This is a genomic window from Myceligenerans indicum, from assembly GCF_016742955.1.
Classification (GTDB): domain Bacteria; phylum Actinomycetota; class Actinomycetes; order Actinomycetales; family Cellulomonadaceae; genus Myceligenerans; species Myceligenerans indicum.
The window spans coordinates 1-57671 of sequence record NZ_JABBYC010000028.1 but is presented as its reverse complement, the minus strand read 5'-3'; the positions used below and the strand labels follow the sequence as shown (position 1 = coordinate 57671).

At 72.9% G+C, this 57671-nt stretch carries 42 protein-coding genes (1 of these 42 running past the window's edge); 28 read left to right on the top strand and 14 right to left on the bottom strand.

Features of this window, described 5'->3' with window-relative positions; translation table 11 throughout:
- The 10 genes from HGK34_RS14435 to HGK34_RS14390 all read left to right on the top strand — a co-directional run.
- Positions 1-430, top strand: the 3' end of a protein-coding gene (locus tag HGK34_RS14435; RefSeq protein WP_201848576.1) for a KR domain-containing protein. Its footprint begins 2285 nt before the window's first position; 430 of the gene's 2715 nt are visible here — the last part of the coding sequence; its start codon lies off the left edge, out of view; its stop codon occupies positions 428-430.
- On the top strand, positions 427-7680 hold the full coding sequence (locus tag HGK34_RS14430; RefSeq protein ID WP_201848573.1) for a beta-ketoacyl synthase N-terminal-like domain-containing protein: 7254 nt from the start codon (positions 427-429) through the stop codon (positions 7678-7680). Before HGK34_RS14435 ends, HGK34_RS14430 begins: the two co-directional genes overlap by 4 nt.
- Entirely contained in the window at positions 7677-9275 is a 1599-nt protein-coding gene (locus HGK34_RS14425) for a PfaD family polyunsaturated fatty acid/polyketide biosynthesis protein (protein ID WP_201848571.1), read from the top strand. The genes HGK34_RS14430 and HGK34_RS14425 overlap by 4 nt, the downstream gene beginning before the upstream one ends.
- Positions 9272-10903: an acyl-CoA dehydrogenase family protein gene (locus HGK34_RS14420; RefSeq protein WP_201848569.1), complete on the top strand. Its 1632-nt coding sequence runs from the start codon at positions 9272-9274 to the stop codon at positions 10901-10903. Before HGK34_RS14425 ends, HGK34_RS14420 begins: the two co-directional genes overlap by 4 nt.
- On the top strand, positions 10893-12848 hold the full coding sequence (locus HGK34_RS14415) for an acyl-CoA dehydrogenase family protein (RefSeq protein WP_201848567.1): 1956 nt from the start codon (positions 10893-10895) through the stop codon (positions 12846-12848). The genes HGK34_RS14420 and HGK34_RS14415 overlap by 11 nt, the downstream gene beginning before the upstream one ends.
- On the top strand, positions 12839-13579 hold the full coding sequence (locus HGK34_RS14410; protein WP_201848565.1) for a 4'-phosphopantetheinyl transferase family protein: 741 nt from the start codon (positions 12839-12841) through the stop codon (positions 13577-13579). The genes HGK34_RS14415 and HGK34_RS14410 overlap by 10 nt, the downstream gene beginning before the upstream one ends.
- Before the next feature lie 2 nt (positions 13580-13581).
- Positions 13582-14862, top strand: a complete 1281-nt coding sequence (locus HGK34_RS14405; RefSeq protein WP_201848563.1) for an FAD-dependent oxidoreductase — start codon at positions 13582-13584, stop codon at positions 14860-14862.
- A 68-nt stretch (positions 14863-14930) separates the two neighbouring features.
- Positions 14931-16385 (top strand): MFS transporter, encoded by a 1455-nt coding sequence (locus HGK34_RS14400; protein WP_201848561.1) that lies wholly within the window; start codon positions 14931-14933, stop codon positions 16383-16385.
- 139 nt (positions 16386-16524) lie between these two features.
- Positions 16525-17106: an ECF RNA polymerase sigma factor SigK gene (sigK, locus tag HGK34_RS14395; protein WP_307815965.1), complete on the top strand. Its 582-nt coding sequence runs from the start codon at positions 16525-16527 to the stop codon at positions 17104-17106.
- The gene (locus tag HGK34_RS14390) at positions 17099-17938 is read left to right on the top strand and encodes an anti-sigma factor (protein WP_201848559.1); all 840 of its coding nucleotides are present in this window, start codon (positions 17099-17101) and stop codon (positions 17936-17938) included. The genes sigK and HGK34_RS14390 overlap by 8 nt, the downstream gene beginning before the upstream one ends.
- Positions 17939-18050: 112 nt before the next feature.
- Here HGK34_RS14390 and HGK34_RS14385 read toward each other — a convergent pair whose 3' ends face one another.
- Positions 18051-18749, bottom strand: a complete 699-nt coding sequence (locus HGK34_RS14385) for a fasciclin domain-containing protein (RefSeq protein WP_201848557.1) — start codon at positions 18747-18749, stop codon at positions 18051-18053.
- A gap of 159 nt (positions 18750-18908) precedes the next feature.
- Between HGK34_RS14385 and HGK34_RS14380 the strand changes: the two genes are divergently transcribed.
- Entirely contained in the window at positions 18909-20711 is a 1803-nt protein-coding gene (locus tag HGK34_RS14380) for a cytochrome c biogenesis protein DipZ (protein WP_201848555.1), read from the top strand.
- A 76-nt stretch (positions 20712-20787) separates the two neighbouring features.
- Here HGK34_RS14380 and serA read toward each other — a convergent pair whose 3' ends face one another.
- Together serA and HGK34_RS14370 are read right to left on the bottom strand one after the other, a co-directional pair.
- The gene (serA, locus tag HGK34_RS14375; RefSeq protein ID WP_201848552.1) at positions 20788-22035 is read right to left on the bottom strand and encodes a phosphoglycerate dehydrogenase; all 1248 of its coding nucleotides are present in this window, start codon (positions 22033-22035) and stop codon (positions 20788-20790) included.
- An 88-nt stretch (positions 22036-22123) separates the two neighbouring features.
- Positions 22124-24379, bottom strand: a complete 2256-nt coding sequence (locus tag HGK34_RS14370; RefSeq protein ID WP_201848550.1) for a HelD family protein — start codon at positions 24377-24379, stop codon at positions 22124-22126.
- 163 nt (positions 24380-24542) lie between these two features.
- Between HGK34_RS14370 and HGK34_RS14365 the strand changes: the two genes are divergently transcribed.
- The 5 genes from HGK34_RS14365 (at position 24543) to HGK34_RS14345 (ending at position 29529) form a co-directional block, all read left to right on the top strand.
- The gene (locus tag HGK34_RS14365; RefSeq protein ID WP_201848548.1) at positions 24543-25883 is read left to right on the top strand and encodes a PP2C family protein-serine/threonine phosphatase; all 1341 of its coding nucleotides are present in this window, start codon (positions 24543-24545) and stop codon (positions 25881-25883) included.
- Complete coding sequence (locus HGK34_RS14360; protein ID WP_244666754.1) at positions 25880-27562, top strand: sensor histidine kinase; 1683 nt, start codon at positions 25880-25882, stop codon at positions 27560-27562. Before HGK34_RS14365 ends, HGK34_RS14360 begins: the two co-directional genes overlap by 4 nt.
- Positions 27563-27629: 67 nt before the next feature.
- Positions 27630-28067, top strand: coding sequence for a response regulator (locus tag HGK34_RS14355; protein ID WP_201848546.1), 438 nt, complete (start codon positions 27630-27632; stop codon positions 28065-28067).
- 80 nt (positions 28068-28147) lie between these two features.
- Positions 28148-29143 (top strand): proteasome assembly chaperone family protein, encoded by a 996-nt coding sequence (locus HGK34_RS14350; RefSeq protein ID WP_201848544.1) that lies wholly within the window; start codon positions 28148-28150, stop codon positions 29141-29143.
- 182 nt (positions 29144-29325) lie between these two features.
- Positions 29326-29529 carry a cold-shock protein gene (locus HGK34_RS14345; protein WP_201848542.1) on the top strand — a complete coding sequence of 68 codons (204 nt, stop codon included), beginning with the start codon at positions 29326-29328 and terminating at the stop codon, positions 29527-29529.
- Between the two features lie 86 nt (positions 29530-29615).
- On the opposite strand, the gene HGK34_RS14340 is transcribed toward HGK34_RS14345, so the two are convergent.
- Entirely contained in the window at positions 29616-30590 is a 975-nt protein-coding gene (locus tag HGK34_RS14340) for a spermidine synthase (protein ID WP_201848540.1), read from the bottom strand.
- A gap of 90 nt (positions 30591-30680) precedes the next feature.
- Between HGK34_RS14340 and HGK34_RS14335 the strand changes: the two genes are divergently transcribed.
- The 3 genes from HGK34_RS14335 (at position 30681) to HGK34_RS14325 (ending at position 32935) form a co-directional block, all read left to right on the top strand.
- Positions 30681-31157, top strand: a complete 477-nt coding sequence (locus tag HGK34_RS14335; RefSeq protein WP_244666753.1) for an SAV_6107 family HEPN domain-containing protein — start codon at positions 30681-30683, stop codon at positions 31155-31157.
- Between the two features lie 16 nt (positions 31158-31173).
- On the top strand, positions 31174-32388 hold the full coding sequence (gene dinB / locus HGK34_RS14330) for a DNA polymerase IV (RefSeq protein ID WP_201848537.1): 1215 nt from the start codon (positions 31174-31176) through the stop codon (positions 32386-32388).
- A gap of 133 nt (positions 32389-32521) precedes the next feature.
- Positions 32522-32935: an SCO2097 family morphological protein gene (locus tag HGK34_RS14325; RefSeq protein ID WP_201848528.1), complete on the top strand. Its 414-nt coding sequence runs from the start codon at positions 32522-32524 to the stop codon at positions 32933-32935.
- 263 nt (positions 32936-33198) lie between these two features.
- On the opposite strand, the gene HGK34_RS14320 is transcribed toward HGK34_RS14325, so the two are convergent.
- Genes HGK34_RS14320 through HGK34_RS14310 form a run of 3 tightly spaced genes read right to left on the bottom strand, consistent with a single transcriptional unit; the run spans position 33199 to position 38010 of the window.
- On the bottom strand, positions 33199-35577 hold the full coding sequence (locus HGK34_RS14320) for a transglutaminase TgpA family protein (RefSeq protein ID WP_201848526.1): 2379 nt from the start codon (positions 35575-35577) through the stop codon (positions 33199-33201).
- Positions 35574-36893 (bottom strand): DUF58 domain-containing protein, encoded by a 1320-nt coding sequence (locus HGK34_RS14315; RefSeq protein ID WP_201848524.1) that lies wholly within the window; start codon positions 36891-36893, stop codon positions 35574-35576. Before HGK34_RS14315 ends, HGK34_RS14320 begins: the two co-directional genes overlap by 4 nt.
- Position 36894: 1 nt before the next feature.
- Entirely contained in the window at positions 36895-38010 is a 1116-nt protein-coding gene (locus HGK34_RS14310) for an AAA family ATPase (protein WP_372433133.1), read from the bottom strand.
- A gap of 316 nt (positions 38011-38326) precedes the next feature.
- Between HGK34_RS14310 and HGK34_RS14305 the strand changes: the two genes are divergently transcribed.
- Both HGK34_RS14305 and HGK34_RS14300 read left to right on the top strand, forming a co-directional pair.
- A complete protein-coding gene (locus tag HGK34_RS14305; protein WP_201848522.1) occupies positions 38327-39580 on the top strand; it encodes a hypothetical protein in 1254 nt (417 codons plus the stop codon).
- A 289-nt stretch (positions 39581-39869) separates the two neighbouring features.
- On the top strand, positions 39870-40268 hold the full coding sequence (locus tag HGK34_RS14300; RefSeq protein ID WP_201848520.1) for a hypothetical protein: 399 nt from the start codon (positions 39870-39872) through the stop codon (positions 40266-40268).
- A gap of 298 nt (positions 40269-40566) precedes the next feature.
- On the opposite strand, the gene HGK34_RS14295 is transcribed toward HGK34_RS14300, so the two are convergent.
- Both HGK34_RS14295 and HGK34_RS14290 read right to left on the bottom strand, forming a co-directional pair.
- Positions 40567-41655 (bottom strand): IS110 family RNA-guided transposase, encoded by a 1089-nt coding sequence (locus tag HGK34_RS14295; protein WP_201848584.1) that lies wholly within the window; start codon positions 41653-41655, stop codon positions 40567-40569.
- Positions 41656-41973: 318 nt separating this feature from the next.
- Complete coding sequence (locus HGK34_RS14290; RefSeq protein WP_201848518.1) at positions 41974-42468, bottom strand: DUF8612 domain-containing protein; 495 nt, start codon at positions 42466-42468, stop codon at positions 41974-41976.
- A 110-nt stretch (positions 42469-42578) separates the two neighbouring features.
- Here HGK34_RS14290 and HGK34_RS14285 point away from each other — a divergent pair, with 110 nt between their 5' ends.
- Complete coding sequence (locus tag HGK34_RS14285) at positions 42579-43673, top strand: IS630 family transposase (protein ID WP_201848516.1); 1095 nt, start codon at positions 42579-42581, stop codon at positions 43671-43673.
- Positions 43674-43762: 89 nt separating this feature from the next.
- Here the strand turns inward: HGK34_RS14285 and HGK34_RS14280 are convergent, their stop codons facing one another.
- Complete coding sequence (locus HGK34_RS14280) at positions 43763-45535, bottom strand: peptidoglycan D,D-transpeptidase FtsI family protein (protein ID WP_244666752.1); 1773 nt, start codon at positions 45533-45535, stop codon at positions 43763-43765.
- A 4-nt stretch (positions 45536-45539) separates the two neighbouring features.
- Here HGK34_RS14280 and HGK34_RS22790 point away from each other — a divergent pair, with 4 nt between their 5' ends.
- A complete protein-coding gene (locus tag HGK34_RS22790; protein ID WP_244666751.1) occupies positions 45540-45917 on the top strand; it encodes a hypothetical protein in 378 nt (125 codons plus the stop codon).
- A 445-nt stretch (positions 45918-46362) separates the two neighbouring features.
- Here the strand turns inward: HGK34_RS22790 and ftsL are convergent, their stop codons facing one another.
- The 4 genes from ftsL to HGK34_RS14260 form a co-directional block, all read right to left on the bottom strand.
- Entirely contained in the window at positions 46363-46803 is a 441-nt protein-coding gene (gene ftsL, locus HGK34_RS14275; protein ID WP_201848514.1) for a cell division protein FtsL, read from the bottom strand.
- Positions 46800-47882: a 16S rRNA (cytosine(1402)-N(4))-methyltransferase RsmH gene (rsmH, locus tag HGK34_RS14270; RefSeq protein WP_201848512.1), complete on the bottom strand. Its 1083-nt coding sequence runs from the start codon at positions 47880-47882 to the stop codon at positions 46800-46802. The genes ftsL and rsmH overlap by 4 nt, the downstream gene beginning before the upstream one ends.
- Positions 47883-48077: 195 nt before the next feature.
- Positions 48078-48560 (bottom strand): division/cell wall cluster transcriptional repressor MraZ, encoded by a 483-nt coding sequence (gene mraZ / locus HGK34_RS14265; RefSeq protein WP_307815964.1) that lies wholly within the window; start codon positions 48558-48560, stop codon positions 48078-48080.
- Positions 48561-48924: 364 nt separating this feature from the next.
- Positions 48925-51747 (bottom strand): cellulose binding domain-containing protein, encoded by a 2823-nt coding sequence (locus tag HGK34_RS14260; RefSeq protein WP_244666750.1) that lies wholly within the window; start codon positions 51745-51747, stop codon positions 48925-48927.
- A 192-nt stretch (positions 51748-51939) separates the two neighbouring features.
- Between HGK34_RS14260 and HGK34_RS14255 the strand changes: the two genes are divergently transcribed.
- The 5 genes from HGK34_RS14255 (at position 51940) to HGK34_RS14235 (ending at position 57643) form a co-directional block, all read left to right on the top strand.
- Positions 51940-53115, top strand: a complete 1176-nt coding sequence (locus tag HGK34_RS14255; protein WP_201848510.1) for an MFS transporter — start codon at positions 51940-51942, stop codon at positions 53113-53115.
- 64 nt (positions 53116-53179) lie between these two features.
- Positions 53180-54817 (top strand): UDP-N-acetylmuramoyl-L-alanyl-D-glutamate--2,6-diaminopimelate ligase, encoded by a 1638-nt coding sequence (locus tag HGK34_RS14250; protein WP_201848508.1) that lies wholly within the window; start codon positions 53180-53182, stop codon positions 54815-54817.
- Positions 54818-54819: 2 nt separating this feature from the next.
- Entirely contained in the window at positions 54820-56307 is a 1488-nt protein-coding gene (locus HGK34_RS14245; RefSeq protein ID WP_201848506.1) for a UDP-N-acetylmuramoyl-tripeptide--D-alanyl-D-alanine ligase, read from the top strand.
- Positions 56304-57386, top strand: coding sequence for a phospho-N-acetylmuramoyl-pentapeptide-transferase (gene mraY / locus HGK34_RS14240; RefSeq protein WP_201848504.1), 1083 nt, complete (start codon positions 56304-56306; stop codon positions 57384-57386). The genes HGK34_RS14245 and mraY overlap by 4 nt, the downstream gene beginning before the upstream one ends.
- The gene (locus HGK34_RS14235; protein WP_201848501.1) at positions 57383-57643 is read left to right on the top strand and encodes a hypothetical protein; all 261 of its coding nucleotides are present in this window, start codon (positions 57383-57385) and stop codon (positions 57641-57643) included. Before mraY ends, HGK34_RS14235 begins: the two co-directional genes overlap by 4 nt.
- The last annotated feature ends 28 nt before the right edge of the window (positions 57644-57671 follow it).

The window sequence follows — 57671 nt, the reverse complement described above, 5'->3', positions numbered from 1 at the left end:
GGGGCCGCTGTTCCATGGCGCCACGCTGAACGGGATCGAGGGCATCCACCTCGGGGACGGCGAGATCGTCGTCACGGGCCACCGCCCGAGCCTGCCCGGACCGCGGGCCGCGACGACGGCAGCGCTCGACCCGGTGGCGCTCGACGTGGTGCTGCAGGCGGCGCTGGTGGCGGCGGCCGTCGGCGACGGCGAGATGACGCTGCCGTCCGCGGCCGACGCGGTGCGCTGCTTCGGGCAGGTCGCCGAGGGCGCCGAGGTGGCGGTACGCGTCGACCGGCTGGTGGCGGCCGACGGCGGACTGCGGGTACGCGCCGTGGGCGCGACCCGTGAGGCGGGCGGCCCCTGGCGGGTCTTCGCCGAGATCGACGGACTACGGCTCACGGCCCGGCCCGACAGCGGCGGGGCGAACCCGGGGAAGGCGGACGGATGAACACGCGTATCGCCATCGTTGCGATGGACTGCCTGCTGCCCGGCGCCGACGGGGTGGACGAGTACTGGGACCTCCTCCTCGGCGGAAGCGACGCCCGCAGCGCCGACGACGAGCGCCTCGCACACGGTCGCGCGGACGCCGCGCACCCGATCAGCTCGAGCCGCGGCGGGTTCCTCACCGCCGCCGCGCGAGCCCAGGCCCGCTCCGCGGCGGGCCTGGACGAGGACGCGGACGACGCCTGCTGCTGGTCGACGCTCGTCACCCGGCGGGCGCTCGCCGGCGTCACGGGGTCCGGGACCGATCCGGACCGCACGGGGCTCTTCCTCGGCTGCTACACGTTCCCGACCGAACGTTCCGCCGCCGTATCGCTCGGGCTCGTGGCCGAAGAGGTGCGTGCCGGTGCCGTGGCGTCCGGGACCGGGCTCCCGGCCGGGAGGCCGGGGGCCGGCCCCGGCCGCGTGGACGCCGGCCAGGTCGACGTCGCCGGCGTGGTGGCGGACACCGTCGGCGACGCCCTCGGGCTCGGCGGCCCCCGCCTCGTGCTCGACGCCGCCTGCGCCTCGGGCCTGTACGCGCTGCGTCTGGCGTGCGACGCGCTCGCCGACGGGCGCGCCGACACGATGGTGGCGGGTGCGGTGTGCGCCCCGGAACTGTCGCTGATGCACCTGTCGTTCTCCGACCTCGGGGCCTACGGGACGGGGCGGTCCGCGCCGTTCCGCGAGGGCACCACCGGGATCACCACCGGTGAGGGCGCCGCCGTCGTGGTGCTGCGCAGGCTGGAGGACGCCCGGCGCGACGGCGACGAGATCCTCGCCGTCGTCGACGCGGTCTCGCTCAGCAACGACGGGGCCGGGCATCATCCGTTGTCGCCCGCGGCCGAGGGGCAGCGGGAGTGCTACGAGCTCGCCTACGGCGGCCAGGCCCTGGACGCCGCGCAGATCGACTACGTGGAGTGTCACGCGACCGGGACGCCCCTGGGAGATCGCGCGGAGCTCGCCTCGCTCGGCGGGTACTTCGGCGACCGCATGCCGTTGCTCGGCTCGGTGAAGGGCAACATCGGGCACCTGCTCACCGCGGCCGGCGTCACGAGCCTGATCAAGGTGGTGCTCGCGCTGCGGGAGGGCACCATCCCGCCGACCGTCGGCGCCGAACCGGACGCACCGTGGCTGCACGGCCGGGTGGTGCGCGAGCGGACCCCCTGGCCGCAGAGCGACTCCGGCCGGCGCGGGGCCGTCTCGGCCTTCGGCTTCGGCGGCGCCAACGCGCACGTGGTCGTCTCGGCCGACACGGCCACGGAGCCGCGCGCCGAGGTGGCCCCGACGTCCGGCGACGTGTCCGGGCCCGTGCCCGCCCACGTCGCCGGGGTGGGGGCCTACCTGGCCGGCGGGGCCGGCGTGCCCGAGCTGCGAGCCGCCGAGTGGAGCGGCACGCGCCCGGTCCGGCCGGGCTCCGGAGCCTTCCGGCTCGGCGGCGTGCCGGCCGACGGTGCCGAGCTCGGCCCCGTCCCGGTCGACCCGATCCCGGACCGCATCCCGCCCCGGGACGCGACGAACATGAACCCGCTGCCGCAGGCGCTCTGGCACGCGGTCCGGGAGGCGATGGCCGACGCGGCGCTGCCCGAGCGCCCGCGCCGGCGCATCGCCGTCGTCGTCGCCCTCGACCTCGACCCGCGCGCCCACGAGCACCTCGCGCGGCTGCGGGTCGACGAGCTCGTCCCCGAGATCCTCGGCGAGCTGACCGAGGCGGAGGCCGACCGGATCTGCGGCGTCCTGCGGGACGCGCTGCACACGCCGTTGCAGGCGAACGAGGTGCTGAGCTTCATCGGGAGCATCGCCGCCGCACGCATCAGCTCCCTCGCCGACCTCACCGGTCCGTCCTTCACGCTGTCCGCCGGGCCGCTCGGTGCGGTCCGCGCGGTCGAGACGGCCCAGCTGCTGCTCGGCGACCCCACCATCGACGCGGTGGTCGTGGCGGCCGTGGGCCGTGCGGCCACGGTGGAGCGGTCGCTGCTCCCGGACGCGTCGGACGCACCGCTGGACGGTGCGGCGGCGTTCGTGCTCACCCGCGGCGACGGCGAGCGCGGCACCTATGCGGTGATCGAGTCGGCGGGGACGCCCGGGCTCGAGCCGGACCTGCCCGCGCCCGACTGCGTCGACCTGCACGCGCCCACGCCGGCCGGCCGCCAGGACCTGCTGCGGCAGATGTCCCGGAGCACGGACGACGGGACGCACGCGCCGGTGGTCTGCGCGACGCGGGAGGACTGGGGCGATGCCGGGAACGCCGCCGGTGCGCTGATGCTGTTGCGCATGGTGCTGGCCCTGCACCACCGGGTGCTGCCCGCATCCCCGGTCTTCCGGACGCTGCCGGCGTCGACGGGCTCCGCGGCCGCGGCCGGCTCGCCCTGGCTGCCCCACGGGGAGACTCCCCGCCGTGGCGCCCTGGAGATCATGGGGCATCGTGGCACGCGAGGCAGCCTGCGGCTCGCCGAGCCGGAGACGCGCCGCCCCGTCGACGCCGCCGCGGCGTGGGCGGCGGCGGACGGGCCACGGCTGGTCCGGGTCGACGCCCCCGACCGTGACGCCCTCGTCGCGCGGCTCGGGAAGATCGCCGACCACGGGGTGAGTGACGGCGTCGAGCAGGCGCCGGGTCCCGAGCGGGTCGTCCTGGTCGCACGGGACGCGGCCGGACTGGCTCGTGAGGCACGGCGCGCGGCCGACGGCGTCCGGTCGGGCGCGGGGGAGCGCTGGGTGTCACCGGCCGGCTCGCGCTACGCGCGCCGGGAGGTGACGGAGCGGCCCCGGGTGGCGTTCGCCTACCCGGGAGCGTTCACCGCGTACCCCGGTTTCGGCAGCGAGCTCCTGCGGGCGGTCCCGACGGCGCTGGACCTGCTCGAGCGTGAGCTCGGCAGCGGCGCGGAACACCTCGACCTCCTGCGGCTCTACCCGGGTCCGGACGTCGCCTCGGGGCCGGCCGAGCTCCTGGGCTACGAGCAGGAGCTCGTCGGCGACGTCCCGTTCATGCTCGGGGTGGGCACCACGTTCGCCCTCGTCTACACGGACCTGTACCGCGAGCTGCTCGGCATCGAGCCCACCGCGACCATCGGCTACTCGCTGGGGACGTCGTCCATGCTCTTCGCCACGGGGATGTGGGACCGCGCCGGGCGGAGCCTCGACCGGATCGCCACCTCACCGGTGTTCCAGGACGAGCTCGCCGGGCGGCTGGACACCGTGCGACGGCTCTTCGGGATCGACGAGACGGCCGCACGTGAGGAGGTCTGGCGTGCCGTGGTCGTCCTCGCGCCGGCCGACGACGTCGCGGAGGCGGTCGAGTCCTACGACCGCGTCTTCGTCACCCACCGCAACACCCCGGCCGAGTGCGTCGTGGCCGGGGCGCCCGGCGAGGTGGCCCAGCTGCTGGAGCGCACCGGCTTCCGCTGGGCGCCGTCCCCGGTGGTCTCCCCGCTGCACGCCCCGCCCGCGGAGCACTGGTCCGAGGAGCTCGAGGCGCTGCACCACTTCCCGGTCGGTCCGGGGGCGTCGGCCGCCGCGCTCGACTCGGTCAGCGCCGTGCCGGTCCCCCACGGGGCCGGGTCCGAGGTCCTGGCCGGGCAGATCGCCCGCTCGGTCATCGAGCCCGTCGACTTCCCCCGGCTCGTGCGCGCGGCGAGCGACCACGCGGACCTGCTCGTCGAGGCGGGCCCGGGAGGCACCTGCGCGCGCTGGGCCGCGGACAGCACCACCGACCTCGTCACGGCGGCCCCTGACCGTCGTGGCGCACCACTGACGAAGACCTGGGCGGCGTTCCTCGCCTTCCTCGTCACGGAGGGTATCGACGTGGACCTCAGCCCGTACGCCCCGAGCACGCCGGCACGCCGCGGCGACGTCTCGGTCGGCACCGTGGAACCGATCCGTGACGCCGTGGCGCGCGAGCTGGCCAGGCATCAGGGCGACCCGCCCGCACTGCCGGACGGCGCGGCCGAGGCCGAGGCCGCGGACGCCGTCCCGGCCGCGGGCACGGCGCCGGGCACGACCTCCGGCATGGCGGCAGGTACGACGCCGGAAGCGGCGGCCGGCGCGCCGGCGGACACGATGCCGCACACGATGCCGCACTCGGTGGCAGGCACGACGGCAGGCACGACGGCAGGCACGGTGGCGGCCGTTCCCGCGGGCCGGGAGGAGGCGCCGATCTGGGACTCCCGTTCGGTCGCGCTGCACGGCTGGTGGGACGCGGACCAGGACGCCGGCGCCGGCCACGTGGCCGCGCCGGAGCACCGGGCCGGGGATTCCACGAGCCCCGCAGAGCCCGCCGCCGCGGCGCCCGTACCCGCCGCGGCACCCGTACCCGCGGCGGCGCCCGTACCCGCGGCGGCGGCCCCGGCACCGGAGCCGCTGACGCCGGTGGCCCCGGCCCCGGTGCCCGCGGCGGCCGGGCCCGCCGGGAGCACGAACGGGCGTTCGGCCGCGACCGCCGTGGCCGAGCACACCGCCCCGGCCACGACGTCTGCCGGACACGACCCTGCCGGTGAGCTGGTCGCGCCCGCACGGCAGTCCGCCGTCGCGACGGACGAGCCGGTGCTGCGTTCCGGATCGCTCCACGAGATCGTCGCCTGGGCGCGGGAGCGTCTCGCCGCCCAGATGCTCGACGCGCAGCACGTCGCCCTGCACGCCCAGCACCGGCACCTCGCGGATGCCGCGCGGTGCCTCACCGGGCAGGCGGCGGACGAGGCCGGGCACCCGGCCGCAGCTCCGCACCCGGGCGCGGAGCACACCACCGCGGTGCCCGCGCCCGGAGCGGCGTCGTCCCCGGCGTCCCACGACGTGCCCCGCCGCGAGGACGTCGTGCTCGACACCCGCGACCTGCTCGAGTTCGCGACGGGGTCGGTGGCCCGGGCCTTCGGGCCGCAGTACGCGGCCCTCGACGAGCTACCGGTCCGGGTCCGACTTCCCGGGCCTCCATACCACTTCGTCACCCGGGTCACGGAGATCGAGGGGGAGCGCGGCAGGTTCGAGCGCTCCTCGATCACCACGGAGTACGACGTCCCCGAGGACGCCTGGTTCTCCGTGGACGGCGGCGTGCCGCCGGCGGTGACGATCGAGGCCGGGCAGGCGGATCTCCTGCTGGTCGCGTGGCTGGGGATCGACTTCGAGAACCAGGGGGAGCGTGCCTACCGGCTGCTCGACAGCACGCTGGTGTTCCACGGCGACCTGCCGAGCGTGGGCCAGACGCTGCGCTACGAGATCGTCATCGACCGGTTCGTCCGCAACGGGCCCACGACACTGTTCTACTTCCGCTACCAGTGCTTCGCCGACGACGAGCTGATCCTCGAGCTCACCCACGCGACGGCGGGATTCTTCTCGGAGGCCGAGCTGTCCTCGCCCCTGGGCATCCTGACGGGCCGGCCGCCGCAGCAGGCTCCCGCCACCGGGCCGGACCGGCCCTGGGTCAAGCCCGTCGCCCTCACGGAGCACCACGAGCTCGGCGAGAAGGACCTCGCGCTGCTCGCCGAGGGCCGCGTCGCCGACGTGTTCGGGCCGGAGCACGGTCAGCCCGAGGGCGTCAACACGGCGCTGCGCCTGCCCGACGAGCGGCTGCGGATGATCCACGGCGTGCGGATCGAGCCGGGCGGCGGCAGCCGCAGGCTCGGGCGCGTGACCGCCTCCACGCGCCTCCAGCCGGATGCCTGGTACTTCACGTGCCACTTCCCGGACGACCCGGTGCTGGCCGGGTCGCTGGTGGCCGAGGGCGCGGTCCAGGTCCTGCAGGTGCTCCTGCTGCACCACGGCTTCCACCTCGTCCTGCCGGACGCCAGGTTCCAGACCGTCCGCGGCCTGGAGACCGAGGTGAACGTGCGGGGCCAGATCGTGCCGGGCGACGCCGAGCTGCAGTACGAGCTCGACATCCACGAGTTCACGCTCCTGCCCCGGCCCACCGTGGTCGCCGACGTGCTGGTCCGCCGGGACGGTCACCCGGTGGTGCGGATGCGCAACTTCGGTGTGCAGATCCGCGAGAAGGCGGGGACGCCGTCCCGTCCCGGACCGGGCGGGCGTTCCCCGTTCCTGGGCCGCGTCAGCTCGCGCGGCGTGCCGACCGTGGTCAACGAGCTCCAGCTGGAGCACGCCGCCATGGGAGACCTGGGCGAGGCCATGGGCCCCGAGTTCGACGTCTATGCCGGACGCCGTGCCCCTCACATCCCGAACCGCGACTTCAAGTTCGTGGACCGCGTGGAGTCGGTCACCGGCGAGCGCGGCAAGCTCGTGCCGGGCATCGAGATGGTCACCGAGTACGACGCCCACGCGGACAGCTGGTACTACCGGGAGAACCCCGCCGGCGTCATGCCGCACGCGGTCCTGCTGGAGTCGTCGCTGCAGTCGGCCATCCTCCTGGGCTACTACCAGGGGGCCACGCTCGGCCAGCCGGACGTGGAGTTCGCGATCCGCAACCTCGACGGCACGGCCGAGATCGTCGGGCCGCAGCCCGAGCCCGGGGCGGTGATCCGACAGACGAGCAAGCTGCTGTTCAGCTCGGCCGTCGAGGGGAACGTGCTGCAGAAGTTCGCCTACGAGCTCGACGCCGGTCACGGAGTGTTCTACCGCGGCGAGTCGGTGTTCGGGTACTTCTCGAAGGCGGCCCTCGAGTCGCAGGTCGGTCTCGACGGCGGCGAGCACATCCCTCCGGCGTCGATCGGCCCGGACACCCCGGAGGCGGATCTGGTGCTCGACGAGCAGGGGATCGACGAGCGGTTCCGCGCCCGCGGGGACCGGCTCGCGCTTCCCGGTGGCCGGCTGGCCCTGCTGCACGAGCTCCGAGTCTTCCGTGCCGGTGGTGCCAAGGGCCTGGGGAGCGTGTGGGCGCGCCGCGTCGTGTCCGAGGACGACTGGTACTTCACCCGGCACTTCCACCGGGACCCCGTCCAGCCGGGCTCGCTCGGCATCGAGGCCATGCTGCAGGCGTTGCAGGCACTCGCCGTCGAGCTGGGACTCGCCGACGGGATCGCAGACCCGCGCCCCGAACCCGCCGCCGCCGTCCCGACCACCTGGACCTATCGCGGCCAGGTGCTGCGCTCCGACCCGGAGTGCTCGGTCGAGATGGAGATCGTCCGCGTCGAGCGCGACGCCACCGGGGTGACGGTCGTGGCCGACGGGTCGCTGTGGAAGCAGGAGCTGCGCATCTACGCCGTCGAGGGACTCGCGCTACGGATCGGCGCCGGCGCGCCGGCACAGGACCGACCAGGACAGGAGGACGTGCGATGAACGGCACGAGAGCGCTCGGATGGCAGGGGGCCTCGACGCCCCTGCGCGGCGCGGGCGAATGGGCGCGCGCGGTGCACGACGTCGACCGGCCCGTGTACGTCGTGCGGACGGCGGACGGTCCGGCGGTCGCGGGCGACGGCACCGTGTCGGCGGACCCGCGGTTCCCGCTGCTGGCCGCAGCGGGCCCCGTCGACCCGGCGGGCCTGGGGTCGGCGGCGTTCCGGGACGACCACGGCCTGCGGGCCACCTACATGGCCGGCGCCATGGCGGGCGGTATCGCCTCCGCGGAGCTGGTCATCTCCCTGGCCCGCGCCGGCTACCTCGCCTCGTACGGCGCCGCGGGACAGCTCCCCGACCAGATCGAGCGGTCGGTCGAGCAGATCCAGGCGGCGGTCGCCGGCGCGACGTTCGCCGTGAACCTCATCCACAGCCCGAGCGAGGCGGCGCTCGAGGAACAGCTGGTCGAGGTGCTCCTGCGCCGCCAGGTGCACCTGGTCGAGGCGTCCGCCTTCCTGGAGCTGACCGCACCGCTCGTGAGGTACCGGCTCACCGGGGCGCGGGAGGACGGCTGGGGCGGCGTGCACCTGCCGAACCGGGTCATCGCCAAGGTGTCCCGTCCGGAGATCGCCGAGCTGTTCCTCGGACCCCCTCCGCCCCGCCTGGTCGAGGAACTGCTCGGCCGCGGGGCGATCACCCCGGCCGAGGCGGAGCTCGCCCCGCGGGTGCGGATGGCGGACGACCTCACGGCCGAGGCGGACTCGGGCGGTCACACCGACCGGCGTCCGCTGCACCCGCTGCTGTCGACGCTGATCGGGATCCGTGACCGTCTGACCGGCCCCGGTGACCGGCCGCGCGTGGGCGCGGCCGGAGGGCTCGGCACGCCCAGCGCGGTCGCGGCCGCCTACGCGGCGGGCGCCGACTACGTCGTGACGGGGTCCGTGAACCAGTCCTGCCGCGAGTCGGGCACCAGCGACCGGGCGCGTGAGCTCCTCGCGGGGGCCGGCCTCACGGACTTCGCGATGGCGCCCGCCGCGGACATGTTCGAGCTCGGCGTCGAACTCCAGGTGCTGCGCAAGGGCACGATGTTCCCGATGCGCGCCGGCCGGCTCGGCGCGATCTACCAGGGCAACGACGGGCTCGAGGACTTGCCCGCGAAGGACCGGGAGTGGCTGGAGAAGTCCGTGCTGCGGGCCCCGGTCGAGGAGGTGTGGAGCCGGTGCGAGGAGTACTTCACGCGGCGTGACCCCGAGCAGCTCGCCCGCGCACAGGGCAGCCCCAAGCGCCGCATGGCGCTCGTGTTCCGCTGGTACCTCGGGCTCTCCTCCCGCTGGGCCGTGACCGGACAGGAGGACCGCGTCGCCGACTACCAGATCTGGTCGGGCCCCGCGCTCGGGGCGTTCAACGCCTGGGTCGCCGACACGCCCCTGGCGCAGGCCTCGCACCGGTCCGCGCCGGTCGTGGCGGACCTCCTCATGCGCGGCGCCGCCGTCGCGACACGCCAGGCCGCACTGCGTGCCCAGGGCGCGGCGCCCGTGCCGGTGGACCCCGGAGTGCTGCTCGCGGCCCGTCCCGACCCGGTGGGGGCCGCGCGGTGAGCGCGGGGACGGACCAGACCTGGCTCGGTGACCCCTTCGACGACGCGAACCCCGCCGGGTTCGCCCATGCCGCCCGACGGCGTCATGACGGCGAGCCACCGAAGGAACTGGTCGACGAGGCGCGCCGGCGCGGTTTCGCCCTCGCCTACACCCCGGCGGGCTGGGGAGGGGCGCTGCGTGACCCGGTGACCGCCGGCCGACAGGTGCGCGAGGTCGTCACCCGGGACGCGGACGCGATGACGGCCCTGCTCATGCATCTCACACCGGTGCTGCTCGGTGGCCTGCTCGGCACGCCGGAACGACGCGAGCGGCTGGTACGGCGCGTCGGTGCGGGGGAGGACCTCGCCTACGCGCTGTCCGAGCGGGAGCACGGGGCGGACCTGCTGTCGATGAGCACCACGGCCCAGCACCTGGGCGACCGCGTGGTGCTCTCGGGCCGCAAGTGGCTCGTCGGGCTCGCCCCGTCGGCCTCCGCCTTCGTCGTCGTGGCACGCAGCGAAGGGCGAGGACCGGCAGCCTTCTCGGCCTACGTGGTCCCGGCCGACGCGCCGGGGGTCCGCGTCAGCGCCCCGCGCCCGACCGACGGATTCAGCGGCACCCGGTTCGCCGACGTCGAGTTCGACCAGGTCTCGCTCCCCGCCTCGGCGCTCCTGGGTCCGCGTGGCGGCGCGCTCGAAGCGGTGCTGCGCTCCCAGACCGTCGTGCGGGCACTGAGCCTGCCCGGTGCGCTGGGATGCGCCGACGCCGACAGGATGCTCCTCGCGCGGTTCGCGGCGCAGCGTCGTGGCGGTGCCCAGCTGGGCCAGGACCCGCTCTTCCGCGCCGACGCGGGGCGCGTCGCCGGCGCCATGCTGCTGGCCGAGGCCGCCGCGGAGGCGGCGCTGGACGCACTCGCCGCCGCACCGGAGTCCGCCGCGCTCGTCTCCGCCCTCTCGAAGCACGCGGTGGTCGAGAGCGTGGCCGCCGCGCACGCCGTCGTCGGACGGCTCCTCGCATCACGCGGGGTCCTCGCCGACGGCGTGTGGGGGATGCACGCGAAGGTCGCCGCGGACGCGCGAGTCGTCGGGACCATCGACGGCAGCGAGGTGGCCACGCTCCGCGCGGTCGCCGCGTTCCTGCCCCGCTGCCTGTCCGACGACGCCGGACGCCACGCCGCGAACCCCGGCACGGGCACCGCGGCGGCCGAGCTCGACCCGGCGGCGATCGGCGTCGCGCCGCCCACCCGCGACCCGGCGCTGGACCGCCTCGCGGCACTGGACCCGTCCTCGGCCCTGTCCCGGAACGCGCACGTGACGGCGCTCCGCTCCGCGATCGAGACCCACCGGCAGGCAGCGGCGGGGATCGGCAGGACACCGCGCCCGATGCGCCAGGCCGCGCTGGTGGAGCACGCCCGCCGGCACGCCTGGCTGTCGAGCGCGGCCGGCGCGGTCGTCGCGGCGTCGTCCGGACCGACGGGCCCGCTCGCGGACGCCGTGGGCGACGGCTGGCTCGACGCCGCGCTCGACCACGCGCTGGGTCAGGCCGAGGCGCCCCGGCCCGGCCACCTCACCGACCGCGTGGCCTGGGGCGCGGCCCTCCTGGACGCGACCACGGCCCAGCTCGACGATTGGACGACGGATGCCCGTTGACGACATGCGGGAGCTCGCCGCCCGGACCTGGCACGACGGCCGGGAGCGACGGCTCGCGCTCGGTCGCGCCTTCGAGGCGCGCCTCGGGGACCCGTGGCTGCCCGGACCGTTCGGGTTCCCGGCAGCCCTCGCGCGCGACGAGGACGAGCAGGAGCCCGGCGAGGCGTATCGCGAGCTGCTGGACACCGGGTTCGTGGACTGGACCGTGCCGCTGGCCAGCGGCGGCCAGGCGGTGGACGTCGACGAGACGTTCCTGCTGGCGCGCCTGCTGGCGCGACGCGACCAGACGCTGTCGGTGACGGCGCTCGCGACCACGGTCGGCTACATGCCCGTCTGGGCCGGAGGCACTCCCGAGCAGCGCAAGCAGTACGGTGCGTGCCTGCTCTCCGGCGACCGTTTCGGGTTCGCTCTGTCGGAACGCGGTCACGGCAGCGACATCCTGGCGAACGAGACACGGGCCGAGCGCGACACGGACGGGTCCTGGACGGTGCACGGGTCCAAGCAGGGCATCGGGAACGCCGCGCTGGCGCGCTGGTTCACCGTGGTGGCACGCACGGCGTCGCGCCCCGGGCCCGCGAGCCTGTCGGTGATCGTCGTGGACCGGGACGACCCCGCCAACCAGGACACCGCCAACCAGGACACCGCCAACCAGGACCCCGCCGGCCGGGACGACCGCGCGGGGCGCACCGGCGTGCGGGACGACCGCACCTGGCGGCTGCACGGGCTGCGCGGCTTCGCCCTCGGCGACCTCACCTTCGACGCCGCGTCCGCCTCCGGCGACGCCGTCGTCGGCGGCGCGGGCCGCGGGCTCGAGACCATCCTGCGCGCCGCGCAGGTCGCCCGCTCGCTCATCACGGCGCTGCCGCTGGGCGGCGCCGACACCTCCCTGCGCACCGCGATGGACTTCGTGTCCTGGCGCACCCTGTTCGGGGTCCCGCTGCGGGAGGCGCCCTACACCCGGGCGCAGCTCGCCGGGTGCTTCGCCCGGCTCCTGTTCTGCGAGAGCGCGAACACCGCGGCGATCCGCGGACTCCAGGCGTTCCCGGAGCAGGCGGCGGTGCTGAGCAGCGCCGTCAAGTACACCGTGCCCCGCCGGCTCACCTGGGTGTTCGACGTGCTGACCGACGTGCTGGGCGCACGGCACTTCGACCGGGAGCACCCCCGGGTGGCCTCGCACGCCAAGGCGATCCGCGACAGCCGGGTGGCGCACTTCGCCGACGGAAACGCCGACGTCTGCCTCAAGGTGATCGCCGCGGCGCTCGCGGGCGTGCTGCCCGCCGACCGGGCGCTCCTCGGCGAGCCCGACGGCGTGGCCGGTGCGGACGGCGGGGCTGGTGCGGACGGCGTGGCCGGTGCTGACGGCGTGGCCGGTGCGGCCGACCCGGAGGACCTGGCCGGCGCGGAGGCCTTCGTCGAGGCGGCCGCGCTGCGCGACCCGCTGCCCCCCTTCGAGCCGGGACGCCAGGCGGTCGCCCCGCGGCGTGCGGGTGTCGCCGCATCGGTGCTTCCGCTGGCGGCGCTGCGCCTCGACGAGACCCGCAGGTCGGGCGGGCGGCTCGGCGACCTGGCCGGGCGCGTGCTCACCGACCTCGACCACGTGTGGGAGCGGGGCCGCCGGGCCCGGCGGCGCGCGGCGGAGCTGCGCGGGGCCCCGGGCTCCGGCGCGGCCCAGCTGCGGCTCGCCGAGACGGCCTGCGCGACCGTCGTGGCGGGATGCGCGGCGGCGGCGTGGGCGGCGGCGCCGGACTCCCTGGGGGACCGGTACGCCACTCTCGCGGTGTTCGCGCTGGGTGTCGCGCTGGAGGCAGGTACCGCGGACACCCTCGACGACGAGGTCCACGAGACGGTCTTCGGGGTGCTCGACGAGTTCCACCGCGACGGGCGGCTGTTCTCCACCCAGCCGGTCGAGCTCGCCGCCGAGCGGGAGGCGCCGCCATGGACCTGACCCGTACCCACGTGCTGGTCGCGGACGGCCCGGCCATGCGCCGGCTCGCGGCGGAGCCCCCGCGCTCGCCGGACGACCGGGCGCGGCTGCACGGCATGCGCTCGGCAGCCGCCCGCCTGCGGTTCTGCGCGGGCAGGGCCCTGGTGACACGCCTGCTCGGGCTCGCGGGCGCGCCGACCGCCACCCGGATCGTCCCGGACGAGCGGGGCCGCCCTCGTCTCGACCCGCCCGTGGGGCTGGCGGTGAGCATCTCGCACACCCGGACCTGGGCCGCCGCGGCCGTCGTGGCGGGAGACCGGTGCGGTGTCGACGTCGAGGAGCGGCTGGACCCCGAGAGGTTCACGCAGGCCGCGCTCCGGTCCTTCCTCCCGGAGGGCTGGGCGGGCAGGCTCGCCGGCCGGCCCGATCCCGCCGAAGAGCTCACGCGGAGCTGGGTTCTCCTCGAGGCCGCGCTGAAATGGCGCGGCACCGGGTTCTCCGCGCCCCTGGACGAACTGCGCTTCCGCCGCACCGGCGACGGCGCGCACGTGGCCGAACGACTCGGAGGGCGCGCGACACGGGTCGAGGCACGGTCCCTCGCGGGTGGGGCGATGCTCGCGGTGAGCACCGCGCCCCATGCCGCTCGCCCCCGGGTCACCTTCGTCGACGGCCCGGCCGGGCCCGCCGCCGACGGCACGTCCCCTGCCCACCAGACGCCCCGTGTACCCCTCACCTCCACGACGAAAGGCTGATCGTGCCTGACACATCCCCCCGCATCGCGGTGATCGGAGCCGGCGCCGCCGGCATCGCGGCCGCCTACACCGCCCGCGACCGTGCCGACGTCGTCCTGTTCGAGGCCGGAGGTGACCCGGGCGGCCACGCTGCCTCGTACACGGTCGAGCCCGGCATCGGCGCCGACACCGGGTTCGTGGTCTTCAACAAGCCCAACTACCCCCGGCTGTCCGCCTTCTTCGACGAGCTCGGTGTCGAGACCGTTCCGCACAGCGGCCGGTTCACGTTCTTCGACCGGGCGCGCGACCTGGTCTACGGCTCGCCGGAGCTCGAGGGCGACGAGCCTCCGGCCGACCCGATGCTCGCCGAGATCTTCGCGGAGTCCGCGCGCCTGGCGACCGAGGGGCGCCGGGACTTCATCCGCGGCAAGGCGGACGTGCCGCTGCGCACCTACCTCGACGACCACGGCTACTCCCGGACGTTCCAGGCCGAGTACATCACCCTGCTGGGGACCGCGGTGTGGTCCGCGCCTCCGGACCTGATCTGGGAGATGCCGGCCTCGACGGTGATCGCGTACTTCCTCGCGCACGGCGGCAGCGGCCTCGGTGGCCGCGGCGTCGCCTGGCAGACCGTCCGGGGCGGCTCCCGCCGGTACGTGGACGCGGCGATCACGGCCAGCGGTGCCGAGCTGCGGCTCAAGACCACGGTCGCCTCCGTCGCCCACGACGCCGACGGGGTGCTCGTGACCTGTGCGGACTCCGGTCCGGAACGCTTCGACGGGGTGGTCGTGGCCACGCACGGCGACACCGCCCGCGAGCTGCTGCGCACCCCGTCCGAGGGGCAGCGCCGCGTGCTCGAGGACCTGCGCTACAGCGAGGCGCGCATCGTGCTGCACACGGACACCGACGTCCTGCCCGCCGACCGGGAGCGCTGGTCGAGCTGGAACTACGGCAGCGCGCCAGGGCAGGACGGGCCGCAGCCCTATGTGGCGTGGTATCTCAACGTGCTGCAGGGGTTCGAGTCGGACACCGACTACGTCGTCACGATGAACTATCCCGGACAGATCGCCGCCGACCGGGTGATCGCCGACGTCCGCTACCGGCACCCGATCATCGACCTGGGCCTGCGCCGGCTCCAGCCGGAGATCTACCGGCTCGCCAACACCTCGCAGGTCACGCTGGCGGGGTCGTACTTCCACTCGGCCGACCTCGGCTGGGACGTGATCGGCTCGCACGAGGCGGCGCACGCGTCGGGCGTCCGGGCGATGCGGCATCTCCTGGGGGACCCGCCCTCCGGGAGCTGACCGCGGGAAAGCCGGTCCGGGCATTCCGGAGGGTGTGGCATCCCTGTCGATAGTGATACTATCCTTGCATGGATAGCATCACTATCGACAGGGATGCCGCGCAGGAGGCCCGGAGCTCGGCAGCGCCCCGTGGGCTGGTCTTCGCGTGCATCGTGGCCTCGCTCCCGATGTTCATGGCGGCTCTGGACAACCTCGTGATGACCTTCGCGCTGCCGGTCATCAAGGTCGAGCTCGACGCGTCGGTCGAGCAGCTGCAATGGTTCGTCAACGCCTACACGATCGCGTTCGCGACCCTCATGCTCCCCATGGCGGCGCTGGGCGACCGGCTCGGGCGGCGGCCGGTGTTCTTCGGCGGCGTCCTGCTCTTCACCGCGGCGTCCGTCCTGGCGGCCCTCGCGACGACGCCGGAGATGCTCATCGCCGCGCGGGCGGTCCAGGGCATCGGGGCGGCCGTGATCGTGCCCCTCTCGCTCACCATCGTGTCGTCCGCGGCCTCCGCGCGGGCGCGTCCGATCGCGATCGGCGTCTGGGGCGGCGTGAACGGGCTCGGGATCGCCGTCGGCCCGATCATCGGCGGCGCCGTCGTCGAGGGCGTCGAGTGGCCGGGCATCTTCTGGCTCAACGTGCCGATCGGCCTGCTCACCCTGGTCCTCCTCCCGTTCGCGGTGCCGGCCTCCTGGGGGCGCAGGCTGCCGTTCGACGTGTTCGGGTCCCTGCTGGCGGTCGTCTTCGTGCTTCCGCTGGTCTGGGCCATCGTGGAGGGTGAGGACCGGGGCTGGTCCGACGGCCTCGTCGTCGGCGCCTTCGGCCTGGCGGCGGCCGCGCTCGCCGCGTTCCTGCTGTGGGAGCACCGCAGCCCGGCGGCGTTCCTCCCGCTGGGGTTCTTCCGCGAGCGGGCGTTCGCGCTCTCGAACCTCGCCGGCCTGCTCTTCTCCGCGGGAGTGTTCGGTGCGATCTTCCTGCTCAGCCAGTTCCTTCAGGTGAGCATGGGGTACGGGGCGCTGGAGGCGGGCTGGCGGGCGGCACCGTGGACCCTGGCGCCGATGGTCGTCGCCCCGCTGAGCGGCTTCGTCGTGCGCAAGGTCGGGGTCGGCCCGGTGATCGTGGTGGGCCTGGCGCTTCAGGCCGGTGCGATCGCGTGGATCGTCGCGGTCACGGAGGCCGTCACCGAGTACGGGGACGTCGTCGTGCCGATGGCCCTGGCCGGGATCGGTATGGGACTCACGCTCGCGCCGCTCGCGAACGCGGTGCTCGTGGGCCGGGCCGAGATCGAGCACGGTATCGCCGCGAGCGTCAACAGCACGCTGCGCGAACTGGGTATCGCGATCGGTATCGCCCTGGTGACCGCCATCTTCGTGCGCGAGGGCGACTACCTGCCGGGCCAGCCCTTCGTGGACGGCATGACGCCGGCGCTCGTCGTGTGCGTCGTCATCACCGGGGCCGCGGTGCTCGCCGCCCTCGGCCTGCCCGGGCGCCGTGCGTCGGAGGCCGGGACGGGGGCCGGCCGGTCGGCGGGGGCGTGACGCCGGGACAAGGGGATCATTGCCCCTTCCGGGGTCCCCGGTGGGCCGTTCGTGACGGAGGTCACCCATCCGGAACGGGCTCGACGCCGAACCTCGTGTGCGAACCCGAACGGAGGTGCTCGTGGGGCAGACTGGGGTGGTGGCTTCACCACCCGTCCGGACCTCGTTGCCCGATGCAGCCGACGCGTTGCTCACCGCATGCGCCGGAGGTGACCCCGCATCGTTCACCCCGGTGTACGACGCGCTGGGGCCGGTAGCCTACGGCACGTCGCTCGGCGTCCTGCGCGACCCCGACCACGCGGCGGAAGTGACCCAGGAGGTGATGGTGGAGGTGTGGCAGACGGCAGCACGCTTCGACGCCCGGCGCGGCTCCGCCCGGACCTGGGTGTCCACGCTCGCGCGGCGGCGCGCGGTGGACCGGGTCCGGTCCGAGCAGGCGCGGCGCGAGCGCGATCAGCGCGACACCGACCTGCGCACCGGTGAGCCGGTGCGCGACGTCGTGGCCGAGGACGTGGAGCGGCGACTCGAGGGCTCCGCCGTGCGGCGCTGCATCGACGGCCTCACCCCCACGCAGCGCGAGGCGGTCGTCGTCGCCTACTACGGCGGCCTCACCTACCGGGAGGTCGCCGAACAGCTCGGCGCCGCCCTGCCCACCGTGAAGAGCCGCATCCGCGACGGGCTCAACCGGCTGCGCGACTGCCTGGGGGTGCGACGTGGCTGACGAGACCACCCCGCACGCCCAGGCGCAGCGGCCCGATGCCTGGGACCTGCTGCCGGGCTACGCGCTGGAAGCCCTCGACGAGTCCGAACGTCACGAGGTGGAGCGGCTGCTCGAGTCCGACGGCGCCGCGCGTCGTGCGCTCGACGAGTACCGCGACGTCGTGGCGTCGTTCACGGTGGAGGCGCAGCCTCCCGCCCACGTGCGGGCGAACGTCCTGGAGCGCGTGCGGAGCGCGCCGCAGGCCGGTCTTCCCGACGCGCCCCCTGCCCAGGAGGCCGGTGGGTCGCGGCAGCGCCCGACCGGCCCGGCGTCGCCGGCCGCGAGGCCCGACGGCGTGCCGGAGCCGGGCGGTCAGGGCGTCGTCGATCTCGCCGCCCGTCGTCGTCGGCGGCGCGGATGGGGCGTCGCTGCGGCGTCGGTCGCGGCGGCGGCCGCGTTCGCCGTCCCGACGACGATCGCCGTTCAGCTGGCCGCCGAGCGGGACCGGCTGCAGGACCAGGTCCAGACGGTGTCCGAGATGCTGTCCGACCCCGGCGCCTCGATCCTGCGCTCCCCGGTCGAGGGCGGCGGCGAGGCCTCGGTGCTGGTCGCAGGGGACGACATGTACTTCCGTGCCGACGGGCTGCCCGCGCCGGACCCGGGACGCGCCTACCAGCTCTGGGTGGTCCAGGCCGACGGCAGCGTCTCGTCCGCGGGTGTGCTCACCGTGCGCGGCGGCGAGGCCATGTCGCTGGTGCGCGGGAGCGGCGGAGTCGGCATGGCCGTGTCGGTCGAGCCCGAGCAGGGCTCGGAGCAGCCCACCACCACGCCGATCGTCGTTCTCGGCGCCTGAGGGCGGTTCCGGCCGCACGCACGGGAGCGCCCGTCCGGGACCGGACGGGCGCTCCCGTGCTCCTGGCACCGCGGCCGCACGTATCAGGCCGGGTGGCGTCGCGGACGACGGGTCACGACGACGGCAGCAGCACCGAGTCGATCAGGTAGACGGTCGCGTTCTGCGTCATGACGCCGCCGCAGATCACGTTGGCGTCGTTCACCTTGAGGTCGTCGCCGCTGCCGGTCACCTCGACCGTCTCGCCCTCGACCGTGGTCTGCTCACCGACCACCTGGTCGGGCGTGAGCTGGCCGGGCACCACGTGGTACGTGAGGATCTGGGTGAGCATGTCGGAGTCGGTGGACAGGGTGTCCATCGTGTCCGCGTCGATCGCCTCGAAGGCGTCGTCGACCGGGGCGAACACCGTGAACTCGTCGCCGTTGAGGGTGTCGACCAGGTCGACGTCCGGGTTCACCTGGCCGCTCACGGCCGCGACCAGGGTGGTCAGCAACGGGTTGTTCGACGCCGCGACGGCCACGGGGTCGGTCGACATGCCGGTGATGGAGCCGGCGCCGTCGGGCACCTGCTCGGCGTAGCCGGCGCAGCCCGGGCCCACGAGGTTGGCCGCCGGATCGGCCATGTCGTCCGCCGAGTCGTCGGCCATGTCATCGCCCATGTCGTCGTCCATGCTCTCGTCCGTCGCCGACTCCTCGGAGGCGGCGGTGTCCTCGGACTCGTCCGCGCCGTCGGCGGAACTGCAGGCCGCCAGACCGAGCACGGACACGAGGGCCAGGCCGACCGCTGCGCGGGAGGTTCGGGTGCGAGCATTCATGGTTCTCTCCTCGGTGTCGTCGCCCCGCGGGTCACGGGGCGTCTCGAGGCTGGTTCGGAGCGGTCGCCCGACCGGATGGGGGCGGTTCCCGAGAAGTTCTCGGGCCGTCGCCGGCGGTGGTCCACCCATCCGGATCGACCGTGTCGCCGAACCACAGCCATGGGAACCCTCATCGTCATCGGCCTTCTCGGAGGCCTGATCACCGGAATATCCCCCTGCATCCTGCCGATGCTGCCCGCGGTGTTCTTCGCGGGCGGGGTGCAGGGAGCGCGGACGCCCCGCCCGCAGGACCCGGCCGCCCGGCCCGGTGCCGGTGGTGCCGTCGCCGCCCGGCCGGCGACCCTCGCACCCGAGCGCCGCTCGTGGCGGCCCTACCTCGTCATCGCAGGCCTCGTGCTCAGCTTCAGCGTCTTCACCCTGCTCGGCTCCCTGCTGCTGTCAGCTCTCGGGTTGCCGCAGGATCTGCTGCGCTGGGCCGGGATCGTGCTGCTGGTCCTGCTGGGCGTGGCGATGATCGTGCCCCGGTTCGAGGAGATCGTCGAGCGGCCGTTCCAGCGCATCGCGGCGTTCGGCGCCGAACGGGGCGCTGCCCGCCAGGACCGTGGCGCCTTCGCGCTGGGTCTGGGACTCGGCGTCCTGTACGTGCCGTGTGCCGGTCCGGTGCTGGCCGCGGTCACGGTGGCGGGAGCGACCGGGAACATCGGCGGGGAGACCGTCGCGCTGACGCTCTCGTTCGCCGTCGGCGCCGCCTTCCCGCTGCTGCTCTTCGCTCTCGCCGGGCGGCGGATCGCCGAGCGCGTCCGTGCCTTCCAGCGGCACACCAAGGCCGTCAGGACGACGGGCGGCGTCATCGTGATCCTGCTGGCCGTCGCCCTCGCCCTGGACGTTCCCGCGGCGATCCAGCGCACCCTCCCGGACTACACGGCCACCCTGCAGGAACGCATCGACTCCTCCGACACCGCGCGCCAGGCGCTCGACCTCGGCGGCCTGGTCACCGACGAGAACCGCGAGCTGGACAACTGCACGAACGGCGCCCCGGTCCTCGAGGACTGCGGTGCGGCCCCCGAGATCCGAGGCATCGACCGGTGGCTCAACACTCCCGGCGGCGAGGCCCTGAGCCTGGGCGACCTGCGCGGCCAGGTGGTGCTCGTGGACTTCTGGACCTACTCGTGCATCAACTGCCAGCGCGCCATCCCGCACGTGCGGGCGTGGTACGACCGGTACCGCGACGTCGGTGACGGGTTCGAGGTGATCGGCGTGCACACGCCCGAGTTCGCGTTCGAGCGCGAGACCCGCAACGTGATCGACGGCGCCCGGGACCTCGGCGTCACCTATCCGATCGCGCAGGACAACGCGTATGCGACCTGGACCGCCTACCGCAACCGGTACTGGCCGGCGCAGTACCTGATCGACGCGGACGGCACCGTCCGTCACATCCGGCTGGGGGAGGGTGGCTACGAGGAGACCGAGAAGCTCGTCCGCCTGCTGCTGCGGGACGCGAACCCGGGTGTCGACCTGCCGGCGGCCACCAGCGTCCAGGACGCGACACCCGCCGACGGGATCACCCCGGAGACCTACTTCTCCGTCAAGCGCGTCCACAACTACGCCGGGGAGCCCGGCTACGCGGCGGGGCGTGCGGACTACGTGCTCGCGGACAGGCAGCCACCGGACACGTTCTCGCTGGGTGGCACCTGGGAGGTGGACTTCCAGGGGGCCCGGGCGGTGTCCGACGACGCCCGGGTGCGCCTCGCCTACCGCTCGTCCGGCGTCTTCGTCGTGCTCGGCGGGAAGGGGACCGTGGAGGCCACGGTGACCGCGGGCGGTCGCGAGCAGACGCGCGCCGTCGACGTCTCGGGCAACCCTCGCCTCTACCCCGTCGTGGAGGGCGGCGAGCTCTCCGAGGGTGTCGTCGAGCTCGATGTGCCCGCCGGCGTGCAGGTCTTCACGATGACGTTCGGCTGACCGGGACCGGCCGGTCGCGTGCCGGCCGGCCCACGGCGGGTGCCGGCCGGCCCCCGACGGCAGGTGCCGCGGCAGGTCACTGACGCGGTCGCGCCGCCGGTCCCGGCGGGAACTCCGGACGCTCGAACTGGTCGTTGATGCGCAGGCGCACGGTCGTGTCCATCGCCATGAGCTTCTTGGACGCCCCGCGGTGGGTGACGTCGGAGATGTCGGTGACCACGTAGCCGAGGTCGCCGTGCGTGGCGAGCATCTGGCCCTCGATGTTCGCGCCGTGGTCGGCGAAGATCTGGTTGACCTGGGCCAGCACCCCGGGCACGTTCCGGTGCAGCAGCGCGATGCGCCCGGTCCCGGTGTGTTCGAGCTGCAGGGCCGGGACGTTGACCGAGAGCATCGTGGAGCCCGTGGTCACGTAGTCGCGCAGCTTCTTCGACACGAACTGCCCGATCGCCTCCTGCGCCTCCTCGGTCGAGCCGCCGACGTGCGGCGTGAGGATGACGTTCGGCAGGCCGCGCAGCACCGAGTCGAAGTGGTCGCCCGACTTCTTGGGCTCGGAGGGGAACACGTCGATCGCCGCGCCCGCGAGATGCCCCGAGATGATGCCGGCCCGCAGCGCCTCGACGTCGACCACGAAACCCCGCGAGAGGTTCAGGAAGATCGCGCCCGGCTTCATGGCCGCGAAGTGATCGGCGCCGAACATGCCGGCGTTCCCGGAGCGGCCGTCCACGTGCAGGGTGACGATGTCGGAGACCGCGAGCAGCTCCTCCAGCGACTCCGCGCGCCGGGCGTTGCCCAGGGCCAGCTTCTCCGTCAGGTCGTAGAAGACGACGGACATGCCCAGGTTCTCCGCGAGCACGGACAGCTGCGAGCCGATGTTCCCGTAGCCGACGATGCCGAGCGTGCGCCCGCGCACCTCGTGCGATCCGGTGGCGGACTTCTCCCAGACACCCGCGTGCAGCGCCTTGTCGCGCTCGGGCAGCCGGCGCGTGAGCCCGATGATCTCCGCGATCGCGAGCTCGACCACCGAGCGCGTGTTCGAGAACGGTGCGTTGAACGCCGCGATGCCGCGGTGCGCGGCAGCGGTCAGGTCGATCTGGTTGGTCCCGATGCTGAACGCGCCGACGGCGAGGAGGGAGTCGGTGGAGGCCAGCACCTTCTCGGTCACCTGGGTCTTGGACCGGATGCCGAGCAGGTGGACGCCGTCGAGGGCGGCGATCAGCTCGTCCTCGTCCAGGGCGCCCTTGCGGGTGTCCACCTCGAAGCCTGCGGCCTCGAGGTTCGTCGCGGCGCCAGGGTGGATGTTCTCGAGCAGAAGGGCACGGTGCACGAGGTCATCGTGCTCCGGGCCCGGGACGTGAGACAAACGCGTTCCGTGATCCGGACGGCCCCCTTCCGGGGGCCGCGAGCCGCGCGCACTATGCGGTGAAACCCTCCGGCAGATCCTCGGTGTGGACGACGACGAGGCGCTGGGTGGGCCGGGTCATCGAGACGTACAGGTCGCTCAGGGCGCCCGGCCCCGCGGCGATCCCGGCCGGCTCGACCAGGACGACGGCGTCGAACTCCAGGCCCTTGGTCTCGCGCGGGCCGAGGACCGTGACCTGGCGGTCCTCCGGCCGCTGGGCGCCGATACGCTCGGCCTCCGCCTCCCCGAGCGCTGCCGGCAGGGCGCGGTCCACCGCTCCGGCGAGAACCGGGACCTGGTGCGCCGGGGCGATCACGGCGACGCGGCCGGCCTCCGGTTCGACGAACTCCTTGGCGAGCGTCGCGGCCTCGTGCGCCACGGCGGCCACCGAGACCTCGCCGCCGTCCACCCGGACGACGGCCAGCGCGTCGTCCACGTCCCGCGCGGCGACCAGGTCGCTGACCGGGAGGCCTCCCGCGCGGGCGACACGCTGGGCTGTGTCGGCCACGGTCGCCGGGGTGCGGTAGGACACGGTGAGCTCGGTGAGCCGCCAGTTCTCCCGCAGCAGGGGAGTGAGCATGGCGGACCAGTCACGGGCGCCGGCGGGGGAGGAGGTCTGCGCGACGTCACCGACGACCGTCATCGACCGGGTGGGCACCCGGCGTACCAGGGCATGCCACGCCATCGGCGACAGCTCCTGGGCCTCGTCCACCACGACGTGGCCGAACGTCCAGCGGCGGTCGGCGGCCGCGCGCTCCGCGGTCGTGAGGGACGGCCCCGTCGAGGCGAACCGCGCGGCCAGCGTCTCGGCATCGACCTGGATCATCGTGTCCGCCGCACCGGACGCGAGCACGTTGCGGGCGTGCTCCAGGGCCTCCGCCTCGGCGGCCGCCGCCTGGGCCGCCTCCGCCCGGGCCAGGGCGTCGTCCTCGCCGAGCAGCTCGTACGCCTCGTCGAGCAGGGGGACGTCGGACTCGGTCCAGACGCTGCCCGGAGCGCGCCGCAGGAGCGCGCGCTCCGCGTCGTTCAGCTCGGGTGCCGCCTCGGCGAGGCGGTGCGGCTTCGCGTACAGGTCCTCCAGCAGCTTCTGGGGCGTGATCGGGAACCAGGCCAGGTTCAGCGCCACCCGCACCTCACGGTGCGCGCGCAGCTCCTCGATCAGGCCCGTCCGGTCCTCGGCGGCGAGCCGGGCGCCGTCGACGTCGGTCACCTGGTCGGCCAGGCGGCCGAGCATGTCCTTGACGAACGTGGTGCGGGCTTCGTTGTGCGGCTTGTGCGACCGCCGTGCCCGAGCGATCGCGTCCCGCACGTCGCGGCGGCGGATCTCGTAGTCGTGGCCCTCCACCCGGACCGGGAGGTCGGCGGCCGGCACCCGTTCCCGCGCGCGCACGGCGCGGCGGATCACCCGCCGCCACAGCCCGCGCCCCTTGACGTGCGCGACGAACGGCTCGTCGGTCCCGGACGCCTCGACACCCGGGATGAGCTCGGCGATCGTCGTGGCCACGACCCCCGTCTCGCCGAGGGACGGCAGCACCTGGTCGATGTACCGCAGGAACGCGCGGTTCGGCCCGACGAGCAGCACGCCCGACCGCTCCAGGAGCCGGCGGTGCGCGTACAGCAGGTAGGCCGCGCGGTGGAGAGCCACGGCGGTCTTGCCCGTTCCCGGGCCGCCCTGCACCACCAGCGTGCCCGTCAGCTCCGACCGGATGATCCGGTCCTGCTCGGACTGGATGGTCGCGACGATGTCGGTCATCCGCCCGGTGCGCCCGGCCGCCATCGAGGCCAGCAGCGCGCCCTCGCCCGACAGGGAGCTCGCCTCGATCTCCGAGTCCAGGTCCAGGACCTCGTCCTCGATCCCGGTCACGGACCGGCCCTTGGTCACCAGGTGCCGCCGCCGCACCACGTCCGCCGGATGCAGTGCCGTGGCGCGGTAGAAGGCCTCGGCGGCCGGTGCCCGCCAGTCGGTCAGGATCCCGCGGTGCTCGGCGTCGTTCAGCCCGATCCGGCCGACGTAACGGACCTCGTCGCCCGCCAGGTCGAGCCGGCCGAACGCGAGCCGCTCCTCCACGGCGTCGAGCTGCGCGGCACGGTCCTCGTACAGGGTGGCGAACGCGTCGCGCTCGCTGCGGTTCTGGTGCGTGCCGACGGCGCCCTGCAGGCGTACGTCGCGCAGCCTGCCGCGCGTGGCCTCGCGCAGCTCGTCAAGGCGGGCATACAGGACGTCGACCACGGCCTGCTCGTGGTTCAACTCGTTCCCGATACCTGTCACGCGTGACCTCCGTGATCTTGGCCGGACCGTTGCTCGGTCTGGGGCCCTGAGATGTTCGGTCGTGAAAGACCGGCCAAACATTATCCCCCGAAGGTCAAGAGGTTCGCGGCCTTCACACGCGGGGCGCTGACAGGGGGCCGTATCCCTGCGTAGGATCGCGGCCATGGACCGGGTCGGCGCACCACCGCGTGACGGTGCGTCGGGCGATGCTCCGCCCCCGCCCGGACCACCCGAGACCCTCACGATCCTGCTGGTCGAGGACGACGACGCCGACGCGCTCCTCGTGACCGAGCTGCTCTCCCGCGCCGGCGTGCTCGCCGACATGCACAGGGCGCGGCGCGTCACGGAGGCGCTGTCCATCCTCGACGACATCCGCGTCGACTGCCTCCTGCTGGACCTGGGCCTGCCCGACGCCGTCGGCCTGGGAGCCCTGGAGACCGTGGTCGCGCATGTGGAGGCTCTGTCCGTGCCGCCCGCCGTGGTCGTCCTGACCGGCGACACCGCCATCACGGCCGGCACCTGGGCGGTGGCGTCCGGCGCCGACGACTACCTCGTCAAGGGCGAGGTCGACGGCGACCGGCTGGGCCGGGCGCTGCGCTACGCCATCCTGCGCCGGCGCTCGGCGGCCCAGCAGCTCGCGCTGTATCGCAGCGAGGTCCGTGCCGCCGAGACGATGCGCCTGGAACGCGCGCTGCTGCCCGAGGCCGTGGTGCGCGACGACCGGATCTCGCTCATGGTCGGCTACCTGCCCGGTGGGAGCGGCCTGCTCGGCGGTGACTTCTTCGACACCGTCGAGCGCCCCGACGGGACGCTGATGATCGTCGTCGGGGATGTCGCCGGGCACGGTCCGGACGAGGCCGCCCTCGGTGCGTCGATGCGCACGGCATGGCGCACTCTGGTGCTCTCCGGTGCCGACCCCGGCGAGATCCTGCCCCTCATGGAGCGGGTGCTCCTGCCGGAGCGGCACGGCCCGGAGGTGTTCGTCACGATCTGCCAGGTGGTGGTGACGCCAGGACGGGACGCCATGGACGTGTACCTGGCCGGGCACATGTCGCCGCTGCTCGCGACCCGCACCGGTGACGGCGACGGCGTGGAGTGCACCCAGGTGACCGTCTCCACGCGTGGCCGTGCCCTCGGCATCCCGGCGCGGGGAGGCTGGGAGCCGTCCCGTGTCGAGCTACCCGGGTCGTGGACCGTCGTGCTGTTCACCGACGGTCTCGTCGAGGCCAAGGTCACCGGAACCGACGGTTCCACCGCACCCGACGCGCACGACCGGCCCCCGCGCCTGGGTGTGTCCGGCCTGCGCTCCGTGGTGGCCTCGGAGCTTGCCAGGGGCAGCCACGACGTCGTCCCCCGCGTGCTGCGGCGGGTGCGGACCCTGCACGGCGGACCGCTTGCCGACGACGCGGCGCTCCTTCTCGCGGGGTGGGACACCGACGCGGACGCGGGTCCGGCCGAGCGCACCTCCACGCTCGCCGACTCCACCGAGTGGGGCCGCGCATGACCGTGCTGCCGGAGCCCTGGGAGAGGCCTCTCGCCCAGGTGTCGATGCGGCGCAGGCTGGCACGGCTCCAGGGCTCGGTGGCCGCCGCCATCGTGCTGGCGCTGATCGTCGCGCTGCTCGCCTGGTCGCAGGCGACGCAGGCGAGCAAGCTCGTCGAGGGTGCCTACTTCGACGCGCTGTCGGACGGCGAGCAGGCGCGGCTGGCCCTCGTGGACGCCGAGCCGTCGGTCCGCTCCTACGTCGCCACGTGCGCGCCGGAGGTGCTCCAGCCGTACCGCCGGATCGCCGCGGACCCGGATCTGCTCGGGCTGGACGTCGACCAGCAGATCCTGGACGTCCGCCCGGAGGTGGAACAGGCTCGTCAGCGCGCCATCGCCTCGACGAACGCCTGGCTGGAGGACTTCGCGCGCCCGACCGTGGCGGCGATCGACGAGGCACGCGTCGCGATGCTCGCCCGCCGGGACGGCAGTGACGAGGCCCGGCAGGAGTGCGCCGCGGAGGGGCAGCAGATGGCTCCGCCCGTCGGCGACGGACTCCGGAGCGTCGCCCAGGCGCGCGAGGACGTGGGGGCCTACCTCGACGTGCTGGGCGCGGCCAGGTCGGCGACGCTGGCCGAGCGGCAGGCGTGGGACGCGGTGCTGGTCGGCGCGATCGTCACCCTCGCGCTGGTGGTCGTGCTGCTGGGGACGCTGATGTGGCTGGCCCTCGAGTCGTGGGTGATCAAGCCGGCGGCCACTCTCACCAAGGCCGTGCGCACCGTGGCCTCGGGATCGATCGAGACCGAGATCAGGCCCGTGGGGGCGGGCGAGATCATGTCGCTGTCGCTGCACGTGGAGCGGATGCGCCGCGAGTTGCTGCACCACATGGAGGACATGCGACTGGCCCAGCAGGAGGTCGAGAACGCGCACGTGATGCTCACGGACCAGGCGCGCGAGCTGGAGCGCAGCAACCGGGACCTGGAGCACTTCGCGTACGTCGCCTCGCACGACCTCCAGGAGCCGCTGCGGAAGGTGGCGGGATTCAGCCAGATGCTCCAGCAGCGTTACGGCGACTCCCTCGACGACAGGGCCCACCAGTACATCGAGTTCGCCGTCGACGGCGCCAAGCGGATGCAGGAGCTCATCAAGGACCTGCTGAGCTTCTCCCGTGTGGGCAGGTCGGGGGAGGAGCACGCCACGGTCGACCTCGACGAGGTGCTGAGCCAGGTGGAGGCGGACCTGTCGGAGCGGATCGCCGAGGCCGGGGCGACGATCACCCACGACCCGCTGCCGACCGTGCGCGGCGAGCCGCGGCTGCTGCACCAGGTGGCGGCGAACCTGCTGTCGAACGCGCTGAAGTTCCGCTCACCGGAGCGGGACGCGACGGTGCACCTGGAGGTTCGTTCGATGCGCACGGCGTGGGAGATCTCGGTGGTGGACAACGGGATCGGCATCGAACCGCAGTACGCGGACCGTGTCTTCGTCATCTTCCAGCGGCTGCACCCGCGGACCGAGTACTCGGGCACGGGCATCGGGCTCGCACTCGTCAAGCGCATCGTGGAACACCACGGCGGCCACATCTGGATCGAGCCGACCCAGGGCGGCGGCACGACCGTCCGGTTCACTCTTGCCCGAACCGTGACCTCCGGTGGAGGGCGGCGCACATCGACCGAACGGGCGCAGTCCACTACTCTCGGATGAATCGCGCCGGTCACGGACCGTGAACGGGGCGACGGTCACGAATGCCGGCGTTCGGGGAGGACCTCAGGTGGAGAACCGCAGGCCGATCGAGATCCTTCTGGTCGAGGACGACCCGGGTGACGTGCTGATGACGCAGGAGGCGTTCGCCGAGCACGCGTCACCGGTCCACGTCTCGGTGGCGGGCGACGGCGTGGCCGCGCTCGACTTCCTGCGCAAGCAGGGCGAGTGGGTGGATGCCCCGGAACCGGACCTGGTCCTGCTGGACCTCAACCTCCCCCGGATGGACGGGATGGAGGTCCTCGCGGTCGTGAAGAACGACCCGATGCTGCGGCACATCCCGATCGTGGTGCTGACCACCTCGGACGCACAGGAGGACGTCGTCGGCTCGTACTCGCTGCACGCGAACGCCTATGTGACCAAGCCCGTGGACTTCGACAAGTTCCAGGCGGTCGTGCGGCAGATCGACGAGTTCTTCGTCTCCACGGTGCTGCGTCCCGGCCACTAGGTGAACGTCGCGGGAAGTTCCTTCCGCGTCCCGTTGTTGTCCCCACCAGGGAGCGTCGAGAAGGAGACGAGGAAGAGAACGTGCTGGATCCGCAGGAAATCTACGAGGTTGACGAGGCCGCCGTGGCCCGGACCCTGGGCGCGCGTGCCCTCGGCGACGACGCGCCCGAGATGGTGCCGGGCCTGGAGGTCGTGGAGCGCCGCGGGCTCGCGCGGCGCGGCGAAGGCCCGGTCCTGCTGCATTCGATGGGCGGGTTCGTGGACGCGGGTTCGGCGGGGGAGATCGCCGTCGAGCACCTGCTCGGCGAGCTGGCCACGGAGCGCCTGGTGACGTTCGACGTCGACCAGCTCCTCGACTACCGCGGCAAGCGGGGCACGATGACGTTCGACAGCGACCGCTGGGTGGGGTATGACGCTCCCGAGCTCGTGATCGACCACGTGACGGACACCGAGGGGACCGGGTTCCTGCTGCTGCACGGCTCCGAGCCGGACCTGCAGTGGGAGCGGGTCGTGGCGGCCGTGGAGCAGCTCGTGCGCCGGTTCGGCGTGAGCCTGGTGGTGGGGGCGCACGGCATTCCGATGGGCGTGCCGCACACCCGGCCCATGTCGCTGACGGCACACGCCACGCGGTCGGGCCTGATCGAGGACTACACCTCGTGGTTCGGCTCGGTGAAGGTGCCCGCGTCGCTGGGGTCGCTGCTGGAGCTGCGGCTCGGTGAGGCCGGTCACGACGCGCTCGGGTTCACCATGCACGTGCCCCACTACCTGGCGCAGTCGCACTACCCGCCGGCGGCGGTGGTGGCGCTGCAGCACATCGAGCGCACGACGGGCCTGGCGCTCGGGATCGGGGCACTCGACGCCGCCGCGGTCGACGCGAGGATCGAGGTCGAGCAGCAGGTGGCCGAGTCGAGTGAGATCGCAGCCGTGGTCAGCGCGCTCGAGGAGCAGTACGACGCGTTCTCCCGGTCGATCGGCCGCCCGAACCTGCTCGCGGAGTCCGCTCCGCTGCCGACGGCCGACGAGATCGGCGCGGAGTTCGAGCGCTTCCTCGCCCAGCAGGACCCGCGGGGAGACTAGCGCCCGACCTTCTCTTTCCCGACAGGGCGGGAATGTCCGTTATCTGTGGCGGAGTGGAGTGGCGCGTGCCACACTGGCGCTCGCCGCAACGCGAGCCGCCGGCACCACGTCTGGTGCCTCGGGTGTGCTGCGGCACGGGCGGGCACTCGGCCCGGCCGACGTGACGGAAGGTCGAAAGACGCATGGCGCAGGGTTCTGTGAAGTGGTTCAACGCGGAGAAGGGGTACGGGTTCATCGCCCAGGACGACGGCGGCGCCGACGTCTTCGTGCACTACTCCGCGATCGAGACGCAGGGGTACCGGACGCTCGACGAGGCCCAGCGGGTCGAGTTCGAGATCACGCAGGGCCCCAAGGGGCCGCAGGCGGAGCAGGTCGTCCCGCTCTGACACCGCCGGCGGGTGCTGCGGGACGGGGCCTGGCAACGAGGACCCCGTCCGGAGCGGAACCCCACGACGCGTCTCTCCGACGCTGATCAGGGCCGCACCTCGTCACGGGGTGCGGCCCCGGTCATGTCGGGCCGGTCGGCCGCCGCCGTTCCCTCCGCCGCCGTTCCCTCCGCCGCTGTTCCCAGGGGCGCGGCGGTGCCGGCGAAACGGGTGGCGTCCTCCCCGGCGACCAGGCGGGCGGGCACGGGCAGGGTGCGCAGGACGCGCCCGAGGCCGGGATCGCGCAGGTCCACGTGCTCGTCGTCCCCCGCGGGCATCGCGCGCACCGCCGCCAGCACGACGTTGCCGTACCGGCGCCCTTTGAGGACGGCGGGTTCGGCGATGGCCGCCAGCCGTCCGGTCGCGGCCGCCGCCGGGCCGAAGGCCTCGGCGAGGCTCGCGAGCTCTCGGCGTGCGAGGGTCAGCGGAGGCCGGTCCGCGCAGTTCAGCAGCAGGACGCCGCCCGGGCGCAGAGCTCGCCGGGCCGCGGCCGCGAAGTCCGTGCCCGCGAGGTGGCCGGGCGTGACGTCGCCGGCGAAGACGTCCCGGATCACCACGTCGAACGACTCCGGGTGCACGCCGGCCAGCGCATGGCCGGCGTCGTCGGCACGCAGGCGCAGGCGTGGTGCGCGAGGCAGGCCGAACCAGTCCCGGACGAGTTCGAGGAGACGGGCGTCGACGTCGACGCCGAGCTGGCGTGACCCGGGGCGTTCGTGCTCGATGTACCGGGCCAGGGCGCACCCGGCGGCGCCGAGATGGAGCGCGCGCAACGGGCCGGACGGCAGGAGGGCGACGACCGCGGCCATCTGCTGCATGTACTCGAAGTCGAGGAACCCGGGGTCGCTCAGGTCCAGGCTTGAGCTGGGTACGCCGTTGACGTGCAGCGTCACCCGGTCGGGATGGTCCGGGTCGCGAACGACCTCCGCGGTTCCGGTGGTGATCGGTACCGGCCCGTCGGGGAGTGTCGGTGTCCCGGTGTTTGATGGAGTGCGTCGGGTGAGGCGGGGCTTGCGGCGGGCCATGGGGCAAGTGTCTCGCGTTCGCCGGGCCGAGTTGACTTGATCGAACAGATGTTCGACACTGACAGGTGAGGAACCGGATCGGAGGGCATCATGGGGATGACCGAGGGCAGGGAGTCGGATGTCGTTGCCGCGAGCACGCGTGTGCCGCGGCCCGTGCCTCCCGGGGTTCGCGCGCTGCTGCGCCGGGCGGACGCGGAACTGGCGCAGGCGCATGCGGCGCTCCGTCCGGACGATCGCTTCCGGCATGCCCACCTCGCCGCCATCCGTGCGGCGGCCGCGGTCCTCGCGCTGCGTGGGCGCCCGTCGCCGCGATCTGGGGTCCGGACCGTCTGGGAGATGCTCGTGCGGGTGGAGCCGGAGCTGGCCCCGTGGTCGGGCTACTTCGCATCGGGTGCGCCGCTGCGGGCGGCGGTGGACGCCGGGCGCGGCGGTGAGGTGGACGGTTCCCGCGCGGACGAGATCCTCGCGTGCGCGGAGGACTTCCGAGACGAGGTGGCGATGCTGGCAGACCCGGAGGCGACGTTCGCACACCGCCCGCACCTGCGGCTCGTGACGGAGGCGTCATGACCGGGGGCCCGCGGCCGTGAGCCGTGCGCCGAGGTCCGCGGGCGCGCGCCGGGACTGGGGCTCGGACGAGTCGGGCTGCACCATCCTGCACGTCGACATGGATGCCTTCTTCGCCTCGTGCGAGATCGCACGGCGCCCCGAGCTTCGCGGCAAGCCGGTGATCGTGGGCGGCCAGGAGCGAGGTGTCGTGTCGGCCGCGACGTACGAGGCACGTGCGTACGGGGTGAAGTCGGCCATGCCCATGACGCGAGCGCGTCTGCTGTGTCCCCAGGCGATCGTGCTCACGCCGGACTTCGGGCTGTACTCGGAGGTCTCCCACGGTGTGATGGAGATCCTCGGCGAGGTCACGCCCCTGGTCGAGAAGGTCAGCGTGGACGAGGCGTTCCTCGACGTGGCCGGCGCCCGCAGGCGTCTGGGCGAGCCCACCAGGATCGGCGCGGGCATTCGCGCACGGATCCGGGAGACGTACGGTGTGACGGCGTCCGTGGGTGTGGCACGGAACAAGTTCGTGGCGAAGCTCGCCTCGACGCACGCCAAGCCCGACGGGATGCTGCTCGTCCCGGACGCGGCGACGGTCGACTTCCTGCACTGCCTGCCGGTCGGGGCCCTGTGGGGTGTCGGTGAGAAGACCGAGAAGACCTTGGCCGCCTGGGGGATCACCACGGTTGCCGAGCTGGCTCGCACGGACCTGCCCAGCCTGCAGACCGCCGTCGGACGGGTCAGCGGGGCGCACCTGCACAACCTGGCATGGGGCCGGGACCTGCGCCCGGTGGTGCCGGGACACGAGGAGCACAGCGTCGGCGCCGAGACCACCTTCGCCACCGACGTCCACGACGAGTCCGTGCTGGCGCGACGTGTCCGGGAACTCGCCGACCGCGTCGCGGCGCGGATGCGGCGGCAGGGCGTGGTGGCCCGCACGGTGTCGGTCAAGGTGCGCACCAGCGACTTCGTCACGGTGACGCGCTCGCGGACCCTGGACGGGCCCACTGACGTGGCCCGTGAGATCTACCTGGTGGCGCGTGAGCTCGTCGCGTCCGTGGATCGGCACGGCCTGCCGGTCCGGCTCGTGGGGGTGCGGGGCGAGCGGGTGCTCGAACGGCAGGGGCTCGCGGCTCAGCCGACCCTGGAGGAAGCCGCCGATCCGCGGTCCGGAGCTCAGAGGGATGCCGAGCTGGCGCTGGACGCCGTACGCGAGAGGTTCGGCCGGGGTGCCATCGACCTGGGCGTGTAGAGTCCGCGCAAGGATCCGATCCACCTGCGCCGACCTCTTGTTCCCGCTTCGTCCGGGATGTCGACTACCGCACGGGGCGCGACCGGCTTATCCTGAGAGGGTCATCGTCACGTTGCGAGATCTGGGGGTCTCGATGCCGCTTTCCGAGTACGAGCAGCGAGTGCTGGAGCAGATGGAGCGCGCCCTCACCTCCGACGACCCGCGTCTCGCGAACACCTTGCAGTCCTCCGGGCGCAGATCCGTCCTGCGGTACGTGCTGGCCGGCGTCGGAGTCGTCGTCGGCCTGCTGTTGCTCGTGGTCGGCGTCGCGTCGTCCCTCACGTGGGTCGGCGTCGTCGGGTTCGTGCTGATGTTTGCGGGCGTCGTCTTCGCCGTCGCGGCGCCGCGGCGCAAGTCGGGGCCGGCGGGTGTGGTGGACGCCGAGGGCAAAGTGGTCCCCCCGAAGCCGGGGAAGGGCAAGGGCAAGCCGTCCGGAAAGGGCGGCTGGTCGGGTTTTCTCACCAGGCTTGAGGAGCGCTGGGACCGGCGCCGCGATCAGGGTCGCTGAGCCGCGGGTCGCGCCGGTCCGCGATGGGGTCTCCCGGGATATCCGGGCGGCCCCATCGTGTATCTGTCGGCTCTCCGTCTCGTCGGCTCTCCGTCTCCGTGCGCACGTGGTGGGATCCTCTCGTCCGTGACGCCGTGACGCCGTGACGCCGTGACGCCGTGACGCCGTGACGCCGTGACGCCGTGACGCCGTGACGCCGTGACGCCGTGACGCGTGACGCCCTGACGTGCTGCGCGGAGGCCCACCGCACTCCGCGGCGCGGCTCAGCGACGCAGTGCCTGGGCCAGCGCCTCGCCGACCCGGCCGACGGGCCGGTCAGGCGCGGAGCCGAAGGTTCCGGAGATGCCTTCCAGCACCAGATCGGTGAGCTCGTCCAGCTGCTCGGGTGAGGGCGAGACGAACTCGCGGGCGTAGCGCTCGTTCTCCGCGGCCTGCGCGAGGGCGACGATCCCCTCCGCGGTCTCGTCGGGCAGCGACTCACCGGTGCGCTCCCGGATCTGCTCGGCGATCTCGTCGGGAGCCTGCCGCAGTGTCGTCGACGGCCCGAGCACCACGTCCCGCTCGGCGAGCCGTGTCACCACCCGCTGCCACGCCAGTTCCGGATCCAGCGCCACCGGGTCCTGACGCCGCCGGAACAACAGCCACAATCCGCTGGCACAGACGGCCAGCGCCAGCAGGGCCGTACCGACCCAGACCTGCCAGGGCAGGGACTCGCCGCCCGTGCCCCGGCCGGCCGCGCCGGCCTGGACAGGGTCGGCCTGATCCGTGGGCTCCTCGCCGGAATCCTCCTCCGACGCGTCTGCGGGACGCCGCTCATCCGGCACCTCGCTCGCCGCCGGGTCCGAGGCCGCACCCGTGGCCGGGTTCGCGTAGTCGGGCAGAGGTCCCGTCTGCACCTGCGGGGTCGGCTCGAAGCGCACCCAGCCGAACCCCTGGAACCAGACCTCCGGCCAGGAGTGCGAGTCCTGACCGGTCACCGACCAGATGCCGTCCTCGTTCTCGTCGCTTCCGGGCAGGTATCCCACGCCGATCCGCGTGGGGATCCCGAGCGAGCGCGCCATGACGAAGAAGGCGGTGGAGAACTGGACGCAGTAGCCGCGGCGGTCGGTCAGGAAGTCCCAGGTGGCGTCGTTCGTGCGGGCAGGTGCCGTGTCGGGCGTGTACGTGAACCCGCCCTCGTGGTGCAGCCAGTTCTGGAGGGCCACCGCCTGGTCGTAGCGCGTGCGCGCGCCGTCCGTGATCTCCTGTGCCAGCTCGGTCGTGTCCGCCAGGTGCTGTGTCTTGGTCAGGGACGTGTAGTTCGCGCCCGCGGGAAGACGGTCGGACGCACCGCGCAGGGCGTCGGGGGTCAGGCCACGGTCGAGCATCTCGACGCTGTACTCGGTGCCCTCGGTGAGCCGGTCGTCACTGCGAACCTCGTCGAGGACCGGATCCCAGCGCCACTGCTCGCCGCCCCCGGTCAGGGCGACGCGGCGAGGGCCGCCAGGGATCGGCAGCAGCCCTTCCCGGTCGGACGAGATCCGGACGTCGAGCCGCGTGGATTCGCCCGAGAGGTGCTCCGTGCCGGACATGAGCTCCGACTGCGGGGTGACGTTCACCAGGCCGCCGTCGCGTGGATCCCAGCTGACCCGGCGGCCGTCCCACGCCGTGAACGTGCGTTCCCGCAAAGGCCCACGCTGCTCGGGGTCGGAGATCTCATAGGTCAGCACCTCGGCGGAGGAGCGCGCGCCCAGGCCGGCACGCATGTCGAACGCGTCGGACAGTTCGAGGGACTGTCCCTGGGTGCGGAAGATCTGGGAGAACCCGGTCGAGACGCCGGGGAGCGCCGCGACACCGGCCCCCGTGCCCAGCGCGAGGACGGCGACGACCACGGACGAGACGGCCGTGATCCACGCCCGGGACCGCCGCGCCCGCGCGACGGCGGCGTCCTGGCCCTGCCTGCGTGCGAACGTGGAACCGGGCTGGTCGAGGGTGAGCAGCAGCAGAGCGGCCGTCACCGCCACGACGAACGTCCCGGCGGGGATCCGCCCCATGATGGACAGCGACGGCGTCCACAGGACCAGCAGGGGCAGCCCGGCGAGTGCGGGCATCCGCGCGCCGGCGAGCGAGTCGGAGACGAGGAACATCAGGAGGGTGCCGGAGACGGCGACCAGTCCGATGGCCAGACTGTCCTCCACGGGTGCGCGCTCCGTGGTCATGATGTCCGCGGCCACCGCGAGACGGTCGAGGACCCAGCGCCACTCGTCACTCCCGACGAGCAGGGTCGCCTCACCCGTCGCGGTGCCGTACCGCGCCAGGACGTACCAGGCGGCCACGGCCAGGCCGACGAGCGTGGCCAGGAAGGACGCCGTCCCGGCGGCACGCTCGGCCACGTGGTCACCCCCGGAGTCCCGCGCGGTGCGTTCGCCCGTCCCGTCACCGCCACGCCTTGCCCCGGCCCGGTTCATCGCACGGCTCAGCAGCGCCCAGCGGGTCAGGCTCGTGCTCGCGGCGACCAGGATCACGCCCGTGACACCGGCGCGGGTCCAGGCCCCGGGCTCGATGACCTCGCCGAGCGCGAGCATCGACGCGATCGTGGCGACGGCGACCAGCGCTCCGCTCACGACCGTCCTGGTGAGTGCCCCGCGATGTGCCGGGATCATGTGACTCCCTCGTTCAGCAGCGCCCACGCGCGCTCGATGTCGGTGCGGGCCTCGCACTGTGCGACATGCCAGCCGGCGGCGGTGAGTTCGGCGGCGGTGTCCTCGACGTCGTGCCGGATCCCCTTGCCCCGTGGGGTCACCAGCAGCGCCCAGCAGGAGCCGTCCGCGCCGAGTGCCGCCAGCTCGCGCCGGGCGTCCGGGGCCTGCGGCCCGAGGACGGCGATGAGGATCTCGTCCGGCTTGCGCGCGATCCGCAGCGCCCGGGCAGTGGTTCCGGCGGCGTGCGCCGCCTCGGTCGCACCCCGGTGACCGTGCACGTCGACACAGGCGTCGAGCAGGACATGGCGGGCGGACCGCGTCGGCGTGAACCGGACGCCCTCGACGGCTGGTGCCACGCTCGTGGCGAGGATGCGGGCGGGATGCCCGGCGTCGAGGAACGACGTCGCCACCGACGCGACCAGGTCCACCGCCCACTCGCCGTCGCCGGCCGCCGCCGGCCGGCTGAACGCGGCGGCGGCACCTTCCTGCTGGTGCGGCAGCAACGCGCGGTCCAGCAGGACGCTCACCGGCCGCACCCCGGAACTCTCGTCGGCGCGCACCAGGAGCTGGCCGCGGCGTGCCGCGCTCGCCCAGTGGACGCGGCGCGGGTCGTCACCCGGGACGTACTCGCGCAGCACCGCGTCGTCGGACGACTGGAGCCTGCCGCCCGCGGCAGCCCGGTCGACGTCGCCGTGGGTGCGGGTGCGCATCGTGAGCTCGACCGTACGCGGCCAGACAGGCACCCCCGTCGTGTCGCCGAGCGGCTGGGTCGCACGGACCAGACCGAACACGTCCGTGCGCGACGTCAGCAGCGGGCCCAGCGGCCAGCGTCCGCGACGCGACGGCATCAGGGAGTAGGCGACGTCGATGCGTTCGGGTCGGGCGTGCACGCGTGCCCGGATGCCCTCGTGCCCGGCGAGCTCGTGCGCTGCCTGCTCCGACAGGCGCAGACGGGCCAGGCGCTCGTAGGCGGCGCCCGTCGGGGCCGCCGCCGAGACCGCGAGGCGCACGTCGGTCCGCGCGTCGCGCACCACCGGGCTCGGCGTCACCCAGCGCTGCACGAGCAGCGCGCCGCGTCCCTCGTCGAGCCGCTGCAGGCCGGTGACCAGCCAGGCGAGCGCGACGGCCAGCAGCGCTGCCGCGCCTGCGGCGATCAGGTCCGGAAGGGACAGCAGGAGGCCGACGAGGGCGAGCACCACCCCGATCAGGCAGGCTCCGAGGCCCCTCCCCGTGAGACGGACACGGCCGAGGCGCCGGACAGCGGAAACCAGTCCCATGTCAGCGATGGTCGGACGGGCCGAGCGCGGGCACGGGCGTGCGCCGGATGATGTCGTCCACCATCTGCTCGGCCGTCACTCCCCCCAGCCGCGACTCGGTGGTCTGGATGAGGCGGTGCGCGAGCACGGGCCGGGCGAGCCGCTGCACGTCGTCGGGCAGGACGTGGTTGCGTCCGGCCATCGCCGCCAGCGCCTTGGCCGCCCGCAGGAGCTGCAGCGAGGCGCGCGGTGAGGCGCCGAGCCGCAGGCCCGGGTGCTCGCGGGTGGCGCCGACGAGCGCGAGGACGTAGCGCTTCACCGAGGCCGACGCGTACACCCCGCGGACGAACGCCGCGTAGCGCAGGACCGCGGCGCCGTCGGTCACCGGCTCCAGATGGCTCAGTGGTGTGGTGGCCTCCTGCCGCTCCAGCATGAGCAGCTCCGCGTCGGTGTCGGGGTAGCCCACGGTGATGCGGGCCATGAAGCGGTCCCGCTGCGCCTCGGGCAGCGGGTAGGTCCCCTCCATCTCCACGGGGTTCTGGGTCGCCACCACCAGGAACGGCCGAGGGAGGATGTGCGTGGTGCCGTCCACCGTGGTCTGTCCCTCCTCCATGCACTCCAGGAGGGCGGACTGGGTCTTGGGGGAGGCGCGGTTGATCTCGTCCCCGATGACGATGTTGCTGAACACCGGGCCGGGGCGGAACTCGAACTCGTGGCTGCCGCTGCGGAAGATGTTCACGCCGGTCAGGTCGCTCGGCAGGAGATCCGGCGTGAACTGGATGCGCCCGGCGGCGCAGTCGATGCTGCGCGCCAGTGCCTTGGCGAGCGTGGTCTTGCCGACGCCCGGTACGTCCTCCACGAGCAGATGGCCCTCGGCGAGCAGGACCGCGAGCGTGATGTCGGCCAGCCCCGGCCGGCCCGTGACCACGGACTCGATCGCGGCCCGCACCCGGCTGGTCGCGTCCACGAGCTCGGACAGCAGAGCGGTGTCCCCTGCCGCGGCGATGTTCCCGGAGCCCACCGCGGCGGCCGACGGCGGGGGCGGGACCACACCCGCCGTCGGGCGAACGGGCGCGCCGGCGGCGGGACCGTCCGTCCGTGGCTGGAACAGGCCGGGAGCGTGGGGATCTTGCTGCACTGGGGAAAACCTCCGTCGGCCTGGGATCTGTGGGGTCACGTCGCCGACGCCGGGCCGCACGTCCGCTGTGTCCGTTCAGCCTAATGGAGACGGGCCGGAACCTGTTGCGTTCGTCACGTACGCACGACGACGGGCGGCCGCGTCCGCCGGGACGGAGCGGCGTGACCGTCGAGCGCATCGTCTCATTCCGGTAACGGAATCCGCAAAAGGGCTCTTTTAGGGACGATATTCGCCCGGGCGAGAAATGAGCGCCGAATACGTTCCGGTGCTCGGTGTGGTCGCCGCCGGGGCGGTCGCTGTGAGAGCGGGAGCGCGAATGGCGTCGGAGGGTCTGGCCGAGGGGCGGCGCGTGGCGGCGCGGGTGGCGCGAGGGCTGCGCTCACGCTCGACGGCGCTGATCGCGGGAGTCCTCGTCCTGGCGCTCGGAGCGGGTGCTTCGGCAGTGGTCGCGACCGGGTCGCAGGACGCGCTGCTGTCGGCGCTCGGCATGGACGGCACGACGGAGGAGTCGTGCCCGATGTCGGCTGTGACGATGGCGGAGGCGTTCGAGACGGCCGTCCGGTGCGGGCACGAGGTCGCCGCCGAGGACTCCTACGACGCGTGGTCGACCGAATGGGCCCAGCCGGACGGCGTCGCGGTGCGCTGGGAGTCGTCCACGACCCCGGTACGCACCGAGGCCGGCAGCGGGGTGTGGACGGATGTGGACCGGACGATCGAGCCCGCCGACGCCGACGGGGACGGCCGTCTGGACGTGACCGCACCGGTCTACGACCTGTCCTTCGCGGCGAGTGACGACCAGCCTCTGGCGCGAGTGGCCTCCGGGGAGCACTGGCTGGAGTTCGACGTCCCGTTCGCGCTCACCGACCCGGTTGTCGAAGGCGATCAGGTCACCTATCCAGGGATCCTGGGCGACACAGGCCTCGACCTCGTGGTCTCCGCGGATGCGGAGGGCACGGGGTTCGACGACGTGATCCGGGTGGCCGACGCGCAGGCGGCGCAGAACCCCGCACTGCGGGAACTGACCTTCGACGTCGAGGTGTCCCCGGGCTTGACCCTGCGGGAGAACGCGAGCGGATTCGTCGCCGTCGACGGTAACGGCGACGAGGTCTTCACCTCGCCCGTGCCGCTGATGTGGGGCGAACCAGAGGCCGACGCCCAGGCGGCCGCGGAGGGGACGAGCGCGGACGGTTCGGCGACGAAGAGCCTCACGACCAGCTCGCGCGCAGCGGCCGAGGAAGTACCCCAGGCGGTGGAGAGCAGTGAGCCCGACACACCCGTGGACGAGGCGGATGGTCCCGTCGACCCGCCCGAGAAGTTCGAGGGGCCGATGGTGGATCGTGGCATGGCTGAACTCCCGGCGGTGGTGGAGACGAAGAGCCCGACTTCGGCGTCGGTGACGATCGTCCCCGACACGCGGATGCTCGGCGGCGAGGGTGTGGATTTCCCGCTGTCGATCGACCCGTCGGTGGACGGGGTCTCGCTGAACCAGTGGACCGTGGCAAAAAGTTCACCACGCAATTTGACCGCACGGGCGGATTCGACCAGGCTAAGAAAGACTTTGAAAAACTGACTCGTGGAGTCGACGTGACGACGTATGAGAACGGTACATCAGTTGCAACGCTTTCTAATGGGACAAAAATCAACGTCCGGCAGAAGAGTTCTCCGCCCCTAAACCGGCCAACTCTTGAGGTGGTAACGCCGGGTAGCCCGACGGTGAAGTTCAGGTACTGACGGTGCGCCGAGTCTCAGGGCGCGACACCCCCGTCCAGGCGGTTCGCTCGATGGTTCCCGACTGGCTCCTCTTCGGCCAAGATTGGCTCGAGAGCACCGGGCGTGTTTGTGCGGCGCAACGTTCAAATATGGACATTTCGCTTGATATTGTGGCGAAGTATATCGACCTTACCGAGGATGAGCCTGCCCAAATTTTCATTATAACGTGCGATTCGACCCTCAATGAACAGTTCGGATATGGGCTTGAGTCCACCAGCGATATCTATTTAGGGCTTGATCAAGTTTACGGTCTCCCATTTGCCATGTTCGCCTATAGTAATGACGGAGTTTCCGGGCCTGCAATCCTCTTGACGGATGCGGATTATGTCCTTGTCGCTGGAAGGGTGGAGGAAGTGACGCACCTCCTAGGCGATCCGAGGGATGTGCGGGAGGAGTTCGCGGAGGACGCTCTTGATCCGGACCCTTTAAGGAGGGCGGTATTGGCGCGAGCGTTAGCTGCTATGGATTGGATCCCCTTCCGGTCCTGAGTATGAAGCGGATCTGACCAATCGCCGGTGTTTTCGGCGTTTGCTGTCTCCCAAGGCTGTTCGGCCTTGTCTTCGTGCGACGCGGCCGTCCAGGCTGGGCAGGTCGACGAGTTCATGCCGTAGACCCTGACCGCGGGGTTGGGTCGACCGAATGTGCTTGGGTTTGATGAAATTCTGGATTGACACGTTTCGGGCGTTCGAGGATCTCGGCTGTTTTTCAAGTGGTGGGGCGGACTCGGAAACTGGAAGAAGGGGTTCGACATTGAGGTTCAGTTCCTGAGAGACGCTTCTATGTCTGTCAACTCGTGGGTGCGAGGGTGTTCTGCCTGGTCAGGAGTCTGTGGATCTTGCGGGTTAGGTAGCGCTTGAGTTGTCGGCGGATTTCGCGGTGGGTTCTGCCTTCTGCGGTCCGTTTGTGCACGTAGGAGTGTGTTTCATCGTGGTTGCGCATGCGGGAGAGGGTGGCAATGTGCAGGGCGCGGTTGAGGCGGCGGTCGCCGCCGCGGTCCAGGCGGTGGTGGTCGGCGCGGTTGCCGGACGAGGCGGGGATGGGTGCGGTGCCGGCCAGGCGCGCGAACGCGGCCTCGGAACGGACCCGTCCCGGGTAGGCCCAGGTTGCGAGGATGACCGCGGCGCAGTACGGACCGATGCCAGGCTCGGCCAGCAGGTCTGGGGCGTGTTCGGTGACCAGGTCTCGCAGGGTCTTCTCGTTGTCGTTGAGCTGTTCGTCGAGGTCGGCGATGCGCGCGGCGAGACGGATGGACTCAGCGCGGGCGACGCGCTGGTCCAGTGATTCGGTCCGGGTGCGCCAGTTCTTGACGACGCGGATCTGGGCGGCACTGAGGGAACTGCCGGCGTCCAGACCAAGGTCGTGGGTGCGCAGGAGCCCGGTCAACGCGTTGACCTGCGCGGTGCGCTCGGTGGTCAGCCGGTCACGCGCCGTGGTCAGGACCTGCAGCGCCCCGGCGACGGCTCCGGTGCGGTGGTCGCGCAGCCGGTCGGCGGGCAGGCCGAGGACGTCGCGCGCAGCTCTCTGGGCGTCGAGCTCGTCGGACTTGGCGCGGCCCTTGCCGCGCACCGGGGTCAGTGCCTCCACGATCCGGTATCCGAGCCCGGCCAGTTGGGCCGCGGCCAGTCGGCCGTAGGATCCGGTTCCTTCCATACTGATCAGGACCGCTTCCGGCGTGTCGACCGTGCGACGGGCGATCCACGCCGACGCGCGGGCGAGCCCGGCCGGGGTCGTGGGGAACGACTGTGTCTCGACCACCGCGCCCGTGATCGCCTCGATCACCGAGTAGACGTGAGCGCGAGCATGGGTGTCGACGCCGACGACGAACATGTATGCCTGTGCCACGGTCGGCGCCGTGGATGTGGCTTCTGCGAGCATGGACACCGCGATGTTCTCCTTCGCCTGGACGGACGTCGTAAGCCGGCGTCGGTCTGGGAAGGAATCACCACGGGACGTTACTGTCACGAGCCACGATCCTGGGCAGCACCAGGTCGGACATGCTTCTGATCAAGTCATCGAGGCGGGCCAGGCCGACGTCGGCCAGCTCTGGCGTCCGGACAAGTCAACGCAGAGTGCACGCTCTCTTGTCACCGCGCACGCTGCGATCTCATCATCAACACACCGCTGCCCCGCACCGGGTCCGTCGCGAAGCAGGTGCCCGGTGATGAACCTGCGGTCCGTGCGAAGCACATCCCGTCACCGCCAGACCGTCGCGATCGGGAGCGCCCAGATGTTCTTGCCGAGTGGATAGGAAGCCGCTCCCGAATGGAGCACGATCCCCTTCACGAAGGTGTCGACGAGTTCGTCCTGGAGCCACTCGAGGTGGCGGGCATCGCGTGGCTCCGGGCTTGCCTTGGCCTTGATCTCAATGCCGACGACCCTTCCCTGGGCACCTTCGAGGAGGTCGAGGTAGACACGTGCGGTCGAGGCGTCGATGCCGGCTGCTGTGGCGATCGTGGCCAGAGCGGGTGTGCCGGCGCTGGACACGGCCGTTGCCTGGAGCAGCGCGGCGAGTCGCTCTGGCGAACGGACTTCGGCGAGTGCGGTGACGTCACGGTGGACCAGTTGATCGACGTACCCCGGGAACCAGAAGCCGCGCTGACGCTCTGTCATGGTGATGGCCTCGGGGAACCCGCCGCGCACCGCCATGTCGATGTAGTCGGGCAGGTTTGGGGCGTCTGGCATCGTCATGGCTTCGAACGGAGACGCGTCGAAGCACCGGTCGAGACGCCCTATCCCGCATCTAGCACACTCGCTAGTCTCCTGAGTCTGGAATTCTGTTCAGAAGATAGTCTTGCCTGATGGGGCAGGTGGGCAGGCCGAAGGCAGAGCTGCTGCTGAGCGAGGATGAGCGTGCGGCGTTGGAGGGGTGGGTGCGTAAGCGCTCGACGCCTCAGTCGTGGGCGTTGCGGTGCCGGATCATCCTGGAGTGCGCGACGGGTGCCACGAATCAGGCGGTCGCGCAGAAACTGGGGGCGACGCCGCATGCGGTGGGGCGGTGGCGGGCGCGGTTCGTGGAGCACCGGATCGCAGGCCTGGGTGACATGCCCCGTTCGGGTGGCCCGCGGTCGGTGACCGACGAGCAGGTCGCGGCGCTGGTGACCCGGACGCTGGAGACCAAACCCAAGGACGCCACGCACTGGTCGACCCGGGCGATGGCGGCCGAGATGGGCATGTCGCAGTCGACGGTCTCGCGCATCTGGCGGGCCTTCGGTCTGCAGCCCCACCGCGTCGAGGGGTTCAAGCTGTCCACGGATCCGTTCTTCGTGGACAAGGTCCACGACGTGGTGGGGCTGTATCTCGACCCGCCGGAGCGGGCGCTGGTGTTCTGCGTGGACGAGAAGTCCCAGATCCAGGCGCTGGACCGCTCCCAGCCGGTCCTGCCGATGATGCCCGGCGTCCCCGAGCGCGCCACCCACGACTACGTGCGCGCCGGCACCACCACGACCCTGTTCGCCGCCCTGGAGGTCGCCACCGGCCAGGTCATCGGCTCCCTGCACCGCCGCCACCGCGCCGAGGAGTTCAAGAAGTTCCTGGTCAAGATCGACAAGCAGACGCCGAAGGGCCTGGACGTTCACCTCGTACTGGACAACTACGCCACGCACAAGACCCCGGCGATCAAGACCTGGCTGGTCGCCCACCCGCGCTTCCATCTGCACTTCACCCCGACCGGATCCTCCTGGCTCAACCTCGTCGAGCGCTGGTTCGCCGAACTGACCAACAAGCAGATCCGCCGCGGGGTCCACAAGTCCGTCCAGTCCCTGGAGAAAGACATCCGGGACTGGATCGCCGGCTGGAACACCAACCCGCGCCCCTACGTGTGGACCAAGACCGCCGACGAGATCCTTGAACGACTCGCCGCATATCTGAACAGAATTCCTGACTCAGGAGACTAGCCGGTGTTCAGCACATGCTCTGATCAGCGTTCAGCACACCGTCGACAGCACTCGGCTGCACTTTCGGCTCACCTCGGCCCGTCCGCCCCTCACCATGTCAGCTTCAGCGGCCGGTACTTCTCCTCGCTGGGCGGGACGTCCATCGTCTGCAGGGTGAAGCTCATGATGTCGCTGAACACCGGCGCCGCGACCACGCCGCCGTAGATGCTGGAGTGCGGGGACCGGAGGAAGACCCCGACGGTGTAGCGGGGGTCGTCGGCGGGCGCCACCCCCACGAACGACGCCATGTAGGTCTGCCCGCCGCCCTCGAGCCACATCTGCGCGGTACCCGTCTTGCCGGCCACGCGGTACCCGGGCACCTTCGCGTTGGCTGCCGTGCCCTCCTCACCCGTCACGGCCTCCATCATGTGCAGGAGGGTGTCCGCGGTCCCGGTGGAGATGACCCGCTCGCCGGCCGGGCGGTCCGGGACCGACTCCTCGCCGTCGGCGTCCGTGGTGCCGGCCAGCAGGGTGGGAGCCATGCGGATGCCGCCGTTGGCCACGGTGGAGAAGACCCCGGTGACCTGCATGGCGTTGGCCGAGAGGCCCTGGCCGAACAGCACGGTGTCGCGGGTGCGCAGGTCCCATTTCGTCACGTCGTCGGGCGGCATGAGCCCGGCGGACTCGCCCGGCAGGCCGAGTCCCGTCAGCTGCCCGAACCCGAACTTCTCCAGGTAGTCCTGGCGTGTCTGCAGCGGGATCCCCTCGCCGGCCATGACGGTGCCCACGTTGGAGGACTCCGCCAGTACCCCGGCCAGCGTGAGGTGTTCGACGGCGTGCTCGTGCGAGTCGCTGAACGTCTGCCCGGACGGGGCCGTCCACCGGTAGGGCACCGTGAACTGCGAGTCCGGCTGCCAGGCACCGGTCTCCAGCGCGGCGGCCATCGTGACCACCTTGCCGGTGGATCCCGGCTCGAAGACGGCGGTCACCGCCTGGGAGGGCTTGGCCACAGCGGCTGTGGAGCGGTCGTTCGGGTCCGGCGCCCCGGAGTCGGCCAGTGCGATCACCTCACCCGTGCGCACGTCCTGCACGACGGCGATCCCGTACGCCGCTCCCGTCTTCCTGACCGCCGCGTCGACGGCGTCCTGCGCCTTCCACTGCACGTCGTGCACGAGCGTGAGGTGGATGTCGTCGCCCGGGACCGCGGGCGTGTACTCCTGCTCCGCGGCCGGGATGCGCAGGCCGTCGCGCGAACGTTCGTACGTCTCCGAGCCGGCCGATCCGGCCAGCACGTCGTCGTACGCGGCCTCGACGCCGGCCTGGCCGGCCTGCTCGCCGTTCACGAAGCCCAGCAGGCCGCCGCCCACGGTGCCCGCCGGGTAGGTGCGCTTGCTGACCAGATCGGTGCGGATGTATGCGCGCAGTCCGAGCTCCGCGATCGCGCGCTGGGCGCGCGGCACGACGTCCTTGGCCAGCACGACGTACCGGGACTCGCCCACGAGCTTCGCGGCGAGTTCGGCGTCGGGCATGTCCAGGACCGGGCCCAGGAGCTGGGCCACGCCCAGCGCACCGTTCTGCACGGCCCTGCCCCGCGAGTCGACACGGCCGTGCCCGCGGAACGACTGGATCGCGACGGGGTCGGCGATGACCGTGTAGCGGTCCACGGACGTGGCGAGCACGACGCCGGCGGAGTCGGTGATGTCCCCGCGGTGCGCCGGCGTGACGGCGGTGGCGAGCCGGGACGCCTGCGCGTCGGCCGCCAGCGCCGGGCCCTGGATGACCTGGACCTGGACGAGCCGCGCCACGAACACCAGCACGATCACGGCGGTGACGCCGATCAGCCAGCGCTGCCGCAGCTCAGGGCTGCCGGGCGCCCGGCGCATCGGCGTGAAGCGACGCCCCTCCAGCGGGGCCGGGCGGCGCGCACCTGCCGCGCCGCGGGGCCGCGCGGACGCCGCCGCGGGGCGGGTCCCGGCGTTCGGCGACGACGGCGCACGCCGTGCCGCGGGCGGGGCCTGCAGGCCGAGGCGCGACGTGGTGGTGCGCTTCCGGGCGGACGCGGACCGGTTCCGGGACGACGTCCGGGGCGACGGCTTCTTCCGGGCCGCCGCGCCGCCCCCGGCGCCCGGTGTCTTCGCGCCACGAGCCTTGGCGCCACGCGGCTTCGTGCCACCCGTCTTGGCGCCACGCGGCTTCGTGCTCTGGGACTTCGCGCCCTGGGACCTCGCGCCCTGCGTCTTCGTCCCCGGTGTCTTCCTGCCCTGAGCCCTCGCGATCGGCGTCCTGGTGTCCGCCGTCTTCCGGGTCGCGGACTTCCCGCCCTGCGCTGCCGGGCCCGATGCCTGTGCACGGGCGGTCCTCGTGCCCGACGACGTACGCCCGGCGGCCCGGCGGCCGCTCTTCGACCCGGCACCGGCCTTCGACCCAGCACTGCTCTTCGACCTGACACCGGCCCTCGATCCGGCACCGGCCTTCGACCCGCCCACCTGGGACGTGCCGGCGTCGTCGGCCCGGTCGCCGTTCCTGGGCCTGCCGGCGGTCCTGGGCTTGCCGGTGGTCCGGGGTTCGCCGGACTTCCTCGACGCCGACGCGCCCTTCGACCCCTTCGACGCGCTCCTGGCCCTGGTGCTCGCCGCGCTCGCGGACGAGCGCGGCGAGGCGGTGTTCCGCCGGGACGACGAGGTCCCGCGCCCCGGTTCCCGCGGCGCCGTCACTCGTCGTTCTCCCGCACCACCTTGCCGGTCTTCACCGAGAGCATGGTCGGGTTCTCGGCGGGCACCATCCCGTAGGAGCGGGCGGTGGTGGCCAGATCGGCCTCGGACTGGGCGATGTCCTCCTGCAGCCCCTGCACGTCCTGGGCGGTGCGCCCCACGTCGCTCTGCAGCCGGGCCATCTCGTACGAGCCCCGGGCGAGCGTCGTGTTCAGCACGAGCGCGCCGACGAGCGCCACGAGCATGATCGTGGCGCACAGCACGAGGAACGGGATCTTGGACCGGGCGTGCAGGGGTGCGCGGACCGCGTCGAAGCGGCGGCCGGTGCGTCCGGCGCCGCCGGCGATCGCGGTCAGCGACGGGCGACGGTTCGCCGGGCGCGACGGCGACCGGTGGGGTGCGGCCGTGGTCCGCGCGGCGGCTGCGCGTGCTGCGCTCATCGGCGGTCCTCCTTGCGTGCCTGGTGCTTGCGGGGATTCCCCTGAACTGGTCGGGAACGCTGGTCGTGCGAGTCGCGCAGATGGTCCGGGGTGGGACGCAGCCGGCGGGCGGCACGCAGCCGGACCGAGGCCGAGCGAGGATTGCGCTCGATCTCCGGCTCGTCCGCGGTCTCCGCACCCCGGGTCAGCGCCTCCAGGTAGGGCTTGTGGGTCTCGGGCTCGACGGGCAGGCCGGGCGGTGCCGACGACGTCGTCCCGCGCTGGATGGCCCGCTTGACGATGCGGTCCTCCAGCGAGTGGTACGACTCCACGACGATCCGCCCGCCGACGGCCAGCACCTCGATCGCGGCCGGGACGGCGCGTTCGAGTACCTCGATCTCGCCGTTCACCTCGATCCGCAGCGCCTGGAACGTGCGCTTGCCCGGATGCCCGCCGGTCTTGCGGGTCGCGGCCGGGATCGTGGCGCGCAGCAGGTCGACCAGGTCGCCGGAGCGTTCCCAGGGCGCCGACTCGCGGCGCCGGACGATCGCCCGCGCGATCTTCGGGGCGAACCGCTCCTCGCCGTACTCCCGCAGGATCCGGGCCAGCTCGCGCTCGTCGTACGTGTTGAGCACGTCCGCCGCCGTCTGCCCGCGGGTGGGGTCCATCCGCATGTCGAGCGGCGCGTCCTGGGCGTACGCGAAGCCGCGGTCGGTCTCGTCGAGCTGCAGCGAGCTGACGCCGAGGTCCATGAGCACGCCCTGTGCGGCCCCCGGCGTGGGACCGCCGTGGGTGTGCTCGGCGACGACGTCGGCGATCTCGTCGTAGACGGCGTGCACCGGCGTGAACCGGTCGCCGAAGCGCGCCAGGCGCTCCGACGCGAGCCGGAGGGCCTCGGGGTCCCGGTCGATGCCGATCACGTGCGCCGTGGGTATCTGCTCCAGGACGCCCTCGGTGTGGCCGCCCATACCGAGCGTGCAGTCGACCAGCACGGCGCCCGGCTCCGTGAGTGCGGGGGCGAGCAGGTCGACGCAGCGCTGCAGGAGGACGGGCACGTGCCGGTCCGCCGCGTCGCCGGTGCGGTCTTCGGTGGCGTTCATCATGTCCCGCCCTCCTTCCGATTTCATGTCGTTCTCGTTGCTTGCCGGATTCTTTTGTTTTGCCCAGGTGCCGCGGGCCACGGTCCGTGGACGAGGCCGTCCGGTCAGGTCTCCCTCCGCGTTTCTGGCGCCGGGGAAGTGCGCCAGATCTCGCGGGAGGAGGCCTCACCGGACGGCCGGCGGGCCTGAGCGGAGTCAGATGCCGAGGTCCGATATCGCCTGGGCGATATCGGCGTAACCCGCCTCCTTCTCCTCCGAGTAGGCCGCCCAGGCCTCCGCGTCCCAGACCTCCACGCGGGTGCCGACCCCGATCACGACGACGTCGCGACCCAGGCCCGCGTACTCGCGCAGGGGAGGGGGAATGGAGACCCGGCCCTGCTTGTCGGGCACCTCGTCCGAGGCGCTCGACAGGAACATCCGCAGGTAGTCGCGCGCCTGCTGGCTCGTCACGGGCGCGGAACGGACCTGCTCGTAGATCCGGCTGAACTCGTCCATCGGGAGCAGGAACAGGCACCGGTCCTGGCCGCGGGTCATGACCAGACCCCCGGCAAGGCGCCCCCGGAACTTGGCGGGAAGGATGAGCCGGCCCTTCTCGTCGAGCTTCGGGGTGAACGTGCCCAGAAGGAGGCCCAGGCCGCTGGACGGGCTCTCCGGCAGTCCGGATGTCGCAGTGTCCACGGCTCGCACCTCCCCTCGCGCTCCCGCGGCCTCCACGCTACTCCACTTTGCTCCACATAGCCTGAGATTTGATCGGGGCAACTCGTGCAGGTAATGTCAATGCGCAGGTCAAGAACCTAAAGACGCGGTGGAGGAATGGGGAACCCGCGCGTGTCCCGTCGGCCCGGCGCCCCGTGGGCGCAGGCGGCCGCGAATTCCGGGGGCCGTTCGGCATCCGGGTCGTGCGGGCTGCCCCTTCCGGCGGACACACGGAAGACGGGGCGGGCGCCGACCGAACCGGACACCCGCCCCGGGTCCCATGGTGGAGGATCGCCTGCCTGCCGGGCCGAGAGGACAGGGGCCCGAGCCGGCGGTGGCGCCACATCTAGGGACTGGTGCAGGCGACGCCCCCGAGCCGGATGTCATCCGCCGACGGCGTCGCCCCGTCCGGCGTCGTGGCCACGAAGCCCACGGTCGCGGACTCCCCGGACGCCAGGCCGGTGTCCCACGCCGGTGCCGTGGCCGTGACCGACGTGCCCTCCTGGACGACGTCGGCGCCCCAGCCGCTGGAGATCTCGACACCGGGCGGGAAGGACCACTCGATCACCCACGGGTCGAGCGTCCCGGTGGCGGTCCTGGTCGCGGTGACCTCGCCCTGGAAGCCGCTGCCCCAGTCGTTCACGACCCGCCACCCGGCCGTGCAGCCCGGCGCCGGATCGGTCACGGTCGGCTCCGGGCTCGGCGTCGCGGACGGTGTCGGGCTCGGAGTGGGCTCCGGGTCCGTGGGCTCCGGTGTCGGCGTCGGCGTCGGCGTCGGCGTCGGTGTCGGCTCGGGCGACGGCGCGGTGCCGGTGAACTCGCCCATGACGATGCCGCGGCCGTTCGTGCCGACGTAGACGCGGCCGTAGACGTCCGGGTCGCCCGTGATCACCTGGCCGGTCCAGGCGAACTGGTGCTCGTCGTCGTTGATGCGTACCCAGGACGCTCCGGCGTCGTCGGACCGGAACAGGCCGCGCACCGCGTCGATCTGCGCCGAGACGTAGATCGCGGGGTGCTCGAAGCCGGGCGCGGGGGCGCCGAACCCGACGGCGTCCGCCTCCTCGACACCTGGCAACTGGTCGAACGTGGCGCCGCCGTCGACCGAGTGCCACAGCCCGTACGGGCCGTCGTCGTCGCTGCCGGCCACGAAGATCTCGCCCGGTCGTCCCGGCACGGCGCCGAACCGTACGTCCCCGGTGGGCAGTCCGCCGGCCCCGGAGGCCGTGAACGTCTCCCCGCCGTCACCGGACAGGTAGAACGTGCCGCCGGCCATCGCGTAGAAGCGCTGCGGGTCGGACCGGTCGGCCTCGATGCGTGCGCCGGCCGGAACCCCGGACGACGAGGTCCAGCTCGATCCCAGGGTCGTGGACACCTGCACGTCCGTCCCGTCCGGGCTCCACAGGATCCGCGAGCCGTCCGCGTTCACCGCGACCGTGCCCGGCCCGGTGACACCGGCTGGCTCCTGTGCCGCCCACCACGAGTCCCCGCCGGACGTCGACACGCCCAGGTGCCCGGCCCCCTCGTCGTCGGACTCGCCGGCACGGACCATCGTGTCCGGTGCGTCCTGCGCGAAGTCCACCGACACGACGCCGGTCTGATAAGGCTGCGTGTACTGGAAGCCGCTGGGCACGGTGTGCACGTCGTCGTGCACGAAGCCTCCGATGTCGTACATCGCCGAGATCAGGTCGACGTCGCCCGGCGGGGCGGCCAGGTCCTGGACCGCAGTCTCCTCGATGCCCTGGGCGCGCACGCCGATCCCGACGGTGCCGCCGGAGTCCCAGGCGGTGAGGTTCTCGCCGCCGTAGACGGTGGCGCCGGTGCCGTACAGGAAGGCGTCGGAGTCGAAGGGGTCGATCTCGAAGGACTCGGTCATCCAGCCGAGCTTCGGGCTCGGGTCCTCAGGTGCGTCCTGGTGGCCGAAGTCGAGCCAGGGCGCCCCGGAGATGTCGAGCGAGTAGCGCAGGTTGCGCTGCGGGTAGGAGGCCCATTCCCAGATCGGGCTCCACGTCTCGCCCCGGTCGGTGCTGCGGTAGACCTGAAGGTCCGGCCACCACGAGATCTGGCTGACCACCATGATCGTGTCCGGGTCCTGACGGTCGATCGTCAGGCCCGAGTAGCCGAAGTACGCGTCCGGGTCGTCCGACGGGACGGGGCTGATCCGCGTCCAGGAGTCCGTGGCCGTGTCCAGGCGCCAGACGTCACCGAGCGAGCCGTCGTACGGGCCGCCGGTGTCGGACGTCGCCAGGTAGAACTGGCCGCCCTCGGTGTCCAGCACCGCCTTGTGCGGGATGAAGCCCGTGGGCTGGCCCGGTACGCGCTCCCAGGTGACGCCCGCGTCGGTGGAGCGGTAGACGTTGTTCTCCGTGTCAGCCACGCCCACGTAGATCGTGCGCGACGGCGACCCGGTGGGTGCGCCCGCCGGGTCGAACTCCACCCACAGGACGCCCTGGTTGGTGCCCAGATAGCCGTCGGGGTCCGACGGGTCGGCGACGTAGTTGCCCGGGTTGGGGAACGCGGTCACCTCCGACCAGGTCACACCGCTGTCGGTGCTGCGCCACAGCCCGTTGCCGCCCTCCGTGCCGAGATACAGCACGCTCGGGTCGCTCGGGTCCACGGCGAGCCGCTCGCCCATGCCGCGCCCCGGCATGTTGCCGCCCACCTGGAACGGGAGGTCGGTCCTGGCCCAGGTCTCGCCCCGGTCGGAACTGCGCAGGATCGCGCCGTCGTTCGGATCCCAGGACGTCGTGTAGGACCCGACCATCGCGTAGACGCGGTCCGCGTCCGACGGGTCCGGGGCGATCGACAGGACCCCGCTGTGGCTCCAGTCCTCCCAGCCCACATGGTCCAGGAGCGGGGTCCAGCGATCCGATCCGGGGTCGCGCCGGTACGCGCCACCGACGTCGGTGCGCGCGTAGACCAGTCCTTGCTCGGCCTCGCTGTACACGATGCCCGGGACGAAGCCGCCCCCGACGATCTCGACGTTGCCCCACTCGTAGTCCGTCTCCTGGGCGGCGTCGTCCTGCTGCGCGGTGACGCCTGCCGGGCCCGCCGGCTGCCCGGCCCATGCCGTGGCCGGGCCGGCCGCCGCGATGCCGATGGCGCCCGCCCCCAGCCCGGTCGCTCCGAGTCCCAGCCCGGTCAGGGCTGCGACGACTGGCCGAAGTCTCATCCTCAGCTCACCTCTTCGTGCCGACTCCTCAGGGGCCGGCCGGCCCCTGCCGGGCACGGCGTCGTGCCCGGCAGGGGAGAACGTAGTTGAAGCGCTTCGACGATCGCAGGGGGCTAATCGGTTAGGAGCCGCGCCACCACGGCAGGCGGAACCCGCTTGTCCGGCGAGCCCCCGGGGCCGCACACTCGCCCCATGACGACGAGTGCCGCGACAGGGACCGCGCACGGCGCGACGCGACGATCACGCGGGTTCGCCGTGCTCCTGGCCGTCACGTTCCTCGCGCTGGCGAACTACGCGTCACTGCTGTCGGTCGTCCCCCTGTGGGCCGCCGAGGGCGGCGCGGGTAGTGCGGCGATGGGCAGCACGACGGGCGTCATGATGGCCGGCACGGTCGCCGCACAGCTCGCCATGCCGTGGCTGTTCCGCGTCCTGGACCTGCGCACCATGGTGGTCGCGGGCGCCGCGCTGCTGGGCGTGCCGACGCCCTTCTACCTCCTCACGCCCGACCTGTGGCCCGTCCTGGCCCTGTCCGTCGTGCGCGGTGCCGGGTTCGCGCTCGTCGTCGTCGCCGGCGGAACCCTGGTCGCCGAACTGTCGCCCGAAGGCCGTTTCGCCCGCTCGGCCGCGCTCTACGGCACCTCGGCCGCCCTGCCCAACCTCCTCGCCCTGCCCGGAGGACTCTGGGCGGCGCAGACCTGGGGCTTCGGCACCACCTTCTGGTTCGCGGGCGGCGCGTCCCTGGCAGGCTCCCTGATCGCCCTCGGCCTGCCCGGTCGCAGTCGCGGGAGCTTCACGCTCGGATCACTCTCCGCTGCCCGGCACATCGTGCGGCCGGTCGGGATCTTCCTGCTCACCGCCGCCGCATTCGGCGCCACGACCACGTTCCTCCCGGTCGCCGGCCCGGGAACGGCGCAGGTGGCCCTCGCCCTGCTGGCCGCGTCCGTCGCGCTGGTCGCCGCGCGCCTGGCCGCGGGTGCCGCCGGCGACCGGATCGGCACCGGCCGGCTCCTCCTGCCCGCCGGCCTCACCTGCGCCGCGGGTGCCGCCGTCATCGCCGTCTCCCTGCACGGCGGCCCATGGCTCCTGCTCGGAGCGTTCCTGCTCGGCGCCGGATTCGGCGCGACCCAGAACGACTCCTTCGTCTCCGTCATGCACACCCTCGGCCCCGGCCACCACGGCGCGGCCAGCACCATCTGGAACATCGCCTACGACGGCGGACTCGGCGCGGGCGCGTTCACGATCGGGCTGATCATCGCCCGGACCGGCTACACGGGGGCGTTCTGGACATTGGCCGCCGCGATCGCCGCGGTCGTCCTCGCCCTCGCGAAGCGCGGGATTCCGGGGCGGGGCGCACCCGCCGAACACTGACATCCAGGTCCGTCCAGCGCGGCTGCGTACGGCAGGAGCGCCCGCAGACGGTAGGTTCTACCCCGTGACATCCCCGCAAGCTCGGATCCGCCCGGATCGCGTGACACCACATCGGGCGAGCGACCTGGCCGCGGCCCTAGGAGCACCCGTCCCGGACGTGGACGCCGAGGTCACGGGCGTTGTCTCCGACAACCGTGCCGCTGGACCGGGCGACCTCTTCGTGGCCCTCCCCGGCGCGCGTGTCCACGGAGCCCGGTTCGCCGCCGACGCCGTCGCCCGCGGCGCCACGGCCGTCCTGACCGACCCCGCCGGCGCCGCGCTCCTGCCCCGCGAGAACCTGCCCGTCCTCGTCGTGCCCGACCCTCGCTCGGCCGCCGGCCCTGCCGCCGCCCGCGTGTACGGCACCCCGGCCGACCGGCTGACCACGTTCGGCCTCACCGGCACCAACGGCAAGACGACCACCACCTACCAGCTCGACCACCTGCTGCGTGCCCTCGGCCACCGCAGCGGCCTGGTCGGGACCGTGGAGACCCGGTCCCACGACCGCGTGCTGCCCAGCGTCCTGACCACGCCCGAAGCCGCGGACCTGCAGGCCGTCCTGGCCGCCATGGTGTCCGACGGCGTCGACGCGCTCGCCATGGAGGTGTCCTCGCACGCCATCGCGCAGCACCGCGTGGACGGCGTGGTCTACGACATGGCAGGGTTCACCAACCTCACGCAGGACCACCTCGACTTCCACGGCGACCTGGAGACGTACTTCGCCACCAAGGCCGAGCTGTTCACCCCCGCCCGGTCCCGCCGCGGGGTGGTCGTGGTCGACGACGACCACGGCGTCGCCATGGCCCGCCGCGCGCAGGTCCCCGTGGCCACCCTGACCACCGGAACAGGAGTGCGCCCCCTGGACCCGGACGCCGACTGGACCGTGTCCGCCATCACGCCCGACGGCACCGGATCCGCCTTCACCCTCACCCACCGCGACGGCCGCGCCCTGCACACCCGCACCTCGCTGCCCGGCGGCTACAACGTCGCCAACGCGGCGCTCGCCGTTGCCATGGTGCTGGAGTCGGGCGCCGGTGCCGAGGAGGTCGAGAGGGCGCTGCGCTCCGCCGACGGCCTCACCGCGACCGTGCCCGGCCGGATGGAGGTGCTCGCGACCTCTCCGCGCGTCGTCGTCGACTTCGCGCACAACACCGAGGCGCTCGAACTGGCACTCTCCGCGCTGCGGCCCACCACGAGGGGCAGACTGTCCGTGGTCTTCGGCGCGACCGGCGACCGCGACCCCGGCAAACGCCCCTTCATGGGCGCCGCCGCGGTGCGCGGCGCCGACGTCGTCGTCGTGACCGACGACGACCCGCACGGCGAGGACCGGGCGGCGGTACGCGCCGCCGTGCTCGACGGCGCCCGGGAGGCGCTCGCCGCACTGGCCGGAGGGCCGGGACCGGTGCCGGAGCTGACCGAGGTCGCCGACCGGGGCGAGGCGATCGCCACCGCGATCGGCCGGGCGGACCCCGAGGACACCGTGCTCGTCGCCGGCCGCGGCCACGAGACGATCCAGGAGATCGCCGGGGTCGACCATCACCTGGACGACCGCGAGGAGGCCCGCGCGGCGCTGGCGCGACGCCTGCCCCACGAGGGCTCGGACGCCCCGCACGGGGCCGGCCACCACGTGGCCGACCACATCAAGCAGGAGAGGACGAGCTGAGCATGATCGAGCTGACTGCGGCGCAGGTCGCCGCAGCCACCGGGGGAACGCTGCACGGCGACCCGGACACGAGGGTGACCGGACCGGTGGTCACGGACTCGCGGAAGGCGGAGCCCGGTGCGCTCTTCGTCGCCTGGGAGGGCGAGGCCGCGGACGGGCACGACTTCGTGCCGGGCGCCGTCGACGGCGGAGCCGTGGTCGTGCTGGCCGCGCGTGAGCTGCCCGGTGCCGGCGTGCCCGTCGTCGTGACGGCGGACCCGCAGCGCGCGCTCGGCGACCTCGCCCGCCACGTGCTGACGCGGGTGCGGGAGACCAACCCGGACCTGAAGGTGGTGGCCGTCACCGGCTCGGTCGGCAAGACCACCACCAAGGATCTGCTCGGGGCGCTGCTGCGGCCCGAGGGAGCCACGATCGTGCCCGCGGGGTCGCTGAACAACGAGGTCGGGCTCCCGATGACGGTGCTGGAGGTGACGCCCTCCACGCGGTACCTGGTGCTGGAGATGGGCGCCGACGCGCCGCGCAACATCGAGTACCTCACCTCGATCGCGCCGCCCGAGGTGGGCATCGTGCTCGCGGTCGGCGTCGCCCACGTCGGGAAGTTCGGCGGCGTCGAGGCGATCGCGCGGACCAAGGGCGAGATGGCGGAGGGAACGAGGCCGGGCGGAACCGTCGTGCTGAACGCCGACGACATGCGCGTCGCCGCGATGGCCGACCGCGTGGACCGGGCCGCGGGGACACGCGTGGTCACCTTCGGCACGATCCCGTCCGCCGACGTCCGCGCGCAGGACGTGACGATCGGGGCCGACGGCCGCGCGTCGTTCACGCTGCGCGTCCTCCCGTCCGTGGCCGGAACCGGCGCCCCGGCGTCCGGGCCCGTCGAGGTCCCCGTGACCCTCGCCCTCGTCGGCGAGCACCACGTGACCAACGCGCTCGCGGCGGCGACGGCGGCGCTGCGGCTCGGCATCGACCCGGTCACCATCGCCGGCCGGCTGGCCGGGGCCGGCCCCGCCAGCCCGCACCGCATGGCCGTCGCCGAACGGCCCGACGGCGTCACGGTGATCGACGACGCCTACAACGCCAACCCGGACTCGATGCGGGCAGGTCTCAAGGCCCTGGCGATCATGGCCGGGCGCGAGCGGCGGTCGGTCGCCGTGCTGGGCGAGATGCTCGAGCTGGGCGACGACTCGCGTGTCGCGCACCACGACGTCGGCCTGCTGGCCGTCCGGCTCAACATCAAGCTCCTCGTCGTGGTGGGCGAGGGTGCGTACCACATTCATGAGGGAGCTACCCAGGAAGGTTCCTGGGGGGAGGAGACGGTGTTCGTGCCGGACATCGAAGCGGCGGCGCACTACCTGGACGGCGAGCTGCGCTCGCGCGACGTGGTGCTCGTCAAGTCGTCACTGGGAGCCGGGCTCTGGCGCCTGGGCGACCACCTCGCCGGGACCGGCGAGACGATCGCGGCACGGCCCGGACAGGAGGCCACCCGGTGATCGCGATCCTGGTCAGCGCGGCCGTCGCGCTCCTCGTGTCCCTGTTCGGCACGCCGCTGTTCATCCGCTTCCTGATCCGCAAGAACTACGGCCAGTTCGTCCGCCAGGACGGGCCCACCGGACACTTCACGAAACGTGGCACCCCCCAGATGGGCGGCGTGGTCATCATCGGGGGCACGGTCATCGGCGTGGCCGCCTCGATGCTGGTCAGCCAGCAGCTGCCGAGCATGTCGGCGCTGCTGTGCCTGTACCTCATGGTGGGCCTGGGCGTGGTGGGCTTCCTGGACGACTTCACCAAGATCCGCAAGCAGCGCTCGCTCGGCCTGAGCCCCCGGGCCAAGCTGATCGGGCAGGGCTTCGTCGGCATCTCGTTCGCCGTGCTCGCCCTGGGCTTCCCGAACCAGCACTCCCGCACCCCCGCGTCCACGAAGATCTCGTTCCTGCGCGACACCGACCTGGACCTGGCGTTCCTCGGTGCCACCGTGGGCCTGATCCTCTTCGTGATCTGGGCGAACCTGCTGGTTGCCGCCTGGTCCAACGCCGTGAACCTCACCGACGGCCTCGACGGCCTGGCCACGGGCGCCTCGCTCATCACGTTCGGTGCGTACGTGCTGGTCGGGATCTGGCAGCTGAACCAGTCCTGCCAGCGCCTCGCGGCGGCCGGGCCGAGCTGCTACGACGTCCGCGACCCGCAGGACCTCGCGATCGTCTCCGCCGCGGTCATGGGCGCCTGCTTCGGCTTCCTGTGGTGGAACGCGAACCCGGCCAAGATCTTCATGGGCGACACCGGGTCGCTCGCCCTCGGCGGCGCGCTCGCCGGGCTGTCCATCCTGTCCCGCACCGAGTTCCTCGCCGTGATCATCGGCGGGCTGTTCGTCATCATCGTCATGTCCGACGTGATCCAGATCGGGTTCTTCAAGGCCACCGGCAGGCGCGTGTTCAAGATGGCCCCGCTGCACCACCACTTCGAGCTGTCCGGATGGGGAGAGGTGACCATCGTCATCCGGTTCTGGCTGATCGCCGGCCTCTTCGCGGCGCTCGGCATGGGGATCTTCTACGCCGAATGGGTGGTGTCGTGACCCCAGGGCCGGCACCGTCCGGCTCGGACGCCGGCGCCGGACAGGAACCGGCACCGTCCGGCGGTGCCCTGCCGGGCAGGGGGGCGGCCGGTGCGGGCCGGCCGGTCGTCGAACCGGCCGTGCCGCTGGAGCGCGCACGGGTCGTCGTCGCCGGGTACGGCGTCACCGGCCGTGCGGTGGCGGCCGCCCTGCGTGGCCGCACCGCGAGCGTCGTCACGGTGGACGCCCGCTCCGACCTGTCTCTTATACACATCTGACGCTGCCGACGATAAGGCTCGTGTAGAT

What these genes read in the sequence shown, in the direction of transcription:
- HGK34_RS14380 (WP_201848555.1), top strand. Translation starts at nt 18,909, where the DNA reads ATGGGAACCCTCATCGTCATCGGCCTTCTCGGAGGCCTGATCACCGGA.
- HGK34_RS14320 (WP_201848526.1), bottom strand. Translation starts at nt 35,577, where the DNA reads ATGATCCCGGCACATCGCGGGGCACTCACCAGGACGGTCGTGAGCGGA.
- HGK34_RS14335 (WP_244666753.1), top strand. Translation starts at nt 30,681, where the DNA reads ATGGGGATGACCGAGGGCAGGGAGTCGGATGTCGTTGCCGCGAGCACG.
- HGK34_RS14345 (WP_201848542.1), top strand. Translation starts at nt 29,326, where the DNA reads ATGGCGCAGGGTTCTGTGAAGTGGTTCAACGCGGAGAAGGGGTACGGG.
- HGK34_RS14315 (WP_201848524.1), bottom strand. Translation starts at nt 36,893, where the DNA reads ATGGGACTGGTTTCCGCTGTCCGGCGCCTCGGCCGTGTCCGTCTCACG.
- HGK34_RS14430 (WP_201848573.1), top strand. Translation starts at nt 427, where the DNA reads ATGAACACGCGTATCGCCATCGTTGCGATGGACTGCCTGCTGCCCGGC.
- HGK34_RS14365 (WP_201848548.1), top strand. Translation starts at nt 24,543, where the DNA reads ATGGACCGGGTCGGCGCACCACCGCGTGACGGTGCGTCGGGCGATGCT.
- HGK34_RS14305 (WP_201848522.1), top strand. Translation starts at nt 38,327, where the DNA reads ATGGCGTCGGAGGGTCTGGCCGAGGGGCGGCGCGTGGCGGCGCGGGTG.
- HGK34_RS14425 (WP_201848571.1), top strand. Translation starts at nt 7,677, where the DNA reads ATGAACGGCACGAGAGCGCTCGGATGGCAGGGGGCCTCGACGCCCCTG.
- HGK34_RS14255 (WP_201848510.1), top strand. Translation starts at nt 51,940, where the DNA reads ATGACGACGAGTGCCGCGACAGGGACCGCGCACGGCGCGACGCGACGA.
- HGK34_RS14260 (WP_244666750.1), bottom strand. Translation starts at nt 51,747, where the DNA reads ATGAGACTTCGGCCAGTCGTCGCAGCCCTGACCGGGCTGGGACTCGGA.
- HGK34_RS14285 (WP_201848516.1), top strand. Translation starts at nt 42,579, where the DNA reads ATGGGGCAGGTGGGCAGGCCGAAGGCAGAGCTGCTGCTGAGCGAGGAT.
- HGK34_RS14295 (WP_201848584.1), bottom strand. Translation starts at nt 41,655, where the DNA reads ATGCTCGCAGAAGCCACATCCACGGCGCCGACCGTGGCACAGGCATAC.
- HGK34_RS14410 (WP_201848565.1), top strand. Translation starts at nt 12,839, where the DNA reads ATGGACCTGACCCGTACCCACGTGCTGGTCGCGGACGGCCCGGCCATG.
- HGK34_RS14385 (WP_201848557.1), bottom strand. Translation starts at nt 18,749, where the DNA reads ATGAATGCTCGCACCCGAACCTCCCGCGCAGCGGTCGGCCTGGCCCTC.
- ftsL (WP_201848514.1), bottom strand. Translation starts at nt 46,803, where the DNA reads ATGAGCGCAGCACGCGCAGCCGCCGCGCGGACCACGGCCGCACCCCAC.
- HGK34_RS14360 (WP_244666754.1), top strand. Translation starts at nt 25,880, where the DNA reads ATGACCGTGCTGCCGGAGCCCTGGGAGAGGCCTCTCGCCCAGGTGTCG.
- HGK34_RS14290 (WP_201848518.1), bottom strand. Translation starts at nt 42,468, where the DNA reads ATGACGATGCCAGACGCCCCAAACCTGCCCGACTACATCGACATGGCG.
- HGK34_RS14400 (WP_201848561.1), top strand. Translation starts at nt 14,931, where the DNA reads ATGGATAGCATCACTATCGACAGGGATGCCGCGCAGGAGGCCCGGAGC.
- HGK34_RS14280 (WP_244666752.1), bottom strand. Translation starts at nt 45,535, where the DNA reads ATGCGCCGGGCGCCCGGCAGCCCTGAGCTGCGGCAGCGCTGGCTGATC.
- HGK34_RS14415 (WP_201848567.1), top strand. Translation starts at nt 10,893, where the DNA reads ATGCCCGTTGACGACATGCGGGAGCTCGCCGCCCGGACCTGGCACGAC.
- rsmH (WP_201848512.1), bottom strand. Translation starts at nt 47,882, where the DNA reads ATGAACGCCACCGAAGACCGCACCGGCGACGCGGCGGACCGGCACGTG.
- HGK34_RS14300 (WP_201848520.1), top strand. Translation starts at nt 39,870, where the DNA reads ATGGACATTTCGCTTGATATTGTGGCGAAGTATATCGACCTTACCGAG.
- HGK34_RS14340 (WP_201848540.1), bottom strand. Translation starts at nt 30,590, where the DNA reads ATGGCCCGCCGCAAGCCCCGCCTCACCCGACGCACTCCATCAAACACC.
- HGK34_RS14245 (WP_201848506.1), top strand. Translation starts at nt 54,820, where the DNA reads ATGATCGAGCTGACTGCGGCGCAGGTCGCCGCAGCCACCGGGGGAACG.
- HGK34_RS14325 (WP_201848528.1), top strand. Translation starts at nt 32,522, where the DNA reads ATGCCGCTTTCCGAGTACGAGCAGCGAGTGCTGGAGCAGATGGAGCGC.